This window comes from Denitromonas iodatirespirans (assembly GCF_018524365.1).
GTDB classification, from domain to species: Bacteria; Pseudomonadota; Gammaproteobacteria; order Burkholderiales; family Rhodocyclaceae; genus Nitrogeniibacter; species Nitrogeniibacter iodatirespirans.
Window position 1 is genome coordinate 1 of sequence record NZ_JAEKFT010000017.1, and the last position, 56544, is coordinate 56544.

At 67.4% G+C, this 56544-nt stretch carries 54 protein-coding genes (1 of these 54 only partly in view); 9 read left to right on the forward strand and 45 right to left on the reverse strand.

What is annotated here, in order from left to right; all coding sequences use genetic code 11:
• From I8J34_RS14765 to I8J34_RS14780, 4 genes are all read right to left on the reverse strand, one after another.
• Positions 1-1001 (reverse strand): retention module-containing protein (locus tag I8J34_RS14765; protein WP_214362391.1); only part of this gene is annotated, 1001 nt, incomplete at its 3' end.
• A 112-nt stretch (positions 1002-1113) separates the two neighbouring features.
• Positions 1114-1731, reverse strand: coding sequence for a response regulator transcription factor (locus I8J34_RS14770; protein ID WP_214362392.1), 618 nt, complete (start codon positions 1729-1731; stop codon positions 1114-1116).
• Positions 1728-3143 (reverse strand): HlyD family type I secretion periplasmic adaptor subunit, encoded by a 1416-nt coding sequence (locus I8J34_RS14775; protein WP_214362393.1) that lies wholly within the window; start codon positions 3141-3143, stop codon positions 1728-1730. Before I8J34_RS14775 ends, I8J34_RS14770 begins: the two co-directional genes overlap by 4 nt.
• The gene (locus I8J34_RS14780) at positions 3140-5344 is read right to left on the reverse strand and encodes a type I secretion system permease/ATPase (protein ID WP_214362394.1); all 2205 of its coding nucleotides are present in this window, start codon (positions 5342-5344) and stop codon (positions 3140-3142) included. The genes I8J34_RS14775 and I8J34_RS14780 overlap by 4 nt, the downstream gene beginning before the upstream one ends.
• Positions 5345-5587: 243 nt before the next feature.
• On the opposite strand from I8J34_RS14780, the gene rpoH reads away from it, so the two are divergent.
• Entirely contained in the window at positions 5588-6448 is an 861-nt protein-coding gene (gene rpoH / locus I8J34_RS14785; protein WP_214362395.1) for an RNA polymerase sigma factor RpoH, read from the forward strand.
• Positions 6449-6505: 57 nt separating this feature from the next.
• On the opposite strand, the gene ipdC is transcribed toward rpoH, so the two are convergent.
• From ipdC to I8J34_RS14815, 6 genes are all read right to left on the reverse strand, one after another.
• Complete coding sequence (ipdC, locus tag I8J34_RS14790; protein ID WP_214362396.1) at positions 6506-8134, reverse strand: indolepyruvate/phenylpyruvate decarboxylase; 1629 nt, start codon at positions 8132-8134, stop codon at positions 6506-6508.
• Between the two features lie 95 nt (positions 8135-8229).
• On the reverse strand, positions 8230-8814 hold the full coding sequence (locus tag I8J34_RS14795) for an SCO family protein (protein WP_214362397.1): 585 nt from the start codon (positions 8812-8814) through the stop codon (positions 8230-8232).
• A 10-nt stretch (positions 8815-8824) separates the two neighbouring features.
• Complete coding sequence (gene cyoE / locus I8J34_RS14800) at positions 8825-9724, reverse strand: heme o synthase (RefSeq protein ID WP_214362398.1); 900 nt, start codon at positions 9722-9724, stop codon at positions 8825-8827.
• A complete protein-coding gene (locus tag I8J34_RS14805; protein ID WP_214362399.1) occupies positions 9705-10802 on the reverse strand; it encodes a COX15/CtaA family protein in 1098 nt (365 codons plus the stop codon). Before I8J34_RS14805 ends, cyoE begins: the two co-directional genes overlap by 20 nt.
• The gene (locus I8J34_RS14810) at positions 10802-11356 is read right to left on the reverse strand and encodes a redox-active disulfide-containing membrane protein (protein WP_214362400.1); all 555 of its coding nucleotides are present in this window, start codon (positions 11354-11356) and stop codon (positions 10802-10804) included. The genes I8J34_RS14805 and I8J34_RS14810 overlap by 1 nt, the downstream gene beginning before the upstream one ends.
• On the reverse strand, positions 11346-12047 hold the full coding sequence (locus tag I8J34_RS14815) for an SURF1 family protein (protein WP_230411854.1): 702 nt from the start codon (positions 12045-12047) through the stop codon (positions 11346-11348). Before I8J34_RS14815 ends, I8J34_RS14810 begins: the two co-directional genes overlap by 11 nt.
• A gap of 63 nt (positions 12048-12110) precedes the next feature.
• Between I8J34_RS14815 and I8J34_RS14820 the strand changes: the two genes are divergently transcribed.
• On the forward strand, positions 12111-12305 hold the full coding sequence (locus tag I8J34_RS14820) for a twin transmembrane helix small protein (protein WP_214362402.1): 195 nt from the start codon (positions 12111-12113) through the stop codon (positions 12303-12305).
• An 8-nt stretch (positions 12306-12313) separates the two neighbouring features.
• Here I8J34_RS14820 and I8J34_RS14825 read toward each other — a convergent pair whose 3' ends face one another.
• From I8J34_RS14825 to I8J34_RS14890, 14 genes are all read right to left on the reverse strand, one after another.
• Complete coding sequence (locus I8J34_RS14825) at positions 12314-13165, reverse strand: cytochrome c oxidase subunit 3 (RefSeq protein ID WP_214362403.1); 852 nt, start codon at positions 13163-13165, stop codon at positions 12314-12316.
• A gap of 53 nt (positions 13166-13218) precedes the next feature.
• Positions 13219-13419, reverse strand: a complete 201-nt coding sequence (locus I8J34_RS14830) for a DUF2970 domain-containing protein (RefSeq protein WP_214362404.1) — start codon at positions 13417-13419, stop codon at positions 13219-13221.
• Positions 13419-13973 carry a cytochrome c oxidase assembly protein gene (locus I8J34_RS14835; RefSeq protein ID WP_214362405.1) on the reverse strand — a complete coding sequence of 185 codons (555 nt, stop codon included), beginning with the start codon at positions 13971-13973 and terminating at the stop codon, positions 13419-13421. Before I8J34_RS14835 ends, I8J34_RS14830 begins: the two co-directional genes overlap by 1 nt.
• Entirely contained in the window at positions 13970-14086 is a 117-nt protein-coding gene (locus tag I8J34_RS14840; protein ID WP_214362406.1) for a cytochrome oxidase small assembly protein, read from the reverse strand. Before I8J34_RS14840 ends, I8J34_RS14835 begins: the two co-directional genes overlap by 4 nt.
• On the reverse strand, positions 14083-15666 hold the full coding sequence (ctaD, locus tag I8J34_RS14845) for a cytochrome c oxidase subunit I (RefSeq protein ID WP_214362407.1): 1584 nt from the start codon (positions 15664-15666) through the stop codon (positions 14083-14085). The genes I8J34_RS14840 and ctaD overlap by 4 nt, the downstream gene beginning before the upstream one ends.
• Before the next feature lie 21 nt (positions 15667-15687).
• The gene (gene coxB / locus I8J34_RS14850) at positions 15688-16815 is read right to left on the reverse strand and encodes a cytochrome c oxidase subunit II (protein WP_214362408.1); all 1128 of its coding nucleotides are present in this window, start codon (positions 16813-16815) and stop codon (positions 15688-15690) included.
• 344 nt (positions 16816-17159) lie between these two features.
• Complete coding sequence (locus I8J34_RS14855) at positions 17160-17594, reverse strand: nuclear transport factor 2 family protein (RefSeq protein ID WP_214362409.1); 435 nt, start codon at positions 17592-17594, stop codon at positions 17160-17162.
• Positions 17591-18376, reverse strand: coding sequence for an SDR family NAD(P)-dependent oxidoreductase (locus I8J34_RS14860; protein WP_214362410.1), 786 nt, complete (start codon positions 18374-18376; stop codon positions 17591-17593). The genes I8J34_RS14855 and I8J34_RS14860 overlap by 4 nt, the downstream gene beginning before the upstream one ends.
• Complete coding sequence (locus I8J34_RS14865) at positions 18373-18909, reverse strand: DUF3833 domain-containing protein (protein ID WP_214362411.1); 537 nt, start codon at positions 18907-18909, stop codon at positions 18373-18375. The genes I8J34_RS14860 and I8J34_RS14865 overlap by 4 nt, the downstream gene beginning before the upstream one ends.
• Complete coding sequence (locus tag I8J34_RS14870; RefSeq protein ID WP_214362412.1) at positions 18906-20150, reverse strand: MFS transporter; 1245 nt, start codon at positions 20148-20150, stop codon at positions 18906-18908. Before I8J34_RS14870 ends, I8J34_RS14865 begins: the two co-directional genes overlap by 4 nt.
• On the reverse strand, positions 20147-20644 hold the full coding sequence (locus I8J34_RS14875) for a chalcone isomerase family protein (protein WP_214362413.1): 498 nt from the start codon (positions 20642-20644) through the stop codon (positions 20147-20149). The genes I8J34_RS14870 and I8J34_RS14875 overlap by 4 nt, the downstream gene beginning before the upstream one ends.
• Entirely contained in the window at positions 20644-21879 is a 1236-nt protein-coding gene (locus I8J34_RS14880; RefSeq protein WP_214362414.1) for an SAM-dependent methyltransferase, read from the reverse strand. Before I8J34_RS14880 ends, I8J34_RS14875 begins: the two co-directional genes overlap by 1 nt.
• A 25-nt stretch (positions 21880-21904) precedes the next feature.
• Complete coding sequence (locus I8J34_RS14885) at positions 21905-23236, reverse strand: NAD(P)/FAD-dependent oxidoreductase (RefSeq protein WP_214362415.1); 1332 nt, start codon at positions 23234-23236, stop codon at positions 21905-21907.
• A 118-nt stretch (positions 23237-23354) separates the two neighbouring features.
• Positions 23355-23558, reverse strand: a complete 204-nt coding sequence (locus I8J34_RS14890) for a hypothetical protein (RefSeq protein WP_214362416.1) — start codon at positions 23556-23558, stop codon at positions 23355-23357.
• Positions 23559-23802: 244 nt separating this feature from the next.
• On the opposite strand from I8J34_RS14890, the gene rfaE2 reads away from it, so the two are divergent.
• The 4 genes from rfaE2 to recQ all read left to right on the forward strand — a co-directional run bounded on the left by rfaE2 (position 23803) and on the right by recQ (position 29611).
• Positions 23803-24306, forward strand: a complete 504-nt coding sequence (gene rfaE2 / locus I8J34_RS14895) for a D-glycero-beta-D-manno-heptose 1-phosphate adenylyltransferase (RefSeq protein WP_214362417.1) — start codon at positions 23803-23805, stop codon at positions 24304-24306.
• 114 nt (positions 24307-24420) lie between these two features.
• Positions 24421-26703, forward strand: a complete 2283-nt coding sequence (locus I8J34_RS14900) for a putative bifunctional diguanylate cyclase/phosphodiesterase (protein ID WP_214362418.1) — start codon at positions 24421-24423, stop codon at positions 26701-26703.
• 98 nt (positions 26704-26801) lie between these two features.
• Positions 26802-27734, forward strand: a complete 933-nt coding sequence (gene cysK, locus I8J34_RS14905) for a cysteine synthase A (protein ID WP_214362419.1) — start codon at positions 26802-26804, stop codon at positions 27732-27734.
• Positions 27735-27817: 83 nt separating this feature from the next.
• Complete coding sequence (recQ, locus tag I8J34_RS14910; RefSeq protein WP_214362420.1) at positions 27818-29611, forward strand: DNA helicase RecQ; 1794 nt, start codon at positions 27818-27820, stop codon at positions 29609-29611.
• Positions 29612-29814: 203 nt separating this feature from the next.
• Here recQ and I8J34_RS14915 read toward each other — a convergent pair whose 3' ends face one another.
• The 10 genes from I8J34_RS14915 to rpe all read right to left on the reverse strand — a co-directional run bounded on the left by I8J34_RS14915 (position 29815) and on the right by rpe (position 41206).
• A complete protein-coding gene (locus I8J34_RS14915) occupies positions 29815-30162 on the reverse strand; it encodes an FKBP-type peptidyl-prolyl cis-trans isomerase (protein ID WP_214362421.1) in 348 nt (115 codons plus the stop codon).
• Positions 30163-30198: 36 nt separating this feature from the next.
• Complete coding sequence (gene msrA, locus I8J34_RS14920; protein WP_214362422.1) at positions 30199-30744, reverse strand: peptide-methionine (S)-S-oxide reductase MsrA; 546 nt, start codon at positions 30742-30744, stop codon at positions 30199-30201.
• 35 nt (positions 30745-30779) lie between these two features.
• Positions 30780-31538: a DUF2189 domain-containing protein gene (locus I8J34_RS14925; protein WP_214362423.1), complete on the reverse strand. Its 759-nt coding sequence runs from the start codon at positions 31536-31538 to the stop codon at positions 30780-30782.
• 115 nt (positions 31539-31653) lie between these two features.
• Positions 31654-35589, reverse strand: coding sequence for a translocation/assembly module TamB domain-containing protein (locus tag I8J34_RS14930; RefSeq protein WP_214362424.1), 3936 nt, complete (start codon positions 35587-35589; stop codon positions 31654-31656).
• A gap of 9 nt (positions 35590-35598) precedes the next feature.
• Positions 35599-36387 (reverse strand): indole-3-glycerol phosphate synthase TrpC, encoded by a 789-nt coding sequence (gene trpC / locus I8J34_RS14935; protein WP_214362425.1) that lies wholly within the window; start codon positions 36385-36387, stop codon positions 35599-35601.
• A 7-nt stretch (positions 36388-36394) separates the two neighbouring features.
• Positions 36395-37426, reverse strand: a complete 1032-nt coding sequence (gene trpD / locus I8J34_RS14940) for an anthranilate phosphoribosyltransferase (RefSeq protein WP_214362426.1) — start codon at positions 37424-37426, stop codon at positions 36395-36397.
• Positions 37427-37488: 62 nt separating this feature from the next.
• The gene (locus I8J34_RS14945) at positions 37489-38058 is read right to left on the reverse strand and encodes an anthranilate synthase component II (RefSeq protein ID WP_214362427.1); all 570 of its coding nucleotides are present in this window, start codon (positions 38056-38058) and stop codon (positions 37489-37491) included.
• Positions 38059-38162: 104 nt separating this feature from the next.
• Positions 38163-39638, reverse strand: a complete 1476-nt coding sequence (gene trpE / locus I8J34_RS14950) for an anthranilate synthase component I (RefSeq protein WP_214362428.1) — start codon at positions 39636-39638, stop codon at positions 38163-38165.
• Positions 39639-39842: 204 nt separating this feature from the next.
• Positions 39843-40520: a phosphoglycolate phosphatase gene (locus tag I8J34_RS14955; protein WP_214362429.1), complete on the reverse strand. Its 678-nt coding sequence runs from the start codon at positions 40518-40520 to the stop codon at positions 39843-39845.
• Positions 40517-41206: a ribulose-phosphate 3-epimerase gene (gene rpe / locus I8J34_RS14960; RefSeq protein WP_214362430.1), complete on the reverse strand. Its 690-nt coding sequence runs from the start codon at positions 41204-41206 to the stop codon at positions 40517-40519. The genes I8J34_RS14955 and rpe overlap by 4 nt, the downstream gene beginning before the upstream one ends.
• Positions 41207-41338: 132 nt before the next feature.
• Between rpe and apaG the strand changes: the two genes are divergently transcribed.
• Entirely contained in the window at positions 41339-41725 is a 387-nt protein-coding gene (apaG, locus tag I8J34_RS14965; RefSeq protein ID WP_214362431.1) for a Co2+/Mg2+ efflux facilitator ApaG/CorD, read from the forward strand.
• Positions 41726-41854: 129 nt separating this feature from the next.
• The gene (locus tag I8J34_RS14970; RefSeq protein WP_214362432.1) at positions 41855-42451 is read left to right on the forward strand and encodes a class I SAM-dependent methyltransferase; all 597 of its coding nucleotides are present in this window, start codon (positions 41855-41857) and stop codon (positions 42449-42451) included.
• Positions 42452-42788: 337 nt separating this feature from the next.
• Here the strand turns inward: I8J34_RS14970 and I8J34_RS14975 are convergent, their stop codons facing one another.
• From I8J34_RS14975 to secA, 4 genes are all read right to left on the reverse strand, one after another.
• Positions 42789-43424: a hypothetical protein gene (locus tag I8J34_RS14975; RefSeq protein WP_214362433.1), complete on the reverse strand. Its 636-nt coding sequence runs from the start codon at positions 43422-43424 to the stop codon at positions 42789-42791.
• 133 nt (positions 43425-43557) lie between these two features.
• The gene (gene argJ / locus I8J34_RS14980; RefSeq protein WP_214362434.1) at positions 43558-44784 is read right to left on the reverse strand and encodes a bifunctional glutamate N-acetyltransferase/amino-acid acetyltransferase ArgJ; all 1227 of its coding nucleotides are present in this window, start codon (positions 44782-44784) and stop codon (positions 43558-43560) included.
• A gap of 86 nt (positions 44785-44870) precedes the next feature.
• Complete coding sequence (locus I8J34_RS14985; RefSeq protein WP_214362435.1) at positions 44871-46334, reverse strand: HDOD domain-containing protein; 1464 nt, start codon at positions 46332-46334, stop codon at positions 44871-44873.
• A 96-nt stretch (positions 46335-46430) separates the two neighbouring features.
• Positions 46431-49148, reverse strand: coding sequence for a preprotein translocase subunit SecA (gene secA / locus I8J34_RS14990; protein WP_214362436.1), 2718 nt, complete (start codon positions 49146-49148; stop codon positions 46431-46433).
• Positions 49149-49259: 111 nt separating this feature from the next.
• On the opposite strand from secA, the gene I8J34_RS14995 reads away from it, so the two are divergent.
• The gene (locus I8J34_RS14995; RefSeq protein ID WP_214362437.1) at positions 49260-49712 is read left to right on the forward strand and encodes a DciA family protein; all 453 of its coding nucleotides are present in this window, start codon (positions 49260-49262) and stop codon (positions 49710-49712) included.
• 21 nt (positions 49713-49733) lie between these two features.
• Here the strand turns inward: I8J34_RS14995 and I8J34_RS15000 are convergent, their stop codons facing one another.
• From I8J34_RS15000 to murC, 7 genes are all read right to left on the reverse strand, one after another.
• Positions 49734-49922, reverse strand: a complete 189-nt coding sequence (locus I8J34_RS15000) for a hypothetical protein (RefSeq protein WP_214362438.1) — start codon at positions 49920-49922, stop codon at positions 49734-49736.
• A 6-nt stretch (positions 49923-49928) separates the two neighbouring features.
• The gene (lpxC, locus tag I8J34_RS15005; RefSeq protein ID WP_214362439.1) at positions 49929-50846 is read right to left on the reverse strand and encodes a UDP-3-O-acyl-N-acetylglucosamine deacetylase; all 918 of its coding nucleotides are present in this window, start codon (positions 50844-50846) and stop codon (positions 49929-49931) included.
• Between the two features lie 169 nt (positions 50847-51015).
• Complete coding sequence (ftsZ, locus tag I8J34_RS15010) at positions 51016-52149, reverse strand: cell division protein FtsZ (RefSeq protein ID WP_214362440.1); 1134 nt, start codon at positions 52147-52149, stop codon at positions 51016-51018.
• Between the two features lie 148 nt (positions 52150-52297).
• Positions 52298-53527 (reverse strand): cell division protein FtsA, encoded by a 1230-nt coding sequence (gene ftsA, locus I8J34_RS15015; RefSeq protein ID WP_214362441.1) that lies wholly within the window; start codon positions 53525-53527, stop codon positions 52298-52300.
• Positions 53524-54357, reverse strand: a complete 834-nt coding sequence (locus I8J34_RS15020) for a cell division protein FtsQ/DivIB (RefSeq protein ID WP_230411856.1) — start codon at positions 54355-54357, stop codon at positions 53524-53526. Before I8J34_RS15020 ends, ftsA begins: the two co-directional genes overlap by 4 nt.
• On the reverse strand, positions 54350-55264 hold the full coding sequence (locus I8J34_RS15025; RefSeq protein ID WP_214362480.1) for a D-alanine--D-alanine ligase: 915 nt from the start codon (positions 55262-55264) through the stop codon (positions 54350-54352). Before I8J34_RS15025 ends, I8J34_RS15020 begins: the two co-directional genes overlap by 8 nt.
• A gap of 46 nt (positions 55265-55310) precedes the next feature.
• Positions 55311-56544: the 3' portion of a UDP-N-acetylmuramate--L-alanine ligase gene (gene murC / locus I8J34_RS15030; protein WP_214362442.1), read on the reverse strand. Its footprint extends 164 nt past the window's final position; only the last 1234 of its 1398 coding nucleotides appear in the window; its start codon lies off the right edge, out of view; it ends in the stop codon at positions 55311-55313.

A 56544-nucleotide genomic window follows, 5' to 3' on the forward strand; every position in this document is an offset into this window, starting at 1 on the left:
GCGTTGGTGTCGGCACCGACGGTGTCGTTGGTGAGCACAGAGCCGGACACGGTGTTGACACCGTCTTCGGCGATCACGTTGGTGTCACCCACGGCCACCGGCACGGAGTCGGTGATCTGGATGTCGATCGAGTCGCTGACCGTCCGGCCGAGCGTATCGACCACCGACACGGAAATCGCATCGACGACCGGACCGGTGCTGTGATCTTGCACGTTGGGGTCGTAGCTGTAGCTGACGGTACCGGTGGTGGCGTCGTAGCCGGTCAGCACCAAGGTGCCTTCACCGGTGTTGATGCTGACCGGGGTAGTGCCCAGGGCATTGAGTTCGGCCACGGTAACCGTCGTCCCGTCCAACGTGATCGCGCTCAGGCCGGCCGGTGCCGTCAGCGTAAAGCTGGCGTTGGTGGGGCCGGCACTTTCGGCAATCGTTGAGTCGGTGGTGTTGAGCGCGCCGTCGGTGTCGGGGATGCTCACGGTCGGGGCGGGCGGGACGACATCCGACGTCGTTGCCGCAGCAGCCTCGTCGGCCGAGCCGCCATCGAAGACGAACGGGGGTTCGATCTGCGCCGAGCCGAACTCGAAGGACAGCGGATCGACGCCTTCGGTGATGCGCAGCAGGCGCACGAAGCTGTTGCCTTCGCCGCCGGCACCGCCGGCCAGACCGGCGGCCGGGGCTTCGAGGGCGTCGTCGATGTCACCGCCCTGGTTGATGGCCTGGATCACCTGGTCGATCGTGGCGTCTCCCACGGCCGCTTCCTGCGGCGTCGGGCGGGTGGTGTCGGACAGATCGGCGGTGATGGCCACGGTTTCGTTCGGCTGCACGTCGAGCAACTGACCATCGCTGGTGGCCAGTTCGACCTTGCCGCCGTCGCGGGTGATGACGACCTCGCCTTCGTACAGGGCGTCGCCCGGCTTGAGCACGCGCAGTTCGCCTTCGGCGTTGCGGGCATAGGCGTAACCGATGACGGCCACGACGGTTGCGATGGGTTGGTTGCTTGCCATTTTTGTTCTCCGCTGAGCCGGCGCGCGGCCGACCGACACTGATTCGATACTGCGAGATTACGGCGGCCAGGCGACGGCGCCTATTGGACCGGTGGACAAGGGCAGCCGCCGCTCAGGCGGCGTGGTCGACCACGGCCGGCATGTGCTTGAGGGTCAGCACCAGTTGCAGGCGATCGCGTACGCCGAGTTTTTCGAAGGCGGCGCCGAGGTGGGCCTTGACCGTGCGCTCGGAGATGTCGAGCCGCCGGGCCACTTCCTTGTTGGTGGCGCCGCGTGCCACTTCGAGGGCGACATCCCGCTCGCGCGGGGTCAGCCGGTCGAAGCCGTCGACGGTGTCGGCTGGCGCCTCGCCGCTCAGGCGTGCGCTGGCGGCGCCCATGACGCGGCTCATCAACTCGGGCCCCAGCCACAGGCCGCCGTGCGTCACGGCCACCGCCACCTGCTGCAGCATCGCGGGCGTGGCATGGCTGTGGCAGTAGCCGCGGGCGCCGAGGGCGATGGCGAGCATGGCGTCTTCCTGGCGGGGCGTGGGCGAGAGCACCACCACCGGCGTGCCCGGCCATGCCGCGATGGCGTCGGCCACTGCCCGCGCGTCGAGCGGCTGCTGCGCCCACCACAACACGTCGGGCCGCTCGCCGCCGAGCGCGGTGCGTACCGTGGCATCGGGGAAGGCGGTGCGCCAGCGCGGGTTGAGCTGGCCGTTCGAGGCAATGAACAGGTGCTGGGTCATCGTTCGGTCAACGCATTGGCCTTGGCGCGCAAGACCGGTTTGAGCAGGTACGACAAGATGGTTTTCTTGCCGGTCAGGACATCCACTTGAGCCACCATGCCGGGAATGATCGGCAGGTTCTCACCCAGGCTGGATTCGGTGGTGCGCACACGCACGATGTAGAAGGCGTTGCCGCGATCATCGACCACGGTATCGGCGCCGATTTGCTCCACGGTGGCCTTGAGGCCGCCATAGATGGAAAAGTCGTAGGCGGTGAATTTGACCTCGGCCGGCTGCCCGGGGCGCAGAAAGGCGATGTCCTTGGGATTGATCTTGGCCTCGAGCAGCAGCGCTTCGTCGAGCGGCACCACCTCGGCCACCTCCTTGCCCGGCTGCACCACCCCGCCGACGGTGTTGACCAGCAACCGCTTGACCGTGCCGCGCATGGGCGATTTGACCTCGGCATGCTTGACCCGGTCGACCAACGCCAGGCTGCCTTCGGACAAGCTGTTGAGCTTGGCGCGGGTGTCGGCCAGCTCGTTGCGGGCGGCGTTGCGGAAGGCCAGCTCCACGTCCTGGATATTGCGGTTGGCCTCGGCAATCGCCGACTGGATGCGGGCGATCTGGGCCGTGGCCTGATTGCGCTCGCCGCGCAGGCGGGCCACGTCCCGCTCCAGGCGCAGCAGCTCGACCTCGGACACCGCACCGGAGGCGAGCAGCGGCTTGGTCACGCTCAGCTCTTGCGACACCAGGTTGTAGGTCTGCGACGCCTGGGCCAGTCGCGCCTGGACTTCGACCAGCTCCTGGCTGCGCTGCGCCATCTGCTGGCGGGCGATGGCCAGTTCGCCGTCGAGCTTGGCCTGGCTCGACTCGTACAGCGCGCGCTCCTGCCCGATCAGGTCCGGCGCCGCCTTGGCCACTTCGGCGGGCGCCACGAAGGGCGTGCCGGCCGACAAGGCTTCGAGCCGCGCGGCCTTGGCCACCAGGGCAAAGTACTGTGCCCGGTTCTCGCGCAACGAGGAGACGAAGCGGGTCGGGTCGATACGCACCAAGGTCTGGCCGACATCGACGACATCGCCTTCCTTGACCAGGATCTCCTCGACCACCCCACCGTCGAAGGACTGCAACACTTGCAGCTGGCTGGAGGGAATCACCTTGCCTTCGCCGCGGGTCACTTCGTCGATTTCGGCAAAGCCGGCCCAGACGATCAGCAACACGAGCACCACCAGCGCCCCACGCAGCAGGGCTCTGGCGCGCAACGGCTCTTGCATCAGCACCGCGCGGTCGGCGTCGCCGCTCCAGTCCACATCGGTCTCGCCCTGCTCGGGCACCAGCCGGCCGAAGAGGCGATCGAGCAGCGGGCGGGTGCGGGCCGAGACGGCGTTGGAGACATCGCCGATCTGTTTGAATTGCTTGGCGTCGAGGGGGTTCATGCAGCCCTCCCGATGCGGCCCTGCCGCAAGGCTTCGACCACTTGGGCCTTGGGTCCGTCGGCGACGATCTTGCCGCCGTCGACCACGATGATGCGATCGACCAGCTCCAGCAACGAGGTGCGGTGGGTGATGACGATCATCGTCTTGCCGGGGGTACTGTGGCGCAGCTGCTGCTTCACATATTCTTCGCTGGAATGGTCCATCGAGCCGGTCGGCTCGTCCATCAGCAAAATGGGTGGATCGTTGATCAGCGCGCGGGCGATCGCCACGCCCTGGCGCTGGCCGCCGGAGAGCGATTCGCCACGCTCGCCCACCAGCATGTCGAAGCCTTTCGGATGGCTGTTGACGAATTCGGCGATGCCGGCCAGTTCGGCGGCGCGCACCACGTCGGCATCGTCGGCGTCGCGCGAGGCGATGGTGAGGTTGTCGCGCAGGCTGCCGTAGAAGAGCGTTACGTCCTGCGGCACATAGCCCACATGGCGGCGCAGCTCGGCCGGGTCGAGCTGGCGCAGGTCGATGCCGTCGATCAGCACCGCGCCTTCGGTGGGCCGGTAGAGGCCGAGGATCAGCTTGTGTAGCGTGGTCTTGCCGGAACCGACCCGCCCGAGGATCGCCACCCGCTCGCCCGGCTCGATGCGCAGCGACACATTGCGCAGCGCCTCGACCTCCTGGCCCGGATAGACGAAATGCACATCCTTGAATTCGATGCGCCCGACGAAGTTCTGCCGGCTGACGAAGCTCGAATCGTCCGGCCGCTCGACCGGACGCGAGAGGATCTCATCCAGTGAGGTGAGCGCCGTCGCGGCGTTGTGATACTGGGTCAGCAGGCCGGCCACCTGGCCGATCGGCGCCAGTGCACGCGACGACAGCATCGAGCAGGCGATCAGGCCGCCCATGCTCAGCTCGCCGTTGCCGATCAGATAGACGCCGAGAACGATGATCGCCACGTTGGTGGTCTGCTGCACCCACATCGCGCCGTTCATGGTCGAGGCCGACAGCAGGCGCAGCTGCGCACTGGTGCGCGCCAGGAACACCGCGCTCTGCTCCCACTTGCGCTGCATGTGGCCCTCGCAACCGAGCGCCTTGACCGCCTCGAGGCCGACCAGGCTCTCGACCAGCGTGGCGTTGCGCAGGGCACCGGCGCGGTAGGTGGTCTCGGACAGCTCGTGCATGCGGCTTTGCACCGTCATTGCATACAGCAGCACGATCAGCACGCCGAGGACGATGGGGATGACCATCGGCCAGGCGATCCAGCCGATCACCACCACGAAAATCACCGCGAAGGGCAGATCGACGAAGGCATTGACCGTGGCCGATGTGATGAAGTCGCGCACCGTTTCGAAGGAGCGCAGATTGGCGGCGAAGGAGCCGGCCGACACCGGCCGTTGCTCCATCTGGATGCCCAGCACCCGCTCCATGATGTAGGCCGACAACTTGACGTCCACCCGGTTGCCGGCCAGATCGATGAAGTAGCCGCGCATGGTGCGCAGCATCAGGTCGGCCACCATCACAATGGCCACCCCCGCTGCCAGCATCCACAGGGTTTCGATCGCGTTGTTCGGCACCACACGGTCGTACACGTTCATGGTGAACATGGGCAGCGCGATGGCGAAGAGGTTAATCATCAGCGCCGCGACCAACACATCGCGATACAGCGGCCGGTTGTCGTGGATCGCGCCCCAGAACCAGTGGCGGTGCCGGGCCTTGCCCACCTCGGGGGTGCGCGCGTCGAAGCGGAAGCGCGGACGCGCAAAGATGGCATGGCCGGCATAGCGAGCGAGCAGGTCCGCGCGCGGCAGCAGCGCTTCGGCCTCGCCCAGATCGGGGAAGATCACCCGTGCGGCGGCGCCATCCTCGCTCCAGCCGAGCAGCACGCAGGCCTGCTCGTCGGCAAGGATCAGCACCACCGGGAACAGCGCAGGGTTGAGCGCGTCGAGGGATCGGCGCACCACGTTCGAGGCCAAGCCGGCGCGGCGCGCGGCGCGCTCGAACAGCGACGGCGTCAGCCGGTGATCGACCAGCGGCAGACCGGCCGTGGCCGCATCGCGCGTCAGCGTGCACCCATGGGCGCGGGCCACCACCAGCAGGCATTCGAGCAAGGCGTCCGGCCGCGGAGTGTCCTGCGGCGGTTCGGGAGCCGGCGCGGCGGCGGGTGCCACCGCGATCACGGGTTCAGCCTGCAAAGCGTCGTTGTCAGTCATGTCATCCTGTCGCAGTTCCCGGCCAACGGGACGGAAGGCGTTTCACGCAGAGGGTAACGGCATCGATCGCCCCAACTTGAAGCCAAACGCCAAGAAGGGCGCCGGTTCGCATGATAGCCGGCCACATCACCCTGCCGGGCATCCTGCGGAGGAAGTTTGCAAATTCCCGGAACCGATTTCGTGCTTAGCACTCGAAGCATGCGAGTGCTAACATAGGCACAAATTTTTGGGAGGACATTGTCGATGACGCACACTTTGTCGCTACCGGTCCCGACCACGGTCGGCAGCATCGATCAGTACATTCAGTTCGCCAACCGCATCCCGCTCCTCACCGAGCAGGAAGAACAGACCTACGCCCGCCGCTTCCAGGACGAAGGCGATCTGGACGCGGCCCGCGAGTTGGTGCTCTCGCACCTGCGCCTGGTGGTTGCCATTGCCCGCGGTTACCTCGGCTACGGCCTGCCGCATGCCGACCTGATCCAGGAAGGCAACATCGGCCTGATGAAGGCGGTCAAGCGTTTCGACCCGCGCCGCGGCGTGCGCTTGGTGTCCTTCGCCATCCACTGGATCAAGGCCGAGATCCACGAATACATCCTGAAGAACGCGCGTCTGGTCAAGGTGGCCACCACCAAGGCCCAGCGCAAGCTGTTCTTCAACCTGCGCGGCCTCAAGAAAGACCGCAACGCCCTGAGCCCCGACGATGTCTCGGTGGTGGCGGCGCAGCTGGGCGTGAAGCCCGAAGAAGTCGTCGAAATGGAAACCCGCCTGGGTGGCCAGGACGTGCCGCTCGACGGCGGCCGCGACGACGATGACGAGCACTTCGCCCCGATCGCCTATCTGCGCGACCCGTCGGCCGAGCCGAGCGAGTTGCTGGCCAATGCCGAGCAGGCGCAGCTGCAGAGCGACGGGCTGGTCAACGCCATGGCCGCGCTGGACGAGCGCAGCCGGCGCATCATCACCGCGCGCTGGCTGACCGGCGACGACGGCAAGGCCGCCACGCTACACGAGCTGGCCGACGAATACGGCGTGTCGGCCGAGCGCATTCGCCAGATCGAAGCCAAGGCGCTCAAGCAGATGCGCGGCGAGTTGGCGGCGCTGGCCTGATCGCAGCCGGCCTGAAGCAAAACAAGGGCGACCCGCGGGTCGCCCTTTTTCATGCGCTCAGCGCGCGCCCGGTGCCGACAGGCGCTTGACCCCCGCCACGAAACGCTTGAGCGTGGGCGACAGCTCGCCACGCGGAATGGTCACGTCGATCAGCTGGAAACGCCCGCGCGTGGCCACCGCCTGCTCCAGCGCGGCCGCCAGTTCGGCCCGGGTGTCGACCCGCACACCGTCGCCGCCCAGGCCTGCGGCCATGCCGGCAAAATCCCAGGCGCTCAGGTCGTTGAAGGACGACTCCGGCTGGAAGGTGCGCAGCATCTCCCAGGATCGGTTGTTGAACACCAGCACGATCGGGTCCCAGCCGAAGCGGCAGCAGTTGCCCAGCTCCCAGCCCGTCATCTGGAAGGCGCCGTCGCCCACCAGGATCAGGGGGCGCTCGCCGGTCGCCGCCTGCAGACCCAACCCGGCCGGCACGCCAAAGCCCATGGTGGCGTAGTAGCCCGGGGCCACCAGCGCCTGGTGGGCGATTTCCATGGCGGTGAACATGCAGTCGCCCATGTCGGCGGCGATCGGCATCACGCCGTGGCGGGCCATCAGGTCATTGATGCCGCGCGCGATATCGCCCGGCACGATCGGCGCGTCATCGGCCACCATCCCGTGCGGATAGCTCGGCGGCGCCAGCGTGGGCATCTGCCGGGCCGCCGGCGCGCGCTCCAGCAAGCGGCGCACCACCTGCCCCAACGGCAGATGCGCATAGGTGTGATAGCCCAGCGTGACCTCGCCGTCGCAGGCATGGATCGCCTTGCGCAGGTCGATCTGCCGCGCCGACACGCCGAAGTTGGTGTCCGACACCAGCACGCCGAGCATCAACAGCGCGTCCGAATCCTCGACCAGCGCGGTCACCGCCTCGTCGCCGGCCACGCCCAGATAGGTGCCGGCCAACGGCGCATCATGCCCGGCCAGCAGGCCGCGACCGAGAATGCTGGTGACGACCGGAATCCCCAGCTGGCGTGCCAGGGCCGCCACCTGCGCCTCCAGGTCGAAGCGCCGCACCTCGACGCCGACCATCAGCACCGGCCGCTCGGCCGCGGCCAGCCGCGCCAGGATCTCGTCGGTGCAGGCATCCAGCGCCGCCGGGTCGACAGCCGGCGCCCCCAGTGCCACCACCGGCTCGCAGGGCTCGGCCACCATGTCGCGCGGCAGCTCGATGTACACCGGCCGCGACTCGCGCAGACAGCTGGCCAGCACCCGCGCGATCTCGGCCGGCGCGGTGCGGGCGTCGGTCAGGCGGGCTTGGTCACAGGTGATTTCCTGGTAGATGGCGAACTGCGAATCCAGGGTTTTGGCCTGGTGGTGAAGCAGCAGGCCGGTGCTCGCCTCGCCCTTGCCCGGTGCCCCCGAGATCACCACCACGGGCGATTTTTCGGCATAGGCACCAGCCACCGGGTTGACCATGTTGAGCGCACCGGCGCCGTAGGTGACGGCCGCCACCGACAACGTGCTGCGAATCCGCGCCGAGGCATCGGCGGCAAAGCCGACGCCCGGCTCATGGCTGAGGGTGTACAGCGGCAGGATGCCGGCGTTCTCGATCTCGCGGAAGAACGGCAGGGCGAAATCGCCGGGGATGCCGAACACCTCACGGGCGCCGTGCGCCTTGAGCGCCGACAGCAGGACTTGGGACAGATTCATGGCGAAGCTCCGGGACAGAAATGCGCCCAGATTACGGCTTAGCCCAATCCAATGATTGCGTTACACGCCCCCACTTTGGCAGATCCTGCCCCGACTCATCCTTCGGCCAACAAGGTCTTGATGTCCTCGGCGATGTCCGGCGCAGCGGCCCCGTGCTTCACATAGAGGCGCAGACGGCCTTGCGGGTCGAAGACATAGGTACCGGCCGAGTGGTCGATGGTGTAGTTGGGGCCGTCGGTATCGCCGCTCTTGCGGTAGAACACCTTGAAGTCCTTGGCCACCGCGGCGGTGGTGTCCATGTCGCCGAACAGGCCGAGGAAGCGCGGATCGAAGGCCGGCACATACTCGGCCAGCAGGGCCTGGGTATCGCGCTCGGGATCGACCGTCATGAACAGCACCTGCGTGCGCTCGGCGTCGGGGCCGAGCAGGCGCATGACCTCGCTCATCGTGAGCAGGTTGGTCGGGCACACGTCCGGACACTGGGTGAAGCCGAAGAACAGCGTCACCACCTTGCCCTTGAAATCGGCCAGTGTGCGCGGCTTGCCGGTGTGGTCGGTGAGCGAAAAGCCTTTGCCGTAATCGGCACCGGTGATGTCGGTGTTGTGAAAGCTTTTGGGCGGTTCGGCGGGACTGCAGGCGGTCACCGCGAGCGCGGCGACCACCAGGAGGATTCGAAGCATCGTGGCCTCATCAATAGGGCAGGTAGTGATCCACCAGCAAGGCGGCAAACAGCGATGATAGGTACACGATGGAGTAGCGGAAAGTCTGTTGCGACAATTTGTCGCTGTAATCCACGTACAGGCGCCAGGCATAGCGCAGGAAGGCCGCGCCCAGCACCACCGCCGCCGCCAGATAGGCAATGCCGCTCATGCGCGTGGCAAAAGGCAGCAAGGTGACGGCGAACAGGATGCAGGTGTAGAGCAGCACCGACAGCCGGGTATAGCGCGAGCCGTGCGTCACGGGCAGCATGGGCAGGCCGGCGCGCGCGTAGTCGGCGCTGCGGTACAAGGCCAGCGCCCAGAAGTGCGGCGGCGTCCAGGCAAAGATGATGAGGAACAGCAGCAAGGCATCGCTGCTCACTTCACCGGTCACCGCGGCCCAGCCGAGCACCGGCGGCATCGCGCCGGATGCGCCGCCGATGACGATGTTCTGCGGCGTGCGCGGCTTGAGAAAGACGGTGTAGACCACCGCGTAGCCGACGAAAGTGGCCAGCGTGAGCCACATCGTCAGCGGATTGACGCCGTGGTAGAGCAGCACCAGCCCGGCGCCGCCGAGCAGCAGCGAAAACACCAGGGTTTCGGCCGAGCTCAGTTCGCCGCGCGGCAGGGGCCGCGCCCGGGTGCGCGCCATGCGCGCATCGATCTGCTGTTCGATGAGACAGTTCATGGCCGCCGCCGCACCGGCCACGCAGGCAATGCCGATCGTGGCGAGCAACACCACCTGCGCCGAGGGCAGCCCCTCGGGCACGGCGAGGAACATGCCGATGATGGCGCAGAAGACGATCAGCGTATTGACCCGCGGCTTGGTCAGCACATAGAAGTGCCGCAACCGGCGCCAGGTATCCGAGCGGTCAAGCGTAAGCGTTTTCATGGGGATTCCCTCGCACGGCACGCCATGCCCGTTCGGGCATCAGGCGCGCATTGATCAACACCATCACCAACAACAACAGCGCTGCACCGGCGTTGTGCGCCACCGCCAGCGGCAGCGGCAGACTCAGCGCCACGTTGGCAATGCCCAGGCCGACCTGGCCGGACAGCATCAGCAGCAACAGCATCGCCATCGATCCGAACCCCTGCCGCAGCAGCCCGATCACCAGCAGCAGGCCAACGATGGCAGTCGCCACCGCACCGAGCCGGTGTGCCCAGTGAATGGCCGTCAGCGCTTCGTGCGAGAGCAGATCGCCGGTGGCGGTCATGCCCAACTCACGCACCACGTGAAAGGCGTTGCCGACATCCATGCTCGGCCACCAGCTGCCGTGACAGGTCGGGAAATCGGTGCAGGCCAGAGCCGCGTAGTTGGTGCTGGTCCAGCCGCCGAGCACGATCTGGCCGACGACCAGCAACAGCGCGAATCGCGCCAGACGGACCAGGCCCGGCGAGGCAAAGCGCCGCCGCACCCCCGTCGCCCGGATGGCCAGCAAGGCCAGCAGTGCCAGGGTGGTCAGCCCGCCAATCAGGTGGCCGGTGACGATCGCCGGTTTGAGTAGCAGCGTGACGGTCCATTTGCCCAACAAGCCCTGGAAGATGACGACGCCGACCAGCAGGACCGCAATGCAGGGGCGCACGTCGGGATCACGACGATTCCGCAAAGCCAGCGCCGCGATCACCAGGATGATGAAGCCGAGCGTGGCCGCCAGGTAGCGGTGGATCATTTCCTTCCAGGCCTTGGGCAGCGATACCGGCCCGCCGGGCTGCGCCGACTCGGCCTCGGCGATGTGCTCGGCCGCATGGGCCGGCGTCGCCTTGCCGTAGCAGCCCGGCCAGTCCGGGCACCCCAGACCGGCGTCCGACAGGCGCACATAGGCACCGAACACCACCACGACCAGGGTCAGCAGCAGGGCGAGGATGACAAGGCGGCGATACCCATCGGCCCGCGGGGAAGCCCCGAGGGCAGGCGCGCCCCCCGACGGGGACTGCGAGCGAAGCGAGCGTGGGGAGCCCAATGTCATCAGCTGACCTGCGAATACTTGAGAAGCCGCGCCAGATCCTTGACCATGCCTTTCGGATCGAGCTCGGCCGGATAGCGCATCATCACCTGCCCGCGCGGGTCCGCCAGCCATACCTGCGCCACGGTGTCGCCGTCGAGCTGCTCGAGCCAGGGGCCTTCGGCCCGCGCCACCACGAGCTCCGGGTGCTCGGCCAGCAGCGCGGCATCGGGCGCGCCACCATCGGTCAGCAACCAGACACGGGCCACGCGCGTGGCCTCCTGCGCCTGTGCCGTGCGCACCTGGCGGGTGAAATACAAGGCCTGCTGGCAGGCGGCATCGCACGCGGCGGGGGCCACCACCACATAGGTCCAGAAGCCCTTGATGTCGTCCCGGGCAAACGCGCCGCCGTCCGGCGTGGCCAGCGCACCGTCCGGCAGCGGCGTCGGCGTCACCAGCGTGCCGTAGTTGCTGCGGCCACTGGGCGGCCAGACATAGAACGCCAGATACGATGCCACCACCGGCAGCACACACACTGCGATCAGGGCGGCCAGCGTCAGTCGGGCCTTACGCGTCATCTTGGCTGCTGCCATCGTGCCTCCAGCGTCGCCATCCAAACCATCCACACAGCCCCGCCGACAAGGCGGCAAGGCCAAACCATTGCACCGCATACCCGCGGTGTCGATCGACGCCAAGATCAGGGCGCGGCCAATCGCGGATCAAGCCGTCGGACGACGGATCGGTCTGCTCGACCACCACATCCGCCACCGCAATCCCGGTTTGCGCCCGGTAGGCAGCCAGATCCAGATACTGCCAGCGCGCGCCCTCGCTCGGCGTATCCGCCAGCGAGTAGGGTTTCGCCTCAGGACGACGGACCCGCCCACTGACGAACACCTCTCCCTCCGGCGTCCGTACCGACGGCAACACGGTCCGGTCGCGCCCGGCTGCCAGCCAACCCCGCTTGACCAGCACCCGCCGACCGTCTTCGGTCTGTAGCGGCGTGAGCAGCTGGTAGCCCGGTTGCCCGTGGTGAACCCGGTTGTCGAGGTAGATCGACCCCGCCGTCAGCCAGTGCCCCGTGAGGCGTACGGCCTGCCATTCTTCCGGCGCCGCGGCCAGCACGGTCATCGGCGCCTCGGCCTCGGCGGCCATGCGTTCGCCCAGCGCCAGCTTCTCCTCGGCCCGCCGAGTCTGCCACAGGCCCAACTGGACGGTCAGAACGCAGACGAGAACGCCCACCAGATAGGGCACCACGTCCTTGACCCGCATGCCGCTCATCCCGCGCAGCGGATGGCTGGGCTACACTGGACCGACATTTCAGCGGAGCCGCCCATGCGCATCGTCGTCGTACTTTTTCTGATCGCCATCCTCGTCAGCCTGGGCTCGGCGCTCACCTTCCTGTTGCGCGACAAGGGGCGCGGGCCACGCGTGGTACGCGCGCTGACGCTGCGGATCGGGCTGTCGATCGGGTTGTTTCTGCTACTCATGATCGGCTTTGCGACCGGCTTCATCCCCGGTCGCCTGTAGCCCAACACTCACAGCCAGTACACCACCACGAACAGCAGCAGCCAGACCACATCGACGAAGTGCCAGTACCACGCCGCCGCTTCGAAGGCGAAGTGGTGGTCTTTGGTGAAGTGGCCGGCCATCACGCGGAACAGCATCACCAGCAGCATGATCGCGCCGATCGTCACATGCAGGCCGTGGAAGCCGGTCATCATGTAGAAGGTCGAGCCGTAGATGCCGGAGGTGAGCTTCAGGTTCATCTCCGAGTAGGCATGCATGTACTCGTAGACCTGAAACCCCATGAACAGCGCGCCGAGCAGCACGGTCAACAACAGACCGAGTTTGAGCTGGGTGCGGTTGTCTTTCATCATGCCCCAGTGGGCCCAGGTCAGGGTCGCACCGGAGGTCAGCAGGATCAGGGTGTTGAGCGCCGGAATGCCCCAGGCTTCCATCGGCGAGAAGGCATCGGCGCCATACGGCCCGGCGGTCGGCCACACGCCCTGGAAGCCGCTCCACAACACACTCTCGTTCTCGCCGCTGCCGAGCGCAGGGACAGAGATCACCCGGACATAGAACAGCACGCCGAAGAAGGCGGCGAAGAACATCACCTCGGAGAAGATGAACCAGCCCATGCTCCAGCGGAAGGACGCGTCAACGTTCTTGCCGTACTTGCCGCTTTCGGACTCGCGGATCACCTGGCCGAACCAGCCGAACAGCATGTAGATCAGCGTCGCCACGCCGACCAGCAACACCTCCGGCCCGGGACCGACATGGTTGAGCCACATCACGGCGCCGGCACCGATACACAACAGCGCGAAGGAGCCGAAGATGGGGAACTTCGACGGCTCTGGTACGAAGTACTTCTCGATTGTCGGACTCATGTTGAAGTCTCCGATCAGTTAATTCGGCGGCCGCCCTCAGGCGCACCCCTTATTCACACACCCACCACGAATCTTACGAACGCCACGATACTCAGCACGAACACCACCCCTGCCAGCACTCCGGCCACGATCACCGCTTTCGGATCGAGCGAGGTCGCGTCGTCCTTGTAGTGGCGGCGTTTGCGGATGCCGACGAACGACCACAGCACGGCCCGCAAGGTGGCCCAGAACCCGGCCCGGGGCGCCTGGGCCATCACCCCTGCCCCCCGTTGCCGGCGCGCTGCACCTGCGTTCCGGCCACCTCGAAGAAGGTGTAGGACAAAGTGATCGTGTGCACATCGTCCGGCAGCTTCGGGTCCACCACGAAAAGCACCGGCATGGTGCGAGTCTCACCCGCGGCCAGGGTCTGCTGCTCGAAACAGAAGCAGTTGACCTTCTTGAAATAACTCCCGGCGATCTGGGGCCCGTAGCTTGGCACCGCCTGCCCGGTGACGGGCACATCGCGCGTGTTGGTCACCTCGTAGGCCACCTGCACCAGCTGGCCCGGATGGACATCGACCGAAGTCTGCAAGGGCCGGAAACGCCACGCCAGATCATGCGTGTTGGCGTCGAACTCGATGACCAGGCGCCGGGTTTCGTCGACCTGCGTGTTCTCCACATCGTCGGGCTGGAGAATGTTGCGCAGGCCGGTGACCTGGCAGATGGCCTCGTAGAAAGGCACCAGCGCAAAGCCGAATCCGAACATCGCCACCGCCGCGATGCCCAAGCGCATCAACAGCCGCCGGTTGTCGTCGGCGCGCGTGCTCATGCCCCCAGCCATCCCGTCTTCACCATGATCGCGAAGAAGAACGTCAGCGCCACCAGAAGCAGCAGCAGCGCCGTACGAAGATTCTTCCCCTTGGCCATGGCGAGCCCGATCACTTGACGACCGGCGGCGTCTCGAAGGTGTGGTAGGGCGCCGGCGACGGCACCGTCCACTCCAGCCCCTCGGCGCCTTCCCACGGGCTGGCGGCCGCCTTCTTGCCCCCCCGCACGCACTTGACCACTGCGACGATGAAGATCAGTTGCGACAGGCCGAAACCAAAGGCCCCGATACTGGCCAGTGCATTGAAGTCCGCAAACTGCAGGGCGTAGTCCGGAATGCGCCGCGGCATGCCGGCCAGCCCCAGGAAGTGCATCGGGAAGAAGGTGATGTTGAAGAAGATGATCGATGCCCAGAAGTGGAGCTTGCCGATCCCTTCCGGATACATGTGGCCGGTCCACTTCGGCAGCCAGTAGTAGGCCCCGGCAAACAGCGCAAACAGCGAGCCGGCCACCAGCACGTAATGGAAGTGGGCCACCACGTAATAGGTGTCCTGCACCTGGATGTCGATCGGCGCGATGGCGCAGATCAGCCCGGTGAAACCGCCCATGGTGAACACGAAGATGAAACCCGTGGCCCACAGCATCGGCGTCTCGAAGGTCATCGAGCCGCGCCACATGGTGGCCACCCAGTTGAACACCTTCACGCCGGTAGGCACGGCAATCAGCATGGTCGCGTACATGAAGAACAGCTGCGTCGCCGCCGGCATGCCGGTGGTGAACATGTGGTGCGCCCACACCACGAAGGACAGAATGGCGATCGAGGCGGTGGCGTAGACCATCGATGCATAGCCAAACAAGGGCTTGCGCGCGAAGGTCGGGATGATCTGACTGACAATGCCGAAGGCCGGCAAAATCATGATGTACACCTCGGGGTGCCCGAAGAACCAGAACACGTGCTGGTAGAGCACAGGGTCACCGCCGCCCGCCGCATTGAAGAAGGCGGTGCCGAAGTGGCGATCGGTCAGGATCATGGTCACCGCGCCGGCCAGCACCGGCATCACGGCGATCAGCAGGTAGGCGGTGATCAGCCATGTCCAGCAGAACAGCGGCATTTTCATCATGGTCATGCCGGGCGCACGCATGTTGAGGATGGTGACGACGATGTTGATCGCCCCCATGATCGAGCTGATCCCCATGATGTGCACGGCGAAGATGGTCAGGTCCATGCCCATGCCCATCTGCACCGACAGCGGAGCGTACAGCGTCCAGCCCGCGGCGGTCGCCCCGCCCGGCACGAAGAACGAGCCGATCAGCAGGATCGCGGCCACCGGCAGCAACCAGAAGCTCCAGTTGTTCATGCGCGCGAAGGCCATGTCGGAGGCGCCGATCATCAGCGGCAGCATCCAGTTGGCGAAGCCGACGAAGGCCGGCATGATCGCGCCGAACACCATCACCAGACCGTGCATGGTGGTGAGCTGGTTGAAGAACTCGGGCTGCACGATCTGCAGACCCGGTTGAAACAGTTCGGCCCGGATCGTCAGCGCCATCACCCCTCCGGAGAGGAACATGATGAAGCTGAAGATCAAGTACATCGTGCCGATGTCCTTGTGGTTCGTGGTGGTGATCCAGCGCATCAGCCCGCCCGGGGCGTGATGATGGTGATCGTCATGCAGTTGATCCGGGGTGACAGCAGACATGCAGCCTCCTCCTACCTGAACTCAGTTGTGCGCGGCCGCGATTTCGGCCGGCTGGATGGCTTCGCCCGTCTGGTTGCTCCAGGCATTGCGGGTATAGGTGATCACGGCGGCAATATCCGTATCCGACAGCTGCTTGCCGAAGGCTGCCATGGCGGTGCCGGCGCGCCCCTCCATCACCACCTTGATCTGCTCGGCCTTGTCGCCCTGCACGATGGCCGCACCATCGAGCGGCGGGAAGGCCGGCGGGATGCCCTTGCCATCGGCCTGATGACAGGCAGCGCAATTGGCCGCGAACACCTGCTCGCCCTTGGCGACCAGCTCGGCCAATGCCCATTCCTTGTTCGGGTCTTCGGTCGTGGCGGCCATCTTGCCCTGCTGATCGGCCACCCAGGCAGCGTATTTCTCCGCCGACAACACATGCACCTCGATCGGCATGAAACCGTGATCCTTGCCGCACAGCTCGGCACAGTTGCCGCGGAAGACGCCTTCCTTGTCGGCGCGGAACCACGCGTCGCGAATGAAGCCGGGGATCGCATCCTGCTTGACACCAAGCGCCGGCACCCACCAGGCGTGGATCACATCATTGGCGGTCAGCAGCAGACGAACCTTCTTGCCGACCGGCACCACCACCGGGTTATCCACTTCCAGCAGATAGTTGTCACCCTTGGCCGCCTGCCCCTTGATCTGGTCCAGCGGGGTCGACAGGTTGGAGACGAACTTGATGCCCTCGCCTTCGCCCTTGATGTAGTCGTAACCCCATTTCCACTGGTAGCCGGTGGCCTTGATGGTGATGTCGGGGTTGGAGGTGTCCTTCATGGCGATCACCGTCTTGGTGGCCGGATAGGCCATGCCAAGCAGGATCAGCACCGGCACCACGGTCCAGGCGATTTCGACCAGGGTGTTTTCATGGAAGTGCGCCGCCACCGCGCCCTTGGACTTGCGGTGATGAAACACCGACCAGAACATGACACCGAACACGGCAACGAAGATCACCAGACAGATGACCATCATCAAGGTGTGCATGTCGTAGATTTCGGCAGCCACCGAAGTGACCGGCGTCTGAAGATTGATGCTGGACTGCGCCGCCCACGCCGCGCTTGCGGACACGGCGGACAGCATGGTTACTGCGGAACGAGCCAACACGCTCATGTGCAACCCCCATCCAAGTCTGTGTGGGGCGCAAAAAAAGCGTTCCCGGTCAGCCAAAAACGGCGCCGTCGATGTGTCTGCGGGGCACAGGCTTCCCGGAACCCGCGATGCGCCGGTTGCGGTCTCTCTCCTCCGAAATCCGCTGTGTGATTTGTTTTGCGCGGATTCGGTCTCTGCGCGGCATAGTGCCACACCCGTTTTAAACGCCGCAAGCTGATTTTTGATCTGGATCAACGTGTTGCATCGCAATATCCGCTAGGCGGAACGCGATCGCCATGCGCTTCCGGTCGTCATACCCTGTCACCGCCCGGGAAGGAAACGGATCTAGCGTCTGCCGACGCTACTCAGCGGCGACCTGGCTGCGGTGCACTCAAGCGATGCCTTGCGCATCGCATCAACCCGCCGATCAGCGGCAACCGGGCATACACGCCGGACGCGGCATCCCAGAAGTCCCGATGCACACGGACGCGGCCGTCCGCGCCGAAGCACAGATGGCTGGCGCCGGGGATCTCCACCCAGCGCCCGCCCAGCCGGCAACGCAGCGACCAGATCAGGACCGCCCGGTCGTCCTGCACGAAGCGCTCGGTCACGACAAAGCGCGGATCGCCGAGTTGCTCGAACATGTGCCGGAAGATGGCGGCGATGGCCGGCACGCCCTGCACATCGTTGAACGGATCGACGAAGTGCGCATCCTCCGCATAGAAGGTGTCGAAGCGCTCGACATCGGCCGGCGTCAGTGCCTCGAAGAATGCCACCAGCGCATCCAGGTTCGCCGTCATGTCTTGCTCCCGCCGGTCACCCGGCGCACCAGGGGGAAATAGAGCCGGTAAGGCAGCAGCCGCAGCAACTTGAGCACGCGCGAGAAGCGCTTGGGAAAATGAATCTCGAAATCGCCGCGCGACAAGCCTGCGACGATGGCCGCCGCGGCCGCCGCCGGCGAGATCAGCGCCGGCATCGGAAAATCGTTGTCGGCGGTCAGGCGGGTCGCCACGAAGCCGGGGTTGATCAAGTGCACGCCGAGCCCCCGCGGGCGCAACTCCAGAAACAGGCTTTCGGCGAAGTTGATCAGCCCGGCCTTGGTCGCGCCGTACACGCCGGCCTTGGGCAAGCCCGAATAGCCCGCCACGCTCGACACTAGCGCAATGTGGCCCGCCCCGCGCGCCAGCATGGCCGGCAACACCGCCGCCACGCCCGCCAGCGTGGCGGACAGGTTCACCGCCACCGTGCGCTCGACCACCTGTGCCGACAATTCGCTGGCGGGCGTCGGCTGATAGGTGCCCGCCACGAAGACCACCATGTCGCACCCGCCCCAACGCGCCAGCAACGCTTCCCAGGCCTCGGCAACGGCGCCGGCGACGGTGATGTCCAGCGGCAGCACCTCGGCGCCGCCGAGCGCCTCGGCAACCTTATCCAGCGCGTCGGCGCGCCGGCCGCTCAGCGCGAGCATCGCGCCGCGCCCGGCCAGGGCATGCGCCAGCGCCTCGCCGATGCCGCTGGAGGCGCCGATCAGCCACACATGCCGGCCGCGCCAGTCGGCGATCGGCGGATTGAGGCCGCTCACCGCGCCGCCTCACGCTTGCGAAAACTGAGGGTGACTTCGCCCAGGCGGATTCCGAACTTGCGGATCTCGGAGCGGTTGAGCATGACACGATCGTCGACCAGGTACATCCAGTCGTCGACATCCAACTCGTAGACCTTGCCATCGACCGGCAGCGCCAGCACATAGCGCCAATGGAAGGCATTGCCGGCCACCCTGCCCTCGGCCTCACCCACCACGTCGCCGGCCGTGCCGGTGTAGCGGCCGTTGCCCAGCGCACGCAGCGTCCATACCCGACGCTGCGTTTCACCGTCGTCATAGGTAAAGCGCTCGTCCAGCGTGCCGACCGGCCCGTCCCACGACGCCTCGATCACCACATGGAAGCGCCGGACCACCTCGCCGCCTCGCTTTTGGAACATGCCCCAGGCATCGAGCGTGCCGTTGAAATAGTCTTCGAGCACCAGGGGCGGGCTCTGCGCGGCATAGCGCGACACATCGGTGCCGGCGCAGCCGACGAGGCCGATGGCGCCGATCAGGGCGCACAGCCACTGTCTCATCGCATCTCTCCCATCCGGTCGCGCCAGCGCCACAGCAGCGTCGCCGCGACCGCCTTGAGGGCCACCGGCACGCCGGCATAGACGATGGCCAGAGCACTCAGCGCCTGCGCATCGCGCGCGCCAGGGACATAGCCGAGCAGCGCGAGCAGCGGCAGCGACACGCCGGCGGCCAGCGCCAGGTTGGCCTTGGTGGCGAAGTTCCACCAGCCGAAGCAGGCCCCGTCGCCATCGGCGCCATGCGCCAGCTGGTCGGCCAGCATCGCCGGCGGCAGCGACAGATCGGCACCGAGCGCGAGCCCCGACGCCACGCAGATCAACCCGAAGGCCAGGCCGTCGCCGGCGCCCAGGCCAGCCGCCCAGGCGAACGCCACGATGCTCAGGCCCATGCTCAACAGCCAGGCGCGCAACTTGCCGACCCGGCGCGCCAGCGCGACCCATAGCGGCAGGCTGACGCCGCCCGCCACGAAGTAGGCCGCCAGGAACATGCCGGCGCGCTGCCCCTCCCCGATCACGTCATCGACGAAGAACAACACCGTGGTGGCCGGCACCGCGGCGGCGATACCGCCCACCGCGAAGACAGCCAGCAGGCGCCGAAACGCCGGCCGACGCAAAACCGCGGCGAGCATGCGCGCGCTGGCCATCGACCGGCCGCGCTCACCGCCGCGGGCGCCGCCCAGCGTCACCACGCCGGCGAGCACCACCACCGGCACAAAGATCAGCGCCAGCTGCCCCAGCCCGGCCGCCGGATCCGCGGCCAGCCAGGCCGGCAAAGCGGCGGCCAGCACCACCCCGGCCAGGCCGAAGCCTTCGCGCGCGGCCACCACCCGGGTGCGATCGAGCGACGTTGGCGCCAGACGGGCGCCCCAGGCCTGATAGTTGATATTGGCCAGCGAGTAACCGGCATACGCCACCGTCAGCGCCAGCAGCAGCCACAGCGCATCGGCGTCGGCTGGCGGCCGCAACAGGGCAAGCACCCCGAGGGCCAGCGGCACCAGCCCCAGCGCGATCAGCCAGCGACGCCCGCCCAAGCGGTCGCTGGCCCAACCGATCAGCGGATCGGCCACCGCGTCGACGACACGCGCGCCCAGCAGCACGGCGCCGACCAGCGCCAGCGGCAGGCCGAGCGAATCGGCATAGAGCTTGGGCACATGGACATAAATGGGGAGCGCCGCAAAGGCCAGGGGAAAGCCCAGCACGCCATAGGCAAGCACGGTGCGGCGCGGCAGTGCGGCGGCGCTCATCGGCCCGCCTCGCCCAGCAGGGCGGCGCGAAGCTCGGGGGCGCGGGTCCGCGGATCGAGCCAGATGCCGAAGAAGGCGTCGGCGAAGGCGCTGTCGCGGATCGCACCCGTCGCGCGTCCCTGATGGTAGAAGCGCACGCCGAGGCCCGGCTGGCGCACCGCGACGATCACCTCGCCCTCGACCACGTCCGGAAAATGCTCCTGCAAGTCGGCCCGCCAGCGCTCGGCGGCGGGCAAGCCGAGCCGGGTCAGCTCCTCGATCGTGGTCTCGGCCAGCGTCGCCGACGCAATGCTGCGCGCGTAGCGAATCGCCAGCGCCTGGGCCCCGGGCGCCTGCCACAGGGCCGCGTCATACACGGTGAAGACGAACCACTGCATCTGACCGCTGCCGACAAGCTGCCAGGGTGCCTTGGCCGCGACGGCCTGCGGCAGCGGCACCTCGGCGCGGGCACTGAGCGCCATCAGGGCCAGCGCGACCAGGGCGGCCCGGAGCATCACACCCCCGCCGCCTGGGCATGCGCCAGGCCGACATGGCGCACATCGATGTCGCCGGCCAGGAAACCCGCTTCGCAGTAGGCCAGGTAGAACTGCCACATGCGGATGAAGCGGGCGTCGAAACCGAGGGCCTGCACGGCCGCGCGCTGGGCATTCAAGGCGTGGGACCAGCGCTGCAGGGTGCGCGCGTAGTCGGCGCCGAAGGCGGTCTGCGCCACTACCGCGAGGCCGGCGCGGGCCGCATCGGCACCGATGCGGGTCGGCGTCGGCAGCATGCCGCCGGGGAAGATGTAGCGCTGGATGAAGTCGGTGCCGCGCCGGTAGGCCGGAAACAAGGCCTCGTCGATGGTGATCGCCTGCAACATGATCTTGCCGCCCGGCGCCAGGCAGCGCGACAGCTGCTGATAGTAGGTGGGCCAGAAGGCCTCGCCGACCGCTTCGATCATCTCGATCGACACGATATGGTCGTAGCGGCCGGTCACGTCGCGGTAGTCGCACAACTCGACGCTGACCTTGTCGGCCCAGCCGCCGGCCTGGGCGCGCGCCAGGGCAAAATCCCGCTGGCTCGGCGACAGCGTCAGCGCCCGCACCCGGCAGCCGTATTCGCGCACCGCCACTTCGGCAAATCCGCCCCAACCGCAGCCGATCTCGAGAATCTGCTGGCCCGGCGACACCGCCAGCGCATCGAGCAGGCGGCGATACTTGCGCAGCTGCGCGTCTTCGAGCGCTTCATCGTCATCGGCGAAGCAGGCGGCCGAGTAGGTCATCGACGGGTCGAGCCACAGTCGGTAGAAATCGTTGCCCAGGTCATAGTGGGCGGCAATGTTCTTGCGCGAACCGCGGCGGGTGTTGGCGCGCGCCAGATGCCACAGCCGATGCCACACCAGCGATGGCGCCCGGCCATGCACCCGGCGGCCGAGCGTGGCGCGGTTGCGTGCCAGCAGCGTGAGCAAGGCGGGCAGATCGTCGGTATGCCACTGACCGTCCATCCAGCTCTCACCCAAGCCGATGTCGCCGGTGGCGATCAGGCGGTCGAAGGCGGCCAAGTCGTCGATGGCCCAGTGCGCCTTGATCTCGCCGCGGCCCAGCGTGACCGGCGCCGCACCCGGCAGGCGTACCGCCAGCGCGCCGCCTTCAAGGCCGTCGAGCACATCGAGGACGGCGCGAATACGCCGCGGTAGCCGCGTGGGCAGGGCCGCCAGGCCGACATCGAGCGTCTGTTCGCTAAGGTTCATGGTGATCGATCTCCAAGTGCAAGTCTCAGACCGCGGCCGCGACCGGGCGGGCCGGTGTCCGCCACGGAACGGTGGCGCCCAGCCGCTCGGCCACCTCGATGGCCGAGCGCAGCCCGTCCTCATGAAAGCCGTAGCCTTGCCAAGCGCCGGCAAACCAGGTGCGCTGGCGCCCCTGCAGCGCGCTCAACCAGCCCTGCGCCTCGACCGCCATCTGGTCGAACACCGGGTGCGCATAGTCGATGCGGCGGATCACCCTTTCCTCGCGCGGTGGGCGGAAGGGATTGAGCGAGACCACCACCGGGCGGCGGAAGGGCAAGGGCTGGAGCCGGTTGATGAGGTAGGAGACCGACACCGGCCGCTGGCCGGCCTGGCCAGGGCCGGCGGCGTAGTTCCAGGCCGACCACACCCGACGGCGACGCGGCAGCAGCGCCTCGTCGGTGTGCAGGTAGGCCACGTTCGGCTGGTAGCGCACCGCGCCGAGAATCGCCATCTCCTCACCTGTGGCCTGCGAGCCGAGCAGGTCCAGCGCCTGATCGCTGTGGCAAGCCAGCACCACGGCATCGAAACGCTCCTCCCCCGTGCCGGTCTTGATGCGGACACCGTCGGCGCCGCGGATGACGCGCCGCACCGGCGAGGCGACGCGCACATCCGCCAGGTCCGCCACCATCCGCGCCACATAGCGCCGACCACCGCCCGCCACGGTGAGCCACTGCGGTCGGTCCTGGAGTTGCAGCAGCCCGTGATTCAGGCAGAAGCGCACGAAGGTCTGCACCGGGTAGGCCAGCATGGTGCCGGTCGGGCAGGACCAGACCGCCGCCGCCATGGGCAGCAGATACCAGTCGCGGAAGGCGGCGCTGTAGCCGTGAGCGTCGAGGTAGTCGCCCAGCGCGCCATGGTCGGCTGCCGGGTCGGCAGCCAGCGCCGACGCCTCGCGGTTGAAGCGCAGGATCTGGGTCACCATCCGCCAGAAGGCCGGGCGCAGCAGGTTGCGCGGCTGGCCGAAGAGGGACGTCAGCGAGGTGCCCGACCACTCCAGGTCGGGCTCGCTGAGGCTGACCGAAAACGACATTTCCGAGGCCGCTGCAGCGATGCCCAGGCGGTCGAACAGGGCGCACAGATTCGGATAGGTGCGGCGGTTGAAGACCAGAAAGCCGGTATCCACCGCCGCCACTTGGCCATCGAGCTCGACATCGACGGTATTCGTGTGCCCGCCGACATAGGGCGCGGCCTCGAACAGCGTCACCTGGTGCGTCTCGCGCATCAGCCAGGCGCTTGCCAGGCCAGCGATGCCGCCGCCCACCACGGCGACGCGCTGGCCCGGGCGCGGGGTGAACCGGCTGTGTTCATTCATGTCCATGAAAAAGCTCCTGCACTTGACATCCCTCGGCGCCGGACGGCGACGGCGCGTCCAGCCATTGCTCGATGCGCCCGATCAGCGCCGGATCTCCTGCAGCGCCAGGGCTTCCCCACCATGCTCACCACCCCCGGTGCAGCACGATCAACCGGTCCAGCTGTCTGGCGTTCGCGGCAGACAGCGGCTGGGTTGTCGAGGCGGCGGCGTCGCTGGGGGAGGCGGCCGCGACCGGACTCGCCTGTGCCGTACCCACCCGGGGCACGACACTCAGGATCGCGAGGCACAACAAGCTGGAGAGTCCGCTGAAAAGGCTGTAGGTGTTCATGTTTTGTCCTAGACAATTACTTCGTTGACGCCACGATATCCATTCCATCGACTTTCGTCAAACATTTGTCCAAGACAATTTGAAAACTATTCTCGTGTGCTCGCGCCCGCGGCGCCCTGAGACCGATCGGTGGCCGGCGCATCCCTCGGTCGCGGCCGCGCCGTGTGCGCCGGATCCGCCGCAGGTCGCGCCAGCCGACCTGTCAGTGCGCTATCCTGAGGTTTTGGCGCACAGGCTCAGGATCATGTCGCTCCCCCCGCCCGAGTTCGAACACAAGCTCTGTCCCCCCGAGGCGCTGGCCGAGCGCATCGCCGCGCTCCCCCGCCCGCTGGTCTTCACCAATGGCTGCTTCGACATCCTGCATCGCGGGCATGTCACCTGCCTCGCCCGCGCACGGGCGCTCGGCGCGTCGCTGGTGGTGGCGCTCAACACCGACGCCTCGGTACGCCGCCTGGGCAAGGGCGACGAGCGGCCGATCAACCCGCTGGCCGACCGTCTGGCGGTGATGGCCGCGCTGGGCTGCGTGGATCTGGTGACCTGGTTCGATGACGACACCCCACGCTCGACCATCCTGAGCTGCCACCCCGACGTGCTGGTCAAGGGCGGCGACTGGCCGCCCGAGGCCATCGTCGGCGCGGCCGAAGTCACCGGTTGGGGCGGGCAGGTCCTGGCCATCCCGTTCGAGCACGAGCGCTCGACCACGCACCTCATCGAGCGCATCCGGCACAGCCTCCACGCGCCGGAATGATGCGGCGCATCAATTATTAGGCGTTTACCACTCAAGGCTGTCCCCGGCCTGCCGTTATCACGAAAAGCGATTGATTCACCTCGTTTTTTAGTGAATTGGTATATGCGAAAACGCGTGGTTCCGGCAGCTCCCTGCACGCTCGACGGCCTCTCCCGCCGCGTTGCACAGCTGTGCCTGCCGATCGCGCTGACCCTCACCGTGGCGCTGCCCGGCGCCGCTGCGCAAAACACCGAAGCGAACGCCCCGGGCACACCGGTGTCCCTGCCGACCGCCGTCGCCACCTCATCGGCCGCCTTGCTGGCGGCCCTGTCCGTCGGCCTGGCCTGGGCCGGTCGCCGCCGCAGCCGGGCGCTGAAGGCGGCCGACGAGCACCGCGCCCTGCTCACCGCACTGCTCGACGCCAGCCCCGACAGGATCTCCTTCAAGGACGTCGACGGCCGGGTTCAGCTGATCAACCGCAGCGCGGCCGAGGTCATCGGCCGCCCGGCCGCACAGATCCTGGGCAGGGACGAGCACGAATTTTTCCCCGCCGCCGACGCGGCCGCCCTTCGCCAGCTCGATGCCGAACTGATGGCCAGCGCCACCGCGCAGCAGATCGAAGAGCGGGTGCTGAAGGCCGACGGCAGCCATGAGCTGTACGACACGCTCAAGGCACCGGTGCGCACTGCCGACGGCCAGGTGATCGGCCTGCTCGGCATCTCGCGCAAGATCACCGCCGAGCGCCGCACCCGCGACCGGCTTCGACTGGCCGCCCGGTTCTTCGACAACGCCGCCGAAGGCATCGTGATCACCCGCCCCGACGGGGTCATCGAACTGGTCAATCCGGCCTTCACGCGGATTACCGGCTACAGCCTCGACGAGGCGGTCGGGCAGACGCCACGGCTACTCCAGTCCGGCCGTCACGGCGCGGCCTTCTACCAGCGCCTGTGGGACAGCCTGGCGCGCCACGGTCGCTGGCAGGGCGAGGTGTGGAACCGGCGCAAATCGGGCGAGATCTATCCCGAATGGCTGGACATCTCGCCAGTGCACAACAATGAGGGCGAACTGGTCCATTACCTGGGCATCTTCACCGACATCTCGACGATCAAGGCCTCCGAAGCGCAGATGACGCACATGGCGCAGCACGATGCGTTGACCGAGTTGCCCAATCGCACCCTACTCAACGACCGCATCACCACCGCGCTGCGCCGCGCCCATCGGGACGATCGGCGGGTCGCGGTGATCTTTCTCGATCTCGACCACTTCAAGGACATCAACGACTCCTACGGCCATGCGGTGGGCGATGCCGTGCTCAAGCAGGTGGCGCACCGGCTGGTCGACTGCGTGCGCGAGGAAGACACCGTCGCGCGGCTGGGCGGCGACGAATTCGTGGTGCTGATGGAAGACATCCGTACGCACGAGGAGGTCGACCTGGCGGCACAGCGCATCCTCTCCTGCCTGGTGCCGCCGATCCGCCATCTCGAGCAGGAATTCTTCATCGGCTGCAGCGTCGGGATCAGCCTCTATCCGGACGACGGCCAGACGGTCGACGCGCTCATCCGCAATGCCGACACGGCGATGTACCAGGCCAAGCAGCAAGGGCGCAACAACGCCCAGCGCTACCACGCCCGCCAGACCGAACAGACACGCCATCGCGTGCGCATGGAGAACGCCCTGCGCCACGCCATCGAGCAGGATGCCCTCGACGTGTGGTACCAACCCCAGGTGGACCTGGCCACCAGCCAACTGGTCGGCTTCGAAGCCCTGTGCCGCTGGCACGACCCCAAGCACGGCATGGTGGCGCCGAGCGAGTTCATCCCGCTGGCCGAGCACAACGGCCTGATCGTGCCGCTCGGCGCGCTGGTGCTGCGCAAGGCGTGCGCCCAGATCTGCAGCTGGCGGGCCGCCGGTTACCGGCCGCCGCGGGTGGCGGTGAACGTCTCCGGCCGGCAGCTGCGCCGGCTCGATTTCCTGAGCACTGTGTGCGCCATTCTCGACGAGACCGGCTGCCGCCCCGAGTGGATCGAACTCGAAGTGACCGAATCGGACATCCTCAAGGATGCCGAGCCGGCCATCGCCACCTTGCACGGCATCCGCGAAATGGGTATCGCCCTGTCACTGGACGATTTCGGCACCGGCTTCTCCTCGCTGTCCTACCTCAAGCGCCTGCCCATCAACACGCTCAAGATCGATCGCAGCTTCATCGACGGCTTGCCGGACGACGGCAACGACCGCGCCATCGTCCAGGCTGTGCTGGCGATGGGCCGCAGCCTGGGCATCGCGGTGCTGGCCGAAGGCGTCGAAACCCCCGCTCAAGTCCACGCCCTGCGCCTGATGGGTTGCGGCAGCGCCCAGGGCTACCACTTCGGCCGGCCCGCAGTGGCCGCGGACCACACGGGGGTGCTCCCGCAGGCGTGAGGCGTCGCCCTCACGTTATGTGCTTATTCCAAAATTGCCCAGCGAACTGCCATGCGCCTGGCCTAGAATGAATAAGTCACCTTAGCCAGGACGCATCCATGAAAATCGCCAACTCCGTCACCGACCTGATCGGCAACACCCCGCTCGTCCGCCTCAACCGCCTCAGCGACGGCATCGACGCCACCCTCGTGTGCAAGCTGGAGTTCTACAACCCGGCGCACAGCGTCAAGGACCGCATCGCCGTGTCGATGATCGACGCCGCCGAAGCCGCGGGCCAGATCAAGCCCGACACCATCATCCTCGAGCCCACCTCGGGCAACACCGGCATCGGCCTGGCCATGGTCTGCGCCGCGCGCGGCTACAAGTGCGCCTTCGTCATGCCCGAGACCATGAGCCGCGAGCGCCGCCTGCTGCTCAAGGCCTATGGCGCCGAACTGATCCTCACCCCCGGCCCCGACGGCATGGGCGGCGCCATTCGCAAGGCCGAGGAGCTGGCCGCCGCCGATCCGCGCTACCTGATCCCGCAGCAGTTCGCCAACCCGGCCAACCCCGAGATCCACCGCAAGACCACCGCCGAGGAAATCTGGAAGGACACCGACGGCCAAGTGGACATCGTGGTCTCCGGCATCGGCACCGGCGGCACCATCACCGGCGTCGGCGAAGTGCTCAAGGCGCGCAAGAGCAGCGTGCAGATGATCGCCGTCGAGCCCGATGCCAGCCCGGTGCTGTCGGGCGGCCAGAAAGGCCCGCACCCGATCCAGGGCATCGGCGCCGGTTTCGTGCCCGAGATCCTCAACACCGGTATCTACGACGAAGTGGTGCGCATCAAGAACGAGGATGCCTTCAGCACCGCCCGCCGCATGGCCGCCGAAGAAGGCCTGCTGGTCGGCATCTCGTCCGGCGCGGCGGTCAGCGCTGCGCTGACCGTGGCCAAGCGCCCCGAGAACAAGGGCAAGCTGATCGTGGTGGTGATCCCCTCCTTCGGCGAGCGCTACCTGTCGACCGCGCTGTTCCAGGATCTGGAGGTCTGATCCGACCGACGGCAGCCCCAAACGGTGACCTTCGGGTCACCGTTTTTCGTTCACCGCCGCCCGTCCCGGTAGAATGTCGCCCCATGTCCCGCGCCACCGAGATTCTCCAGCACGTCTTCGGCTACCCCGAGTTCCGCGGCGAGCAGGCCGCCATCGTCAGCCATGTGGCCGACGGCGGCGACGCCCTGGTGCTGATGCCGACCGGCGGCGGCAAGTCGCTGTGCTACCAGATCCCGGCGCTGATGCGCCGCGGCACCGCGATCGTCATCTCGCCGCTGATCGCGCTGATGCAGGATCAGGTCAGCGCACTGCAGGAAGCCGGCGTGGCCGCCGCCTACCTGAACTCCAGCCTGGCGCCGGACGCGGCCGAAGCGGTCGAACGGCGCTGGATGTCCGGCGCGCTCGATCTGCTCTACGTCGCCCCCGAGCGCCTGCTCAACGCCCGCACCCTGGCGCAGCTCGACCACACGCACGAGAACGGCGGCATTGCCCTGTTCGCCATCGATGAAGCGCACTGCGTGTCGCAATGGGGACATGATTTCCGGCCCGAATACCTGCAGTTGTCGGTGCTCTCCGAGCGTTTCCCGAACGTGCCGCGCATCGCGCTGACCGCCACCGCCGACGCCCAGACGCGCGAGGAGATCGCGCTCCGGCTCAATCTCACTGAGGCACGCCGCTTCGTCGCCAGCTTCGACCGGCCGAACATCCGCTATCGCATGGTCGAGAAGGACGGGCCGCGCAAGCAGCTGTACGACTTCGTGCAGGAGCACGCCGGCGAAGCCGGCATCGTCTATTGCCTGTCGCGGCGCAAGGTCGAGGAGACCGCCGCCTGGCTGGCCGAGCAAGGCGTCAAGGCCCTGCCCTACCACGCCGGCCTGCCGCAGGAGCAACGCGCCGAGCACCAGCGCCGCTTCCTGCGCGAAGACGGCGTGGTGATGGTCGCCACCATCGCCTTCGGCATGGGCATCGACAAACCCGACGTGCGCTTCGTCGCCCACCTCGACCTGCCCCGTTCGATCGAAGGCTATTACCAGGAAACCGGCCGCGCCGGCCGCGACGGCCTGCCGGCCGAGGCCTGGATGGCCTGGGGCGCGGCCGACGTGGTGCAGCAGCGGCGCATGATCGACGAGTCCGAGGGCAGCGAGGCCTTCAAGCGCCTGGCCGGCAACCGGCTCGACACCCTGGTCGGCCTGGTCGAGGCCACCGACTGCCGGCGCCAGCATCTGCTCAGCTATTTCGGCGAGGCCGCCCCGCCTTGCGGCAACTGCGACAACTGCATCGACCCGCCCAAGACGCTCGACGTCACCGACGCCGCGCGCAAGGCGCTGTCCTGCGTCTATCGCACCGGCCAGCGCTACGGCGCCGGCTATCTGATCGACGTGCTGCGCGGCGAGACCACCGACAAGGTGCGCGAGCGCGGGCACGAGTCGCTCACCACCTTCGGCATCGGCGCCGACCTCGACGACAAGCTGTGGCGCAGCGTTTTCCGCCAGCTGGTGGCGCGTGCTTATCTCGCGGTCGACCATGACCGCTTCGGCGCCCTGATGCTGACCGAGTCCGCCCGGCCGCTGCTCAAGGGCGAGGCGGTGTTCGAGATCCGCCAGCCGGTCAAGAAAACCAAGCGCCTCAAGGCCGGTCGCGGCCGCATCGTGCCGACCGGCGCCGAGGCCGAACTCTACGACCGGCTGCGCGCTTGGCGCGCCGACACCGCACGCGAGCGCAACGTGCCGGCCTACGTCATTTTCCATGACGCCACCTTGCTCGAGATCGCCAACCGCAAACCCGGCTCACTCGAAGAGCTCGGCGCCGTCTCCGGCATCGGCGACCGCAAGCTCGATGCCTACGGCCCGGCGCTACTGGAGCTGCTCACCGCCTGAGAAGTTGTGAATAAATCTACTGCGCTTGGCATCTCGGGGTTGGGCGGTGCTCGCAATGCTCATGTATATCAATACATTCCGCTTGCTGCGCGCCGGCCGCCCCCGACCTGCCTGCGCTCGCTACGATTTCTTCACAACTTCTGAATCGCCAATGAAAAACGGCTGCCTCGGGCAGCCGTTTTTTGTGTCGTGACAGACCGGCCTCAGGCCACGTCCAGCAGCTCCACCTCGAACACCAGCGTGGCATTCGGCGGGATCACGCCGCCGGCGCCGCGGGCACCGTAGCCCAGCGCGGGCGGGATCGTCAGCTTGCGCGTGCCGCCCACCTTCATGCCCTGCACGCCTTCGTCCCCGCCGGAAATCACATGGCGCTGGCCGAGCGGGAAGACGAAGGGGTCGTTGCGATCCTTGCTCGAATCGAACTTGCGCCCGTCGGTCAGCCAGCCGGTGTAATGCACTTTCACATGCTGACCGGCCTCGGCGGTGGCGCCGTCGCCAACGACCAGGTCCTCGATGATCAGGCCGCTGGCCGTGGTGGTTTGCTCAGTCATGATGCCTCCTTGGAAATTGAAGGGCGATTGTACCGCTCACTGCGCCCGCAGCGCCGCGAAGCGGGAGCGGAACTTGGCCAGCTTGGGCGACACCACCAGCTGGCAATAGGGTTGATGCGTGTTGCGGGCGAGGTAGTCCTGGTGATAGTCCTCGGCCGGCCAGAAGCGCTCGGCGCCGGCCAGCTCGGTGACGATGGGGTCGGCAAACGCACCGGCGGCGCGCAGCTCGCCGATCAGCGCGGCCGCCTCGGCATGCTGCGCCGGGCTCTGGGCGAAGATCACCGAGCGGTACTGGGTGCCCACATCGTTGCCCTGCCGGTTGGGCGTGGTCGGGTCGTGGATGACGAAGAACACCTCGAGCAACTGGCGAAAACTCACTACCGCCGGGTCGAATTCGATCTGCACCACTTCGGCGTGGCCGGTATGCCCTTCGCACACCGCATGGTAGTCCGGCGCCTCGACCGCCCCGCCGCAATAGCCCGAGACCACCCGGCGCACCCCGCGGATCTCGCGGAACACCGCCTCCAGACACCAGAAGCAGCCACCGCCGAGCACCGCCGTTTCGCTTGTCGCCATGTTCATCTCCCGCCTGTGTCGTGACTGCGGTTCGACCGCGGCTAGCGCGTCCCGTTCTCCGCGTCGGGAAATACCGCCTCGTTCCAGTAGATACTGGCATAGGCCACCACCGGCAACACCACCAATAGCGCCGGCAGCAGGAAGATGCTGGCCATCACGGTCAGCGCCAGCGTCACCGCCCACCCCAGATGGACGAAAAACGAGCGTCCGACAGCGCGCACGCTGGCGGTGACGGCCGTCACCAGCGTGCCCTGGCCGCGGATCAAGAGCGGTACCGAATGCACCGTCACGGTATACACGATCAGCGCCAGGCCGCCGCCCATGATCGCCGCGCCGGCATGGAAACGCAGCAGCTGCGAGGTATGCGGCAGCACCGACAGCCAGTCATGGCGCCACTGGCCGACCATGAAGCTGTACAGCGTGCCGGCGTCGGTCAGCCAGATCAGCACGATGAAGCTGCAGAACACGCCCATCACCCACACCGGCCGGCCGGCATGGCGCATGGCGCCGTAGGCTAGGCGCAGGCGCACCGGGTGCCCGGCGCGGCGGGCGGACAGCAGCGCGTGGTAGCCGGCCATCGACACCGGGCCGAAGAGCATGAAACCGCCGATCAGCGCCGGCACCATCGGCCCCATGCCGACCGTCACCGTGCCCACCATCAGCCCCAAGCCGATCACCACGAAGCCGGCCGCAAAGCCCATGCTGACCGCGGCCATGCCGAGAAAGTCGCGCCAGCCACGATGCAGCGACCGGCCGATCAGGGCCAGCGAAATCTTCTCGGGAATACCGTGCACCGACATCCGAACCTCGTCGCAGAAGGAGACAGTCGATCATTCTGCCGCGCCGGCGGCGTTGCCAGACACGACAAAAATCAAGTCGCCGGCACGCGGTCGCCACCGCGACGAACGGCAACACTCAGCGGAAGCTCATGCTCCACTGCAGATCGACCGCGTTGTCGGTGCCGGCACGGCCGACGATGGACAGGCTGCGGGTGAGCTGGTGGGTGAGCTTGACGATCTGCGCCACCCCCGACAGGCTCTGCTCGAAAGACAAAGTGGTGGTGGCCGACAGACGCTTGCCGAGGGTCAGCACCCGCCCGCCGGTGGTGGCGCCGCTTTCGATACGGCTGCCGCCGCCGACCACCGAACTGGTAGCGCCGCGGCTGACACTGTTCAGGTCACCCTGGCCGAGCGAGATCTCGTCCAGCCCGAGGCCGCTGGCCAGCTCCTGGGTGATGCCGCCGCCCGGCCCGCCGAGCAGGGCCTGAGCCGCCGGCAGCAGCAGGGCCAGATCGGTGCCGCCGGAGTCGTCCGGCCTGCGGCCGAGGACGATCCAGCTGAGCTTTTCTGCATCCGGCACCTCCGGCGTGGATACCAGGCGGATGCGCGGCCGACGCACGGTGCCGGTGATCGACATGCCGGCCTCCACCTCCAGACCGGTGCGCAGCGCCAGCACGTCGATGCCCGGGTTGTCCAGCGGCCCCTGGAAATTGACACGCCCGCGGGTGATCGTCAGCTTCTGGCCATAGCCCTCGAAACTGCCGCCGACGGTCGTCACCGTGCCGGTGGCGCGCAGCGGGCGCTCGGCGCTGGCCTGCAGCAGAAGGGTGCCGGCCAGCCGGGTATCCAGGCCGAGCGCCGACAGATACAGCTGGTCGCCGAGGTCGATCGCCACCCGCGCGCTCAGGGTCCGCGACGTGCTCGACGGCTCGTCGCCGACGATCACCACATCGTCCGACAGGCTCGGCGCCGGCGAGTCGGCAAACTCCAGATAGCCGCCGTCGGCGCGAAAATCGGCGTTCAGCGACGGCGCCGCCCAGCGGGTGTCGATCGTGCCCTTGCCGCTGACCGCCAACCAGCGGTCGGCACGCTGGAAGATCGGCAGGCGCTCGGCCTCGAAGCGGATCTGGCCGCTGCCGTCGGCCAAGCCCATCGCACCGCTGGCCTCCAGCCGGCCCGGCGTGCGGGTCAGCGCCGCATAGTTCACCCGCCGGTCGCGCGGGGCGACCCGGCTCGGCGAGCGGAAGCTGAGGGTGTCGATGCGCAACTGGTCGGCATCGAAGTCGGCGATCAAGCGGCCGCCGTCGAGGCGCAGGCCTTCGTCGGCAATGCCTACCGACAGCCTCTCGCCAGTGATGCGCCCGACACCGACCGGCGCATCGGGCGTGCCGCTCAAGGAGAACTCGGTGCGCAGCTGCCCGTCGGTACGCACGGAGGGGCCCACCAGCGCGCCGAACCAGCCGATCGAGGGCACGTCGAGCACGGCCGAGCCGAGCAGCGGACCGTCGCCGTCGAGCTGCCAACCGGCCGGGCCGCGTTCGAGTCGGGCGGTTGCCGAGCCGGCCAGGGTGCCCAGCGTCTCGCCGCGGGCGTCCACACTCACCGCCAGCCGGTTGTCGTCGATGGTGGCGCGCAGCGCCAATGCGCTCAGCCCGAAGCGCAGCACGGTATCGCCGGTCAGCACCAGATCGCCGGCCTCGCGATACACATGGACGTCGCCGCTCGCCGTCTCGCCCAGGCGCACATCCCACTCGCCGCCCAGCTGCAGCTCGCCCTGGCCGCGCTTGGGCCGCTTGTCGGGGCGGGTTTCCAGCCCCAGCAGCAGGCCGGTCATGCGCCCGCGTGCCGTCAGCGCCCCCGGCGCCCAGTCGGTCTGTTCGAGGATCAGCGCACCGCCGTCGGCGGTCGCCAGTTCGGCGCGCGACAGCTGCACCCGCTCGGCGCTGGCCGTCAGCATGGCCGGCGCGGTCAGCCTGAGCGGCAGACGCCCGGTCAGGGCGAGCGTCTCGATCTGCCCGCGCCAGGCCAGCGCGTCGCTCAGCGCGCCGCTCAGCCGGGCATCGATCGCCTCGCCGCTGCCGGCGGCGACCGACAATTCGATCACATGCTGCTGACGACGCCCCTCGGCGCTGAGCGCAAAGCGCGTCAAGAGCGGCGGCCCCTTGGCCTGGGTGCGCAGATCCTGCCCGCCCACGGCGATAGACACCGGCCCGTCCAGCCCCTCGCCCAGGCTGACATCCGCCGTCAGGCTGTTCAGCCGCAGGGCGCCGGGCAGGCGCAGCTTCTCGGCCGAGGCGGTGAAACGCCCGGTGGGCGCTGCGAGGCCGCCGCTGAGCTGACCGTCGAGGCGTGCCGCGCCCGAGACCTCGAGGCCGAGCGCGTCCAGCGCCGGCGCGTCGACACGCACCGCCAACCGGTCGGCCACGGCCCCCCAGGCGCCCTCGACATCCACCCGGTTGCCGGCCAGGCGCAGCCAGGCGGCCACTTCGGGCAGGCGCTCGCCCTGCCAGCGCAGCCGCCCTTCGCCCGCCAGCGGCTTGCCGTCGAGCGTGCTGTCGCGCAGGCGGTAGTTCACCCGGCCCTGCAAATCCTCCAATTGCCCAGCCACCGTGAGATCGCCATTGATCCGCGCCGTCGGGGCGCTGGCCCACAAGGGTTTTGGATCGAGGCGGCGCAGCTTGAGCTCGGCCTCGAAGGCCTGCACGCCGCCGGTGTCGAGGTGGCCGGTGACATCCACCCGGCTGTCGCCGCGCTTGAGCGCCAGGGTGTCGACCGTGAGGCGCGCATCGGCATGACGCAGCGCCAGCGTGGCCTGCAGGCGCGGATCGCTGAGCGTGCCGGAGACGGTTTGCTGTGCGGCGCTGGCGACGGCGTCGAGTTTCCCCTTGAGGCGCGACGCCGGCAGGCGGCCGTCGAGGCGGCGCAGGTCGATGTCGGCGAGCGTGAGTTGGGCGTTGAGCTGCCCGGCCGGGGCGTCGGAGGGCGCCCAGTCGAGTCCGCCGCCGATGCGCCCCTGCCCGGCCAGCTGCAGGTCGAGCGCCGTCACCGTCACTTGGCCGGCGCTCAGTTGCAGCCGCGCGGCGAGGGACTGCACGGGCAGCTTGCCGGCATCCCAGGCGCCGCTGTCGGCATTGCGCAGGCTCAGCGGCCCGGCCAGCTGCGGATCGTCCAGCGTGCCGGAGACGTCCAGCGCGGCCTCGGCACCGAGCTGGGCGGCCGGCGCCTCGGGCAGCCAGTCGGCCGGGTTGATGCCCTCGGCGCTCAGCGCGAGATGCTCGGCCGGCATGGCGTCGAAAGGTTTGAGTTGGGTGCTCAGCACGGCCCGGCTCGCGCCACGGGTCGCGGTGAGCGTGGTATCCAGCGCGGCCAGCGGCCCCTGGGCCGTGAGCGCGATGTCGACCCGGTGCTCGCCGAGCAGCGCATCGAGCGAGGCGGCCAGCCGGGTGTCGTGCGGCGCCGCCACCGCCACCGACAGCTCGGCGCTGGCCGGGCCGACCGGCGTGCCGACGGCATCGACCACCAGCCGATGCCGCTCCCCGTCCGTGCTCAGCGAGGCCGAGAGCGCCTCGATCAGCGGTGTGGCGGCCGGTGCGTCCGGCGCAAAGGGAAACGCCTCCTGGGCCAGCCGGCCCAAGTTCAGCCGGTCGACCTGCACGGCGAGGGGCAGCGCCAGGCTGTCGGGCAGGGTCGGCGGTGTGCTGTCGGCGGTCGACGGGGCGCTGGCGAAGCGCAGGCTGTCGAGCGACAGCGACCGGATGTGCACGCGGCGTTCGAGCAGGGCCGCCGGCGACCAGTCGAGCGCCAGCGCGTCGAGTTGCAGCTGGAGCGTGGGCGTGTTGAGCGACAGGCGGCGGATCTGCAGCGGGCCGGCAAGCCGCCCCTCGACGCCGTCGATCTGCAGCTGGCCGTCGCTGAACTCGACCGCCGTGCGCGTCAGGCGCTCGAGCCCGGCGGCGGAGCTCAGCAGCCAGGCAGCCGCGGCCAGCAGCGTGCCGAGCAGCAGCACGAGGCTGCCGAGCAGCACCCAGGGCCAGCGTCGGCGCTTCGGTGGCTGCGGCGGCGCCCCGGACATGCTCAGCCCTTAGCCAAACAAGCCCCGCAGTGCCGCGCCCGGATCATCGGCGCGCATGAAGGCTTCGCCGACGAGGAAGGCGTGGACCGCGTGCGCGCGCATGCGCTGCACGTCGGCCGGCGCGAGGATGCCGGATTCGGTGATCACCAGCCGGTCGGCGGGGATGCGCTCGAGCTGGTCGAGCGTGGTGTCGAGGCTCACCTCGAAGGTGCGCAGGTTGCGGTTGTTGATGCCGATCAGCGGCGTGCGCAGCTGCAGCGCGAGGTCGAGCTCGCCGGCGTTGTGGCTCTCGACCAGCACCGCCAGGCCGAGCGATTCGGCCACCGCTTCCATCTCCTGCATCTGGCTCAGCGACAGCGCGGCGACGATCAGCAAGATGGCATCGGCGCCCATGGCGCGCGCCTCGAACACCTGCCACGGGTCGACCATGAAGTCCTTGCGCAGCACCGGCAGCTTGCACGCGGCGCGGGCGGCGCGCAGGTAGTCGGCATGGCCCAGGAAGAAATCCTCGTCGGTGAGCACCGACAGGCAGGCCGCCCCGCCCGCCTCGTAGGCGCGGGCGATTTCGTCCGGGCGGAAGTCGGCGCGGATCACGCCCTTGGAGGGGCTGGCCTTCTTGATCTCGGCGATCACGGCCGACTGGCCGGCGGCGATACGGGCGCGCAGCGCGCCGGTGAAATCGCGCACCGGTGCGGCCTCGCGCGCCGCCTGTTCGATCTGGGCCTGAGACTGATGGCGTTTGCCGGCGACCACTTCGTCGCGTTTGACGGCGAGGATCTTGTCGAGGATGTCGCTCATGGCCGCCTCAGGAAAAACGCTGGGTGAAGCGCGCGAATTCATCCACCTTGGCGCGCGCCGCGCCGCTGGCGATCGCCTCGCGCGCCTGGCCGATGCCATCGGCGACGCTCTCGGCCCGCTTGGCGGTGTACAGCGCCACGCCGGCGTTGAGCACCACGATGTCGCGCGCCGCGCCGGGCACGTTGTCGAGCGCGCCGAGCAACATGCCTTTGGATTCGGCCGCATCGCGCACCCGCAGCTGGCGGGCCGACTGCATGGCCAGGTTGAAGTCCTCGGGGTGGATCTCGTATTCGCGCACCACGCCGTCCTTGAGCTCGGCGACCATCGTCGCTGCGCCCAGCGACACTTCGTCCATACCGTCGCGGCCGTGCACCACCAGCACATGATCGGCGCCGAGGCGCTGCATGACACGCACCTGGATGCCGACCAGATCGGGGTGGAACACGCCCATCAGGGTGTGCGGCGCATTGGCCGGATTGGTGAGCGGACCGAGGATGTTGAAGATGGTGCGCACGCCCATTTCACGGCGCACCGGCGCCACGTTCTTCATCGCGCTGTGGTGGTTGGGCGCGAACATGAAGCCGATACCCACCGCCGAAATGCACTCCGCCACCTGCTCGGCGTTGAGCGCGATGTTCACGCCCAGCGCTTCGAGCACGTCGGCACTGCCCGAGGCGCTCGACACGCTGCGCCCGCCATGCTTGGCCACGCGCGCGCCGGCCGCGGCGGCCACGAAGATGGTGGCGGTCGAGATGTTGAAGGTGTGAGTGCCGTCGCCGCCGGTGCCGACCACGTCGAGGAAGTTGTCATTGGGCGGCGGCACCACCACCTTGGTGGACAGCTCGCGCATCACCGTGGCGGCAGCGGCGATCTCGCCGATGGTTTCCTTCTTGGTGCGCAGGCCGGCGAGGATGGCCGACAGCATCACCGGCGAGACCTCGCCGGCCATGATCTGGCGCATCAGCGCAACCATTTCGTCGAAGAAGATCTCGCGGTGTTCGATGGTGCGCTGGAGCGCTTCCTGGGGGGTGATGCTCATGACGCCTCCTGGGATCGACCGGCGATCATCCGGGACGCGCCCGGATGATCGCCAACAGGCATTTAAGCCGTGCGTTGCAGAAAGTTGCGCAGCAGGTCGTGGCCGTGCTGCGTGAGGATGGATTCGGGGTGGAACTGCACGCCCTCGACATCCAGCGTCTTGTGGCGCAGACCCATGATCTCGCCGTCTTCGGTCCAGGCCGTCACTTCCAGACACTCGGGCAGGCTCTCGCGTTCCACGGCCAGCGAATGATAGCGGGTGCACACCAGCGGGTTGGGCAGGCCCTTGAACACGCCCTGGTCGAGATGCTGCACCGGCGAGGTCTTGCCGTGCATCAGGCGCTTGGCGTGTACCACCTTGCCGCCGAAGGCCGCGCCGATGCTCTGGTGGCCCAGGCACACGCCAAGGATCGGCAGCTTGCCCGCGTAGCGCTGGATGGCGGCCACCGAAATGCCGGCCTCGTTGGGGGTGCACGGCCCGGGCGAAATGACCAGGTGGGACGGCGCCATGTGGGCGATCTGCTCGACGGTGATCTCGTCGTTGCGCACGGTGGTCACCTTGGCGCCCAGTTCGCCGAAGTACTGCACCAGGTTGTAGGTAAAACTATCGTAGTTGTCGATCATCAGCAGCATGCTGTGGTGCTCCTGCAAGGCGCGCACGACGGCGCGCCGAACTATCCGGGGGGTGTGCCGCGCGGCGCTCGGGCCGGCGCTCGGCACACGCTCGAGGCCAGGCCTCAGCTCAGGTCGGAGTCGAGTCCGCGCTCGGCCATCTCGGCCGCCCGCAACATGGCCCGCGCCTTGTTGCGCGTCTCCACCCATTCCGCGTCGGGATTGGAATCGGCGACGATGCCGGCGCCGGCCTGCACATGCAGTTGCCCGTCCTTGAGCACCGCGGTGCGGATGTTGATGCACAGGTCCATGTCGCCATGGAAGCCGATGTAACCCGAGGCGCCGGCATACATGCCGCGCTTGACCGGTTCGAGCTCGTCGATGATCTCCATCGCCCGCACCTTGGGCGCGCCCGACACCGTGCCCGCCGGGAAGGAAGCGCGCAGCACGGCCAGCGCGTTGAGCTCCTCGCGCAGGCGGCCTTCGACGTTGGAGACGATGTGCATCACATGCGAGTAGCGCTCGATGGCGAACTGGTCGGTAACCCGCACCGAGCCGACGGCGGCGACGCGGCCGACATCGTTGCGGCCCAGGTCGAGCAGCTGCACATGCTCGGCGCGCTCTTTCTCGTCGCCGAGCAGGTCCTTCTCCAGCGCCAGATCCTCTTCCTCGTTGGCGCCGCGCGGCCGGGTGCCGGCGATGGGGCGCAGGGTGACCTTGTCGTCTTCGAGGCGCACCAAAATCTCGGGCGAGGCGCCGACCACATGGAAGTCTTCGAAGTTGAAGAAGAACATGTAGGGCGAGGGGTTGAGCGTGCGAATCGCGCGGTACAGCGCCAGCGGCGAGGCGGCGAAGGGCTTGCTCATGCGCTGCGACAGCACCACCTGCATGATGTCGCCTTCGACGATGTAGTCCTTGGCGCGCTGCACGGCGGCCTTGAAGGCCTCCTCGCCGAAGCTGGACACCTCCGGCTGCGGCTCGACGCTCACGTCGGGCGGCATCTGCACCGGTGCGCGCAGCTTGTCGACCAGCTCGCGCAGGCGGCGCTTGGCGCGGCGGTAGGCGCCAGGCACTTCGGGCTCGGCATACACGACGAGGGTGAGCTTGCCGGAGAGGTTGTCGACGATCGCGATCTCTTCGGAGAGCAGTAGCAGGATGTCCGGCGTGCCGAGCGGATCGTCTTTCTTTTTGCCGGCCAGGCGCGGCTCGATGTAGCGCACCGTGTCGTAGCCGAAGCAGCCGACCAGGCCGCCGGCAAAACGCGGCAGGCCGTCGCGCGGCGGCACCTTGATGCGCTCCATGAACTCGGCCACGTAGTTGAGCGGATCGCCGTAGTCGCGCCGCTCGACCAGGCGGTTGCCGGTCAGCAGCAAGGCACTGCGCTCATACACTTCGATACGGGTGTTGGCCGCCAGGCCGATCATCGAGTAGCGGCCGAAGCGCTCGCCGCCCTGCACCGATTCGAGCAGATAGGTGTAGGGCTCGTTGGCCAGTTTGAGGTAGATGGACAGCGGGGTGTCGAGATCGGCAAAGGTCTCGAGGGTGACCGGGATACGGTTATAGCCTTGCGCAGCAAGCGCGTTGAATTCGGCTTCTAGCATGTGAACTCCACAAAAAGCGGGGGGTCGTCAGGAGGGCGCGGGGCGGGCCCGCGGGGCATCAGGGGCGCAGGCGCCAGGGCCACGACCGCCAGCCACGCGGGACGGCGTTGAAGCCGGCGCAGGCCGATGCGATCTCCTTCGGAAATGACGGGCTTTCGTGAGTCACGGGTGAGGTCTTCGTCGAGTCGGAAAATTGCTGCATTTTCAAGGCGCTCGCGGCGCAATGCGCTGCAGCAGTGCGTTTGCGCTCGATAGTAGCCCATCGCATTCGATAGTGTCCACCGGCACCCCCTCGGTGTAACCCCAGGTCATCAACAGCACCGGACAGCCCGCTGCGCGGGCGCTTTCGGCGTCGTTGGCCGAGTCGCCGACCATCAGCGTCCGCGTGATGTCGACACCAAGCCGCTGGCAGGCATGCAGCAGCATGCCGGGGTGCGGTTTCTTGACCTCGAGCGTGTCGCCGCTCACCACCACATCGAAATACGGCGCCAGCCCGGTCATCTGCAGCAGCGGCTCGGTGAAGGCGGTGGCCTTGTTGGTCACGCAGGCCATCGGCAGGCCTTGCGCGCGAAGCGCCGCGAGGGTCTCGGGCACGCCCGGATAGGCCTTCGACACCCGGCCGTTGGTGTCGGCGTAATGCCGCTTGAACACCGCGACGGCCGCCGCGAAATCCGCATCGGACAGCGTCGCGTCGGCCAGGCAGCGCTCGACCAGCTTGGGAATGCCCTTGCCGACGAAGCGGCGGATCTGGTCCAGCGAGCGCGCCGGGCGGCCCAGCTCGTCGAGCATGGCATTGGCCGCCAGGGCCAGATCGCCGATGCTGTCGACCAGCGTGCCGTCCAGATCGAACAGCAGCGCGTCGACCTCGAAGCGCTGACTCATACGCCGGCCAGCGCGCGACGCAGATCGCCGATCACGGTGTCGTAGCGGTGCGGGTCGGATTCGCGGCCGGCGCCGAACACCGCCGAGCCGGCCACGAAAGTATCCGCCCCGGCACGCGCGATCTCGGCGATGTTGTCAGCTTTCACCCCGCCGTCGATCTCCAGCAGCACCTTGCGCCCGCTCTTCGCCTCATACGCATCGAGCCGCTCACGCGCGGCACGCAGCTTGTCGAGCGTGCCGGGGATGAACTTCTGCCCGCCGAAACCGGGATTCACGCTCATCAGCAAGACCACGTCGATCTTGTCCATCACATGATCCAGGTAGTGCAGCGATGTGCTCGGGTTGAACACCAGCCCGGCCTGACAGCCCGAATCGCGGATCAGCCCGAGCGTGCGATCGATGTGCTCGGAGGCCTCGGGGTGAAAGGTGATGATGTTGGCCCCGGCCTTGGCGAAGTCGGGGATGATGCGATCGACCGGCTTGACCATCAGATGCACATCGATCGGCGCCGCGGTATGCGGCCGGATCGCCTCGCACACCAGCGGGCCGATGGTCAGATTGGGCACGTAATGGTTGTCCATCACGTCGAAGTGGATCCAGTCGGCGCCGGCGGCGACCACATGGCGCACCTCCTCGCCCAGTCGGGCGAAATCGGCGGACAGCAGGCTGGGGGCGATTCGGTACATGCAGACTCCGGCGAGGTTGGCTAGACAGGCGGACATTCTAGCGCCGCGCACCGCCCTGCGCTTGCGGGCACCGGGAGATTCCGCTTCAATGGTTCGTCGGCATGCCGCTTGCGCTGCCCAGGAAGGGACCCCATGACGGAATACGAACACCCCTACCACATCGAAGTGAGCGCGGAATCCTTCTATCTGGCCGAGCAGTCGGACCCGGAAGAAGCACACTACGTGTTCGCCTACCGCATCACGCTGCGCAACACCGGCTCGGTCGCCGCCCAGCTCGTCAGCCGCCACTGGATCATCACCGACGGCAACGGCGACGTGCAGGAAGTGCGCGGCCTCGGCGTGGTCGGCGAGCACCCCGAACTGGCCCCGGGCGAGAGTTTCGAATACACCAGCGGCTGCGCCCTGCCCACTCCCGTGGGCTCCATGCGCGGCACCTACCAGATGGTCGCCGCCGACGGCGAGCGCTTCGAGGCCGAGATCCCCGAGTTCGCACTGCTTGTGCCCAACGTACTGCACTGAGCGTTGGTGAACGGGCAAGCGCATGAGCGCACCGTGTGGCAGACCCCATCGACAGGCAAGGCATGAACGAGTGAGCACCCCAGCCAGCGGCCCGCCCAAGCGCCCTCTCCACACACGCTGAGCGCCGCCATGTCGCTACGCCACAGCTACACCCTGATCGCCCCCTTCTACGACGCGGTACTCACCGCCGCCACCCGCCAGGCCCGCATCCGCAGCCTCACCCACCTCGCCATGCAAACCCCCGGCACCGTGCTGGTCGCCGGCGTCGGCACCGGCCTCGATCTGCCGCATCTGCCGCCCCAGCACCGCTACATCGGCATCGACCTCACCGCCGCCATGCTCCGCCGCAGCCTGCCGCGCGCCGAGCGGCACAACTACCACGCCGTGCAAGGCAGCGTGCTCGCCCTGCCCTTTGCCGACGCGCACTTCGATCACACCGTGCTGCACCTGATTCTCGCCGTCGTGCCCGATCCGCTGCGCGCCTTGCAGGAAGCGATCCGGGTCACGCGGCCGGGCGGCAGTTTGCTGGTCTTCGACAAGTTTTTGCGCCCGGGGCAGCGGGCGCGGCTGCGACGCTGGCTCACGCCGATCTCGGGGCGGATTGCGACGCGGATGGATGTGGAGTTCGAGGCGCTGCTCGCCAGGGCGCCGGGCGCGCGGGTGGAGAGCGATGAGGCGGCGCTGGCTGGGGGGTGGTTTCGGCGGCTTCGGCTGACGCGGGAATGAGCGGGCACCGCACGCTCAATCGCGCGTTGAATCAGGGCGTTGCCCGGTCGAGGGCCGAAGGCCCGACACCGGGAACGGCGCCTGAGCCACCAACGGCCACGGATTTCGCCGCGCTCGATCCGAGCCCTTGGAACGACCACGGCTCCGACCGGCTTGGATTGGCTGTACGAGTCGCCTTCGGCGATGCCCGCCCTGCGGCAGCGTCGGGCGTGCCTGCTTCACTTGTTGAGCGCACTGCGTAGAGTGGGCAGCTCGCTGCCCACCATCATGGCTCGCAATATACGTCGCTTAGGAAGTTTGGAATCACAATACAACCATCGGCGGCAGATCCCCCTTCCTACACTCGCTTTGGAAGAAAGCCGTCGATGTATTGGGCGTAAACAAAGACCTCGTCATGCTCTTCAGCCCACTTGAGGAGTCTGAGATGCGCTGCGATGAATGCCAGCGCATGTTCGAGCCCCTCTCCATCCTCGTAGACCGACAGATCTGAGCAAGCCGTTGCCCGCGACAACAGCGCCGTGACGTCTTGCTCGTCGTACCAATATAACCAGCCACCCACTTTACGTTTGTAGCCATCTTGCACTAGTTCCATCCGAACAGGCGTATCTAGTCCGTTACAGAAAACATCAATCTCGGGTTCGTAGCGGGATTTCGTTGCCTCAAACACAATAGACGGATCATCTGCGAGCTCACGCAAGAACCCCTCGATCTCGCTAATCGCCTGCGATCTCTCATCGCCACGGATCTCGCGAAAGTGGTCGAGCAAAAAGATCTCTTTTTTGCCCGGTCTGCATTCACAAAGCATTTGGAGATAGCCGATATTGTTTCCTCGGCGACTCATTGCAAAGAGAAAGCGTGACTTGTCCTTGCAAATGGCGTTGAGAAGCTCGAGAAATTCAGCCTCGCTCGACAAGGGCTGTTTCAGGAGCCTTTGCGGGACCGAAAGGGCTACGGTTACGTGGTCGGTCGCCATATTTCCTCATCTATCCACAAGGCGCTACTCTCGCAGCCCGGATGCAGCGCAGCAGAATCCGGGATCCATCGACCGATCGGCCACCGCTCCCGGATTCCGGCCTTCGGCCTGCATCCGGGCTACGCACTTGGCATCAACTCCGATAATCGGCGTTGATCTTCACGTAGTCATACGAGAAGTCGCAGGTCCACACGGTGGCCTCGGACTGGCCGCGGGCGAGGTCGACGATGACGTCGATTTCGGCTTCGGCCATGACACGCGCGCCGTCTTCTTCACGGTAGGTGGCGGCGCGGCCGCCGTGTTCGGCGACGAGGACATCGCCGAGCCAGACGCGCAGTTGGCTCACATCCAGATCGTCGATGCCGGCGTAGCCGATGGCGGCGAGGATGCGGCCGAGGTTGGGGTCGGAAGCGAAGAAGGCGGTCTTGACCAGCGGGGACTGGCCGATGGCGTAGCCGACCTTGCGGCATTCGGCGCGGTCGCGGCCGCCTTTGACGGCGATGGTCATGAACTTGGTGGCGCCTTCGCCGTCGCGCACGATGGCCTGCGCCAGTTCGATGGAGACGGCAATCACCGCTTCGCGCAGCGCGGCCCAGGCGGGCGAGGCGTCGTCGGTGATTTCGCTGTGGCCGGCCTGGCCGGTGGCCATCAGGATGAAGGAGTCGTTGGTGGAGGTGTCGCCGTCGATGGTGATGCTGTTGAAGGACAGGTCGGCCGCTTCGCGCACCAGGCGCTGGAGCAGCGGCTGCGACACGGCGGCATCGGTGGCGACGAAGCCGAGCATGGTGGCCATGTTGGGCTTGATCATGCCGGCGCCCTTGCTGACGCCGGTGATGGTGACGTCGTGGCCCTCGATCTGGATGCGGCGCGACACGCCCTTGGGCGCGGTGTCGGTGGTCATGATGGCATGGGCGGCGTCGAACCAGCCGTCGGCCCGCAGGTCGGCAACGGCCTTGGGCACGGCGGCGCCGAGGCGGTCCATGGGCAGGTGTTCGAGGATCACGCCGGTCGAGAACGGCAGCACTTGCGCGGGGGCGATCGACAAGGCCTGGGCCACGGCGGCGCAGGTGGCGTTGGCATCGGCCAGGCCGCGCTCGCCGGTGCCGGCGTTGGCCACGCCGGTGTTGATGACCAGCGCGCGGATGTCGCCCGTGCTCAGGTGCTGCTTGCACACTTGCACCGGGGCAGCGCAGAAGCGGTTTTCGGTGAATACGCCGGCCACGCGGGTGCCGGCATCGAGCGCGATCACGGTCACGTCGCGGCGGTTGAGCTTGCGGATACCGCCTTCGGTCACACCGAGGCGCAGGCCGGCGATGTCATGCAGGTGGTCGGGCTTGAGGGGCGGCAGATTGACAGGCATCGGGCGTCTCCGGACGAAATCAGCAGAAAGAGGTTGTGTGCGTGGCGTGGCCACGGCATCCGCTGAAATGATACCGGAGTTGCCCCTCAGGGCGCGGCGGCGCCCCCTGCCCGGTTGGCGGTGACCAGCGCCATCGACATCTGCTGCACGAAATGGACGAAGGCGAAGAAGGCCTCGTCATCGATGGCGGCCGCGCCCGGATCGCGCTCGGCATAGACCACGCCAATCACCCGGCCATTGCCCATGATCGGGGCGATGGCGGCCGGGCCTTGCCCGACCACGCCGGCAAGCCGGCCGCGCATGTGGGTCAGGCGCACCGGCTGGGCGGTGCTCAGCAGGGTGTCGACCGGGTCGTTCGTTCCGTGCCCGAGGGTCAGCACGAAGGCCTTGCGCAGCGCTTCGCCGCCGGCGCCCAAGCCGTATTTGCCAACCAGTTGCAGGCGGTTCGGGGTCAGCAGTGCCACCACGACACGAGAGAAGCCGACGCCCTGGAGGATGCCTTCGGCAGCCAGATACACCGCATCGGAGAATCGCCCGCCCGACATGATCAGGGCCGTCAGCTCGCGCAGGATGGCCAGTTGGCGCTCGGCCGGCGAGGGCATCGGCAGCGGGGTCTCGACCGTCGGCGCCACCTCCGACGAAGCCGGAATGCTGCGGGCGGCGGACGCCGCGCCGTATTCGGTGGCCAGCCGGGCCGCTTCGTGGGCGAGGGTCGCCACCGTCTCGCGCACTTCTTTTTCGGGCCGGTCGACATAGCGCGCCAGCGCGGTCAATGCCGACTTGGCGGCCGGAGAGTCCCAGCCGGCGGCCACGGCGCGCGCCACCTGGTGGCCCTGCAGGATCGAGGCCTCGAGCGTGCTCGGTCGAGCCGAGGGTTCGAGCACCGCATGCAGCAGGCTGCCCAGCCGCCATTCGCGGGCCAGTTGCACCGACAACTGGCGCAGCCGGAAGCCGAGCACTACCATCTGGGTCGACGACTCCTGCTCCGGCGTGCTGTCCTCAGGCAGTTGGTCGGCGAGCAGCTCCGCCTTGGTGCCGCCGAAACACCAGAAGGCCATCTCGCCCACGCGGGTGAGCAAGGCGGCGATGAAGACTTCCTCGGCCCGGCCCTCGCCCCGCAGCTTGGCGATGCCGCGCGCCAGGGCGGCGGCGAAGAAACAATGAGCCAGTTCGGCCTCGACACGCTTGCGCACGCCGCCCTTGAGCAGCCCGTCGACCAGCGCCACGCCGATGGCCAGATCGGCCACCAGATCGAAGCCGAGCACGACGATGGCGCGGCTGATGGTGCCCACGCCCTGCCGCGCGCTGTTGAAATAGGCGCTGTTGGCCAGGCGCAAGACCTTGGTGGTCATGGCCGGGTCCTTGAGGATCACGGCGGCCAAGCGGCCGGCCGAGGCGCTGTCGTCGCCCATGATCTCGCGGATGCCGTCGACCGTGGAGCCGAACACCGGCATCTCCTGGTCGCGGATGTGCGCCACCCAGCCGCTCAGGCCCTCGGGCAGGGTGCCGGGCAGCGGGGGGATTTCGTCGAAGGAAAGCTCTGGAAACATGCCGGTATTAACGGCCCGATACCGCCCGGGCTTGAGCCCGGCGCCACCTACGACAACGGCGCCCGCAGGCGCCGTTGTCGTCTTGCCGGCCGGCGATCAGGCCAGCTTGCCGTGGCAGTGCTTGTACTTCTTGCCCGAGCCGCAGGGGCAGGCTTCGTTGCGGCCGACCTTGGGGGCGGCGGCCGTGACGGTATCGCCGTCCTGCGCGGCCTTGGTGCCCAGCGCTTCGTCGTAGTCGGCATGGTGGTATTGCACGTTTTCCACGCCGGCGGCCTCGACCTCTTCGAGCGGCGCTTCGGTGCGAATCTGCACCGTCATCAGCAGACGCGTCACGTCGGTGCGCACGGCTTGCAGCAGGGCTTCGAACAGTTCGAAGGCTTCGCGCTTGTATTCCTGCTTGGGGTTCTTCTGCGCATAGCCGCGCAAGTGGATGCCCTGGCGCAGGTGGTCGAGCGCGGCGAGGTGCTCGCGCCAGTGGTTGTCGAGGCTCTGCAGCATCACGCTGCGTTCGAACTGGTGCCAGGCGGCGGCATCGACCATGGCCACCTTGGCGGCGAACTGGGCATCGGCCGCTTCGACAACGCGCTGGGCAATCGCGTCGTCGTCCAGGCCCGGCTCGGCGGTGAGCCACTCGCCGACCGGCAATTTGAGCTGGAACTCGCCGTCGAGCGCCTGCTCGAGGGCGGGGATGTCCCATTGCTCCTCGACGCTGTCGACCGGCACATGCAGGCGGAAGGTGTCATGGATGACGCCCTGGCGCATGGCGGTGATGGTCTCGGAGATGTCGGTGCTCTCGAGCAGCTCGTTGCGCTGCTGGTAGATGACCTTGCGCTGGTCGTTGGAGACGTCGTCGAACTCCAGCAATTGCTTGCGGATGTCGAAGTTGCGTTGCTCGACCTTGCGCTGCGCGGACTCGAGCGAGCGCGTCACCATGCCATGCTCGATGGCTTCGCCCTCGGGCATCTTCAGGCGCACCATGATGGCATTGAGGCGGTCGCCGGCGAAGATGCGCATCAGCGGGTCTTCGAGCGACAGGTAGAAGCGGCTTTCGCCCGGATCGCCCTGGCGGCCAGCACGGCCGCGCAGCTGGTTGTCGATACGCCGCGATTCATGCCGCTCGGTGCCGATGATCTTCAGGCCGCCGGCCGCAATCACCTGGGCGTGCAAGGCATCCCACTCGGAATGCAAGGCCTCGGCGGCAGCCGCCTTTTGCGCATCGTCGAGCGACTCGTCGGCCATCACCGCTTCGGTCTGCTTCTGCACATTGCCGCCGAGCACGATATCGGTACCGCGGCCAGCCATGTTGGTGGCGATGGTGATCACCCCGGGGCGACCGGCCTGGGCCACGATCTGCGCTTCCTTCTCGTGCTGCTTGGCGTTGAGCACCTGGTGCGGCAGCTTGGCCTTGGTCAGCAAGCCGGCCAGATACTCGGAGCTTTCGATCGAGGTGGTGCCCACCAGCACCGGCTGGCCGCGTTCGTGGCAATCGGTGATGTCGGCGATGACGGCGTCGAACTTCTCCTTCATGGTCCGGTAGACCTTGTCGTTCTGGTCCTTGCGCTGCATCGGACGGTTGGTCGGGATGACCACTGTCTCGAGGCCGTAGATGGACTGGAATTCGAAGGCTTCGGTGTCGGCCGTGCCGGTCATGCCGGCCAGTTTGCCGTACATGCGGAAGTAGTTCTGGAAGGTGATCGAGGCCAGGGTCTGGTTCTCGGCCTGGATCTTCACGCCCTCCTTGGCCTCGACGGCCTGGTGCAGGCCTTCGGACCAGCGGCGCCCCGGCATCAGGCGGCCGGTGAATTCGTCGACGATGATGATCTCGCCGTTCTGCACCACGTACTGCTGATCCTTGTGGAACAGCGAGTGCGCCCGCAGTGCGGCATACAGGTGGTGCATCAGCAGGATGTTGGCCGGATCGTAGAGCGAGGTGCCTTCGGCGAGCAGGCCCTGTTCAGTGAGGATGTCCTCGGCGCGCTCGTGGCCGGCTTCGGTCAGGAGCACCTGGTGCGCCTTGAGATCGACGGTGTAGTCGCCCGGCTCGGTGACATCGTCGCCGTCGCCGATCTGCTTCTTGAGCAGCGGCGCGACCTTGTTCATCTTGAGGTAGAGATCGGTGTGGTCTTCGGCCTGACCGGAGATGATCAGCGGCGTGCGCGCCTCGTCGATGAGGATCGAGTCCACCTCGTCGACCACCGCGAAGCTCAGCGAACGCTGCACGCGCTCGGCCGCCTCGTACTTCATGTTGTCGCGCAGGTAGTCGAAACCGAATTCGTTGTTGGTGCCGTAGGTGATGTCGGCGGCGTAGGCGGCGAGCTTTTCGGCCTCGCCCATCTGCGACACGTTCACCCCGACAGACAAGCCCAGGAAGCCGTACAGATGCCCCATCCACTCGGCATCGCGGCGGGCCAGGTAGTCGTTCACCGTGATGACGTGAACCCCTTTGCCGGCCAGCGCATTCAGGTACACCGGCAGGGTCGCCACCAGGGTCTTGCCCTCGCCGGTGCGCATCTCGGCGATCTTGCCGTCATGCAGCACCATGCCGCCGACCAGCTGCACGTCGAAGTGGCGCATGCCGTGCACCCGCTTGCCGGCTTCGCGCACCACGGCGAACGCTTCGGGCAGGAGACTGTCAAGACTCTCACCATCGGCGATCCGGGCCTTGAAGGCGTCGGTCTTGGCCCGCAGGGCCTCGTCCGACAGCGCAGCCATCTCGGGTTCGAGCGCATTGATCGCCCGTACCGTCTTCGAATATTGACGAATGAGCCGATCGTTGCGGCTACCGAATACTTTCTTTAGAAGGCCGGAAATCATGTCTGGAAGGCGGCAGATGGGGCAAAATGCGAATACTAGCACGGTCGGATGAACAGGCTCCGTCCCGTGCACCGCGCCTTTCCTATCACTTGAGATGTATCAAACCCACCCATGACGCAACGGCTTGACCGCTTTGCCGGCGACGGAACGGCGCTCGACCGCCTGCGCGCCCATGCGGCACGCCTGATGCAGCTCCAGCAGATCGTACTGGCCGAGCTGCCACCCTACCTGGCCGACAGCTGCCACGTGGCCAATCTCAAGGACGACGTGCTGCTCATCCACGCCGCCACCGGTGCCGTCGCGGCCAAGCTGCGCCAGGCCACGCCGCGCCTGGTCAATACCTTGGCCATGCAGGGGGTGCGCATCAGCAGCATCAAGATCGCCACCCGCCCGGTCCGCCCCACGCCACCGCCAAAGCCACCGACACAGCGCATCGTCAGCACACAGGCACAGGACGCACTGCGCTCGCTGGCCGACCATCTGCCCGACGACGACCCGCTGCGCAAGGCGCTGGAGCGCTTCGTGCGGCGTAGCCGGAGTGAGCCGCCGGCCGGGCAGCGTTGATCAGGAAGGCGCCGGACGGCGCTAGAGGATCGGCGCCAGCAGGCGCTCGACCAGCAGCAAGGCGATGAACACCAGCAACACCACCAGCCCGACGCGGGTGAACACCCAGGCCCAGTGCCGGTAGCGCACGTTGCCGGAGAGCAGGTAGAGCACCAGCGAACCGCCCACCAGGATCAGCGCAATGGCGCTGGCCAGCCGGATGACGAACATGGCGCGTCAGCCCATGACCGGTTCGAACATGCGTTGCACGCCCGGCGCCGCACGGGACTCGTCGTCGAAGGTGACGATCTCCCAGGCGCTCTCGTCTTCGAGCAGCACGCGCAGCACCTGGTTGTTCAGCGCATGGCCCGATTTGTGCGCCGAGTAGGCGGCCAGCAGGGGCTTGCCGGCCAAGTACAGGTCGCCGATGGCGTCGAGCACCTTGTGTTTGACGAACTCGTCGTTGTAACGCAGGCCGTCGGCATTGAGGATGCGGTACTCGTCCATCACGATGGCGTTGTCCAGGCTGCCGCCCAGCGCCAGGCCGTTCGAGCGCATGAACTCCACGTCCTGGACGAAGCCGAAGGTGCGCGCACGCGCAACCCCCTGCGCATACGACACTTCGGCGAAATCGACCGAAGCATCGGTAACGGTGCGGTTGATGGCCGGGTGATTGAAGACGATGGAGAAATCCAGCTTGAAGCCGTCGTAAGGCTCAAGCCGCACCCATTTGTCGTCCTCGCGGTACTCCACCGGCTTCTTGACGCGCAGGAAGCGCTTGGGCGCCGCCTGTTCCTCAAGCCCGGCCGACTGAATCAGAAAGACGAAAGGCCCGGCACTGCCATCGAGAATCGGCAATTCGGGCGCATCGACGTCGACATGCGCATTATCTACGCCGAGGCCGGCCAGCGCCGACATCAGGTGCTCGACCGTCCCGACCTTGGCTTCGCCCTGCTGCAGGCCCGAGCACAGGCGGGTGTCGACCACCGAATACGGATCGGCCGGCAGATCGACCGGCGGATCGAGATCCACGCGGTGGAACACGATGCCCGTGTCCGGCGCCGCCGGGCGCAGCACCATCGTCACCTTGCGTCCGCCGTGCAGGCCGACACCGGTGGCCGAAATGGTCGATTTGAGGGTGCGTTGCTTGATCATGATCCGTCGCAATTCAGAGTCGGGGCGCCCGAAAAAACGGCGTGGGCGCAACAAACTGAAGTCTAGCATGCGGTGCACAACGCCCATTTCGAACGGCGACGGGCGCCTGACGCGCGGACGGGAGGCATCGTCCATGCGTCGGGCGCCCGCCGGGGCGAAGCGTTTCCGGTCAATCCGCCTGCTTGCGCAGGAAGGCCGGAATGTCGTAGGTGCCCACGCCGCTGGCGCTCATGGCCTCGACGGTGGTGCGCCGACCGCTGCGGATCACCGCCGGCACGTCGCTGTCATGCGCGCCGCTCGACGGGCCGTAGGTACCGGTGCCCTGCACCACCTGCATCACCGGCTTGCTGGCCGACACCGCCGGGCTGCCCAGGCCGGTGGCCACCACGGTGACGCGGATGCGGTCTTCCATGGCCTCGTCGAAGACGGTGCCGTAGATCACGAAGGCGTCCTTGGCGGCGAAGGCGCGCACGGTGTTCACCGCTTCCTTCACTTCCGACATCTTCAGCGAACGGCTGGCGGTCAGGTTGATCAGCACGCCACGCGCACCGGACAGCTCCACGCCTTCGAGCAACGGGCTGGCGGCGGCCTGTTCGGCGGCGATGCGCGCGCGGTCGATGCCGGCCGCTTCGGCCGAACCCATCATGGCGCGGCCCATCTCGGCCATCACCGTGCGCACGTCCTGGAAGTCGACGTTCACCAGGCCGGGGATGTTGATGATCTCGGCGATCCCGCCGACGGCGTTGCGCAGCACGTTGTCGGCGGCGCGGAATCCGTCTTCGAGGCTGGCGTCATCGCCCAGCACTTCCATCAGCTTGTCGTTGAGCACCACGATCAGCGAATCGACATGGCTGGAGAGCTCTTCGATGCCGCTGTCGGCGACGCGGTCGCGGTTCTCGAAGTCGAAGGGCTTGGTCACCACGCCGACGGTGAGAATGCCCATTTCCTTGGCCACTTCGGCCACCACCGGTGCGGCGCCGGTGCCGGTGCCGCCGCCCATGCCGGCGGTGATGAACACCATGTGGGCGCCCTGGATCGCCTCGGCGATCATCTCGCGCGCTTCCTGCGCGGAGCAGCGCCCGGCTTCCGGCTTGGCGCCGGCGCCGAGGCCGGAGGTACCCAGCTGAACTTTGTGCGTTGCAAGATTGCGCTTGAGCGCCTGCGCATCGGTATTGGCGGTGATGAATTCCACCCCGTGCACGCCCTCGCGGATCATGTGATCGACGGCATTGCCGCCCGCGCCTCCGAGCCCGATCACCTTGATGATGGTGCCGGTCGGTTCCTTCTCAACGATTTCAAACATGTGCCTCGCCTCCTTGAAAAACGGCTTTAACGCCACTTTCTCGTCTGCGCGTACCGGTATTTAGTATTGACTTCGCATTCTAAAACTAAATACCGGGCAACAACAGACGCACTACAAATTCATACAAAACCCTGCCCGAAGACAGGCCCTAGAAGTTACGTGCAAACCAACCCTTCATCCGGTCGAAGGCCTGACGCAGGTTGCGCGTCTCGCGCGCCTGCAGACCACGTCGGCGCTGCGCCATGGCCTCGACCATCAACCCCATCGCGGTGGCATAACGCGGCTGACACACCACGTCGGCCAGGCCGCCCGAATACTGCGGCGCACCAACGCGCACCGGCATATGGAAGATTTCTTCGCCCAGCTCGATCATCCCGTCCATTACCGAGGCACCGCCGGTGAGCACGATGCCGGACGAGAGCAGCTCCTCGTAGCCGCTGCGGCGCAGCTCCGACTGCACCAGCTCGAACAGCTCCGAGACGCGCGGCTCGATCACGTCGGCCAGGGCCTGGCGCGACAGCTTGCGTGCGCTGCGGTCGCCCACACCGGGCACTTCGATCATCTCGGCCGGATCGGCCAGCGAGCTCATGGCCACGCCATGGCGGATCTTGATTTCCTCGGCCTCGGCGGTCGGCGTGCGCAGCGCCATGGCGATGTCGTTGGTGATCTGGTCGCCGGCCACCGGGATCACCGCGGTGTGGCGGATCGCGCCCTGGGTGAACACCGCCAGGTCGGTGGTGCCGCCGCCGATATCGACCAGGCACACGCCGAGGCCCTTTTCGTCTTCCGACAAGGTGGCGTAGCTGGAGGCCAGCGGTTGCAGGATCAGGTCCATCACCTCCAGCCCGCAGCGGCGCACGCACTTGATCACGTTCTGCGCGGCCGACACCGCGCCGGTGACGATGTGCACCTTCACCTCCAGCTTGACGCCGCTCATGCCGATCGGCTCGCGCACGCCGTCCTGGCCGTCGATGATGAATTCCTGGGTGAGGATGTGCAGGATCTGCTGATCGGCCGGGATCGGCATGGCGCGCGCCACTTCGATGACGCGCTCGACATCCATGGTGGACACTTCCTTGTCCTTGATCGCCACCATGCCGTTCGAGTTGAAGCTCTTGATGTGGCTGCCGGCGATGCCGGTATACACATCGCCGATCTTGCAGTCGGCCATCAACTCGACTTCCTGGATGACCCGCGAGATGGCATCGACGGTGGCCTCGATGTTGACCACCACGCCGCGGCGCAGGCCGTTCGACGGCTGGGTGCCGAGGCCGATCACGTTGAACTGACCATCGGGGCGCACCTCGGCCACCATGCAGGTGGTTTTCGAGGTGCCGATATCGAGGCCGACAACGAGGTCTTTGTATTCCTTGCTCATTTTTTGCTTTCCACAGCCTTCTTGTCACCCGCCGGCAGGAGGGCGAAACCATTCGGATACCGCAAATCGACCACCGCCACCGTCATCGGCTCGGGCAGTTTGGCCAGCGCCTTCGGATAGGTCGCGACGAAACGGGCGATGCGCTCCTCGACATGCGCCTTCTCGCGGTCCCGGCCGAGGCGGATCACCAGCCCGTCGTCGAGCGTGAGCTGCCATGCCTCGCGTGCCGACAGCCCCAGCTCGACCAGCTCCCGCCCCATCGGCGCGAGCAGCTCCGAGAAGCGCGCGTAGTTCGCCAGGAGGTAGCCGGCATAGCCTTCGGGGCCCAGAAACGCCGGCATGTGCGCATTGCTGGCAGCGACGAAGACCTCGCCCTGGCGATTGACCAGGCGGGTGTCGCCGCTGTCGTTCACCGTCCAGTAGGCCACCGCCTGGTGTTCCTCGAGGCGCACCTCCAGGGTGTCGGGCCAGTGGCGGCGCACCTGGGCACGGCGCACCCAGGGCAGCTTCTCGAAGGCCTCGCGCACCTGCACCAGATCCACCGTGAAGAAGTTGCCCTTGACCGCCGAGCGGGCGGCGTACTGCAACTGCTCGGCCGACACCTGCGCCGGCGGCGTCAGCACCGTCACTTCGCGCAGCTGGAAGGCCGGGCGCGCTGCCAGCCAGGTCACCAGCGCGTAGCCGATCATTGCCGTGGCCACCAGCAGCAACGCGTCGGAGATCAGGTTGAGCACGGCCGGCCGGTGCCACACGCCCACGCGCAGCCGTCCGCCACCGGTGCGCCGGTTGGCGGTGCCGCGGGCAGCAGGACGGGGGCGGATGTCAGCCAAGGCGCGCTTTCTCCAGAATCGACAGGCACAGGGCGGTGAAGTCGTAGCCGGCGACGCGGGCCGACATCGGCACCAGCGAATGGCCGGTCATGCCGGGGGTGGTGTTCATTTCGAGCAGATAGGGTTCGCCGGCCTCGGTCAGGATCAGGTCGCCCCGCCCCCAGCCGCGGCAGGCCAGCACGCGGGCGGCGCGCAACATCAGCGCCTGCAGCTCGGCTTCCAGCGCCGCGGGCAAACCGCTGGGGCAGAAATACTGGGTGTCGTCGGTGAAGTACTTGTTCTGATAGTCGTAGTTGCCCCCCGGCGCCACGATGCGCACCACCGGTAGCACTTCGTCGCCCAAGAAGGGAATGGTCAGCTCCTGGCCTTCGATAAACTCCTCGGCGATCACCAAGGTGTCGAAACGCGCCGCGAGCGCCCAGGCGTCGGCCAACTGGCTTGCATCGGTGACCTTGGTGGCGCCCATGCTCGACCCTTCGTGCACCGGCTTGACGAAGATCGGCAGGCCCAGGTCGGCGGCCACGGCGGACCAGTCACTGGTCTCGTCGATGATGTGAAAGCGCGGCGTGGGCAGGCCGGCGGCCAGCCACACCAGCTTGGTGCGCCACTTGTCCATCGACAGCGCCGAGGCCATCACCCCGCTGCCGGTATAGGGGATGGCGAGCATTTCGAGCATGCCCTGCACCGTGCCGTCTTCACCGCCACGGCCATGCAGCGCCAGGAAGGCGCGGTCGTAGCCTTCGTCCTTGAGCACATGCAGGTCGGTGTCGGCCGGATCGAAGGCATGGGCATCCACGCCGGCGCCCTGCAGGGCCGCGAGCACGGCCTTGCCCGACATCAGCGACACCTCGCGCTCGGCGGACGAGCCGCCCATCAGCACCGCCACCTTTCCGAATTTCGCCTGCATGTTGTCTGCCATTTCCGTCATTGCATCTTGTCCGATCGCCGCGCGCTCACGCGGCCTCTTCGCCAGCGAGCTGGCCCGGCACCCCGCCGATCGAGCCCGCGCCCATGGTCAGCACCACGTCGCCGTCCTGCACCACGTCGAGCACCGTCTTGCTCATGTCTTCGATCTGCTCGACGAACACCGGCTCGATGCGCCCGGCCACGCGCAGCGCGCGGGCCAGCGCCCGACCGTCGGCCGCCACCACCGGCGCCTCGCCGGCGGCATACACCTCGGCCAGCACCAGTGCATCGACGGTGGACAGCACCTTGACGAAGTCCTCGAAGCAGTCTCGGGTCCGGGTGTAGCGATGCGGCTGGAAGGCCAGCACCAACCGCCGCCCCGGGAAGGCGCCGCGCGCCGCCTCGATGGTGGCGGCCATCTCGACCGGGTGGTGGCCGTAGTCGTCCACCAGCGTGAAGCTGCCGCCCGCGGCCAAGGGCACGTCGCCATAGCGCTGGAAACGCCGCCCCACGCCTTTGAAGTCGGCGAGCGCCTGGATGATCGCCTCGTCCGCGACGCCCACCTCCGTCGCCACAGCGATGGCGGCCAGGGCGTTGAGCACGTTGTGCGTCCCCGGCATGTTCAGCGTGACCGGCAAGCGCGACACCGTGCCGTTGATGCGCAGCACGTCGAAGACCATGCGGCCGGCCTCGGCGCGCACGTTCTCGGCACGGATGTTGGCGTTGGGCGAAAAGCCGTAGCGCACGATCTGCTTGGACACCAGCGGCATGATCGAGCGCACGTGCGGGTCGTCCTCGCACAGCACGGCCACGCCGTAGAAGGGCAGGCGCTGCAGGAAGTCGATGAAGGCCTGCTTGAGGCGCGCGAAGTCGTGGCCGTAGGTGTCCATGTGATCGGCGTCGATGTTGGTCACCACCGAAATCACCGGGTTGAGCAGCAAAAAGGAGGCGTCGGATTCGTCCGCCTCGGCGACCAGGAAGTCGCCCTTGCCCAGGCGCGCGTTGGCACCGGCGGCATTGAGGCGGCCGCCGATGACGAAGGTCGGGTCGAGCCCGCCTTCGGCCAGGATGCTGGCGGTCAGCGAAGTGGTGGTGGTCTTGCCGTGGGTGCCGGCGATCGCCACGCCCTGCTTGAGGCGCATGATCTCGGCGAGCATCTGGGCGCGCGGCACCACCGGCACCTGGCGCACGCGGGCGGCACGCACTTCGGGGTTGTCGGGCTTGACCGCGGTGGACACCACCACCACGTCGGCATCGGCGGCATGGGCCGCGTCATGGCCG

Coding starts and splice junctions, on each gene's coding strand:
- I8J34_RS14770 (WP_214362392.1), bottom strand. CDS start 1,731: ATGACCCAGCACCTGTTCATTGCCTCGAACGGCCAGCTCAACCCGCGC.
- I8J34_RS14775 (WP_214362393.1), bottom strand. CDS start 3,143: ATGAACCCCCTCGACGCCAAGCAATTCAAACAGATCGGCGATGTCTCC.
- I8J34_RS14780 (WP_214362394.1), bottom strand. CDS start 5,344: ATGACTGACAACGACGCTTTGCAGGCTGAACCCGTGATCGCGGTGGCA.
- rpoH (WP_214362395.1), top strand. CDS start 5,588: ATGACGCACACTTTGTCGCTACCGGTCCCGACCACGGTCGGCAGCATC.
- ipdC (WP_214362396.1), bottom strand. CDS start 8,134: ATGAATCTGTCCCAAGTCCTGCTGTCGGCGCTCAAGGCGCACGGCGCC.
- I8J34_RS14795 (WP_214362397.1), bottom strand. CDS start 8,814: ATGCTTCGAATCCTCCTGGTGGTCGCCGCGCTCGCGGTGACCGCCTGC.
- cyoE (WP_214362398.1), bottom strand. CDS start 9,724: ATGAAAACGCTTACGCTTGACCGCTCGGATACCTGGCGCCGGTTGCGG.
- I8J34_RS14805 (WP_214362399.1), bottom strand. CDS start 10,802: ATGACATTGGGCTCCCCACGCTCGCTTCGCTCGCAGTCCCCGTCGGGG.
- I8J34_RS14810 (WP_214362400.1), bottom strand. CDS start 11,356: ATGACGCGTAAGGCCCGACTGACGCTGGCCGCCCTGATCGCAGTGTGT.
- I8J34_RS14815 (WP_230411854.1), bottom strand. CDS start 12,047: ATGCGGGTCAAGGACGTGGTGCCCTATCTGGTGGGCGTTCTCGTCTGC.
- I8J34_RS14820 (WP_214362402.1), top strand. CDS start 12,111: ATGCGCATCGTCGTCGTACTTTTTCTGATCGCCATCCTCGTCAGCCTG.
- I8J34_RS14825 (WP_214362403.1), bottom strand. CDS start 13,165: ATGAGTCCGACAATCGAGAAGTACTTCGTACCAGAGCCGTCGAAGTTC.
- I8J34_RS14830 (WP_214362404.1), bottom strand. CDS start 13,419: ATGGCCCAGGCGCCCCGGGCCGGGTTCTGGGCCACCTTGCGGGCCGTG.
- I8J34_RS14835 (WP_214362405.1), bottom strand. CDS start 13,973: ATGAGCACGCGCGCCGACGACAACCGGCGGCTGTTGATGCGCTTGGGC.
- ctaD (WP_214362407.1), bottom strand. CDS start 15,666: ATGTCTGCTGTCACCCCGGATCAACTGCATGACGATCACCATCATCAC.
- coxB (WP_214362408.1), bottom strand. CDS start 16,815: ATGAGCGTGTTGGCTCGTTCCGCAGTAACCATGCTGTCCGCCGTGTCC.
- I8J34_RS14855 (WP_214362409.1), bottom strand. CDS start 17,594: ATGACGGCGAACCTGGATGCGCTGGTGGCATTCTTCGAGGCACTGACG.
- I8J34_RS14865 (WP_214362411.1), bottom strand. CDS start 18,909: ATGAGACAGTGGCTGTGCGCCCTGATCGGCGCCATCGGCCTCGTCGGC.
- I8J34_RS14870 (WP_214362412.1), bottom strand. CDS start 20,150: ATGAGCGCCGCCGCACTGCCGCGCCGCACCGTGCTTGCCTATGGCGTG.
- I8J34_RS14875 (WP_214362413.1), bottom strand. CDS start 20,644: ATGCTCCGGGCCGCCCTGGTCGCGCTGGCCCTGATGGCGCTCAGTGCC.
- I8J34_RS14880 (WP_214362414.1), bottom strand. CDS start 21,879: ATGAACCTTAGCGAACAGACGCTCGATGTCGGCCTGGCGGCCCTGCCC.
- I8J34_RS14885 (WP_214362415.1), bottom strand. CDS start 23,236: ATGGACATGAATGAACACAGCCGGTTCACCCCGCGCCCGGGCCAGCGC.
- I8J34_RS14890 (WP_214362416.1), bottom strand. CDS start 23,558: ATGAACACCTACAGCCTTTTCAGCGGACTCTCCAGCTTGTTGTGCCTC.
- rfaE2 (WP_214362417.1), top strand. CDS start 23,803: ATGTCGCTCCCCCCGCCCGAGTTCGAACACAAGCTCTGTCCCCCCGAG.
- cysK (WP_214362419.1), top strand. CDS start 26,802: ATGAAAATCGCCAACTCCGTCACCGACCTGATCGGCAACACCCCGCTC.
- recQ (WP_214362420.1), top strand. CDS start 27,818: ATGTCCCGCGCCACCGAGATTCTCCAGCACGTCTTCGGCTACCCCGAG.
- I8J34_RS14915 (WP_214362421.1), bottom strand. CDS start 30,162: ATGACTGAGCAAACCACCACGGCCAGCGGCCTGATCATCGAGGACCTG.
- msrA (WP_214362422.1), bottom strand. CDS start 30,744: ATGAACATGGCGACAAGCGAAACGGCGGTGCTCGGCGGTGGCTGCTTC.
- I8J34_RS14925 (WP_214362423.1), bottom strand. CDS start 31,538: ATGTCGGTGCACGGTATTCCCGAGAAGATTTCGCTGGCCCTGATCGGC.
- I8J34_RS14930 (WP_214362424.1), bottom strand. CDS start 35,589: ATGTCCGGGGCGCCGCCGCAGCCACCGAAGCGCCGACGCTGGCCCTGG.
- trpC (WP_214362425.1), bottom strand. CDS start 36,387: ATGAGCGACATCCTCGACAAGATCCTCGCCGTCAAACGCGACGAAGTG.
- trpD (WP_214362426.1), bottom strand. CDS start 37,426: ATGAGCATCACCCCCCAGGAAGCGCTCCAGCGCACCATCGAACACCGC.
- I8J34_RS14945 (WP_214362427.1), bottom strand. CDS start 38,058: ATGCTGCTGATGATCGACAACTACGATAGTTTTACCTACAACCTGGTG.
- trpE (WP_214362428.1), bottom strand. CDS start 39,638: ATGCTAGAAGCCGAATTCAACGCGCTTGCTGCGCAAGGCTATAACCGT.
- I8J34_RS14955 (WP_214362429.1), bottom strand. CDS start 40,520: ATGAGTCAGCGCTTCGAGGTCGACGCGCTGCTGTTCGATCTGGACGGC.
- rpe (WP_214362430.1), bottom strand. CDS start 41,206: ATGTACCGAATCGCCCCCAGCCTGCTGTCCGCCGATTTCGCCCGACTG.
- apaG (WP_214362431.1), top strand. CDS start 41,339: ATGACGGAATACGAACACCCCTACCACATCGAAGTGAGCGCGGAATCC.
- I8J34_RS14970 (WP_214362432.1), top strand. CDS start 41,855: ATGTCGCTACGCCACAGCTACACCCTGATCGCCCCCTTCTACGACGCG.
- I8J34_RS14975 (WP_214362433.1), bottom strand. CDS start 43,424: ATGGCGACCGACCACGTAACCGTAGCCCTTTCGGTCCCGCAAAGGCTC.
- argJ (WP_214362434.1), bottom strand. CDS start 44,784: ATGCCTGTCAATCTGCCGCCCCTCAAGCCCGACCACCTGCATGACATC.
- I8J34_RS14985 (WP_214362435.1), bottom strand. CDS start 46,334: ATGTTTCCAGAGCTTTCCTTCGACGAAATCCCCCCGCTGCCCGGCACC.
- secA (WP_214362436.1), bottom strand. CDS start 49,148: ATGATTTCCGGCCTTCTAAAGAAAGTATTCGGTAGCCGCAACGATCGG.
- I8J34_RS14995 (WP_214362437.1), top strand. CDS start 49,260: ATGACGCAACGGCTTGACCGCTTTGCCGGCGACGGAACGGCGCTCGAC.
- I8J34_RS15000 (WP_214362438.1), bottom strand. CDS start 49,922: ATGTTCGTCATCCGGCTGGCCAGCGCCATTGCGCTGATCCTGGTGGGC.
- lpxC (WP_214362439.1), bottom strand. CDS start 50,846: ATGATCAAGCAACGCACCCTCAAATCGACCATTTCGGCCACCGGTGTC.
- ftsZ (WP_214362440.1), bottom strand. CDS start 52,149: ATGTTTGAAATCGTTGAGAAGGAACCGACCGGCACCATCATCAAGGTG.
- ftsA (WP_214362441.1), bottom strand. CDS start 53,527: ATGAGCAAGGAATACAAAGACCTCGTTGTCGGCCTCGATATCGGCACC.
- I8J34_RS15025 (WP_214362480.1), bottom strand. CDS start 55,264: ATGCAGGCGAAATTCGGAAAGGTGGCGGTGCTGATGGGCGGCTCGTCC.